Source organism: Austwickia sp. TVS 96-490-7B, from assembly GCF_019331795.1.
In the GTDB taxonomy this organism is placed as follows: Bacteria; Actinomycetota; Actinomycetes; order Actinomycetales; family Dermatophilaceae; genus Austwickia.
This window is the reverse complement of the sequence record NZ_JAHPZL010000020.1, coordinates 1-57119: the sequence shown is the minus strand read 5'-3', so window position 1 is coordinate 57119 and position 57119 is coordinate 1. Positions and strand designations below refer to the sequence as shown.

Genomic DNA, 57119 nt, shown 5'->3' with positions numbered 1-57119 from the left:
TCGGTGGTGTTAGCCAGCGCGGCGTGCGCCACCTCAGCGTCCCCGCCGTCCGCTGTGTCCTCAGCACGCTGCCTCAAGAGACAGCCACCAGCCTGTGCGGAGCCGCCGATCACCTCACCCGGTTCGGCGCGCCCCGCCCGGTTAATCTCCGCCGACGACACCCTCCACAGCTGTCATGACGCAGCCGATGACGTCGACACCCGCCGTAACCGGGCATGGAAAGTGACCTGCGTGCCCTGCGGTTCCCGCGGTGACCACTCGATCTGACCGCGCAAATCCTGCACCAACGCCGTCACAATCTGCGTACCCAATCCCGACCGACCAGGCCTAAAGCCTTCTGGCAATCCGGTCCCGTCGTCAGCCACCACCACCGTCACATAGTCGTCGTCCCCCTCGGTCGATCGGCGAGCGTCCAAAGTCACCACCCCCCCACGATCTCGAAGACCGTGCTCGACTGCGTTGTGCACTAACTCGGTGACCACCATGGCCATCGATGTCGCATCCTCCGCGCTGATCATCCCGAACCCCCCGGAACGCCGCCACGAAATCGCCTGATCCTGATTGGCGACCTCGACCACAGCATTCAGCGCTCGCGCGACGATCTCGTCGAAATCGACCACCTCATCCAACGTTTGGCTGAGCGTCTCGTGCACCAACGCAATCGTCGCGACCCGGCGTACGGCCTCCTGCAATGCCGCCTTCGCCCGGTCGTCGGCGACCCGCCGTGACTGCAGCCGAAGCAGTGCCGCCACCGTCTGCAGATTGTTCTTCACCCGATGGTGAATCTCTCGGATCGTCGCATCTTTAGTGAGCAGTTCCCGCTCCCGACGCCGCAACTCGCTGACATCCCGAGCCAACACCATCGCCCCCACCCGGGCGCCGCCCTCGGTCAACGGGATGGCGCGTAGAGACAACGTGGCAAACCGCGACTCCATCTCCGTGCGCCACGGGGCCCGACCCGTCACCACCACCGCCAACGCCTCGTCAACCTGGGAATAATCCGGAATCAGCCCGGTCATCACCTCACTGAGCGACTCCCCGACAATGTCCCCGTGATGACCCAACCGGTGCAACGCAGAAATCGCGTTAGGGCTGGCATACATCACCACCCCTTCCACATCCAGACGCAGCACCCCGTCCCCTACCCGCGGCGCCCCGCGGCGTAATCCCGTGGGTGCACCCAATGTCGGGAACTCCCCCGAAGCGATCATTCGGCACAACGTGTCCGAAATCCCCCGGTACGTCAGCTCTAACCGACTCGGCGCCCGCATCGCTTCCATGTTGCTATGCCGCGTGATCACCGCGATCACCCGACCAGAACGCACCACCGGGATCGCTTCCTCCCGCACCGGCACGTCATCTCGCCACTCCGGACCGCGATCACGGATAATCCGTGACTTACTGACGCCTAAATCCAGCAGAGCTCGCCGAGTCGACCCCGCCACCGACCCCACGATGTCATCAAAAAACACCAACGGGCCGGTATTAGGACGCACATGCATCACCGCCACCCACCCGTCAGGCGCGAGATGAGTGCCATGCACCCACAACACCAAATCCGCGAAAGACAGATCTGCCACGATCTGCCAGTCCCCCACCAGGAGGTGCAACCAGTCGACATCGGAGCTCGCCAATCGCGGATGTCCGGCCAGCATGTCGTGGAGAGTCGGCACCCGCTGAGCCTAGCGCGCCCACCTGACAACTCGCCCCGCCCAACAAAGACGGTGGGGGTTCTCCCACAACGCTGACAGGAAAACCCCCACCATCAATGACACCGACAGCAGGTCACGCCGTGGGCAGGCCCGCCCGCGCGATCCCTCGCAATGTCCGCAAGGCCACCGACAATGGCGCCAAACCAGGACGTTCTACGTCGGTGATCCCACCCAACGAACTACGCATCCGCTCCATCGCATCCGCGTTGGCCGTGAGCCATGTCGCCAACCGCTCCTCAGCATCGGCTGTCTCCTCGGTCGAAGACAGAATCGATCGAGTCAAAGACTCCAGCACCGAATACAGGTCGTCACGCATCGCACCCCGCGCCAACGCATCCCAGCGATTCCCCCGCGGCAACCCAGCGACCTGCTTCAACAACTCATCCACGCCAAAATGCTCCGACGTGGCGAAGTACAACGCGGCCACGCTTTCCACGCTCCGGTCACACTCATGTGCCAACTCGACGACATCAAGCACCGAGAACAGATCCAACAAGCCGCAGGCGTGCAAGGCCAACCCCTCAGGCACGCCCTGCTCCATCAGCTCTGCAGCCTCCGCACGGTGCCGTGCCGCCTCAGTGCCGACCAAGGACTCCGGCAACATCCGACTCAATGTGGCAAAAGCCCCGCTGAACCGTTCGATCTCCGCAGCGACATCCATCTGGCCCGGGCGGCGCTGCAAGAACCACCGGACCGCACGGTCCAGCAGACGACGGAAGATCAGATACATATGCGTCTGGACGTCCGTGGGTACCACCGTGTCCAGGGCTTCGATCTGCTCGACGTAACCGCGCAGATCAAAGACTTCCCGGGCGATCACGAAGGCCCGGGCGATCTGCTCCGGGCTGGCCCCGGTCTCTTCCATGGCCCGGAAGACGAAGGTGATGCCACCCCGGTTGACTAGTGAGTTCGCTACCGAATTGACGATGATCTCCCGTTTCAACGGGTGCGTGTCCAGCTGGTCGCCGTACTCCTCGCGGATCGCGGGCGGGAAGTAGTCAGTCAACGTACGGGTGAACCACGGCTCGTCAGGCATGCTCCCTTCAAGCAGGTCAGCTTTTAACGCCAACTTCGCGTACGCCACCAGCACACACAACTCAGGGGATTCCAGGCCGACCTTGTTTTGCAGGCGGCGGGCGATTTCCGACTCATCAGGCAGGAACTCCAGCGCCCGATCCAGATCACCCCGCTCCTCCAGCCAATGGATGAACCGGGTGTGGACCGGGAGCATCGCTGAACGCTGGTTACGAGCGTTGCCGAGCAAAACGTTTTGCTCATAGTTGTCCCGCAGCACCATCGCCGCCACATCGTCGGTCATCGACGCCAACAGCGAATTACGCTGCTTGAGGGTCATGTCGCCCTCGCGGGTCAACCCCGTGAGCAAGATTTTGATGTTGACCTCATGGTCGGAGGTGTCCACACCGGCGGAGTTATCGATCGCATCGGTATTGACTCGCACTCCGACGCCAGCGGCTTCGATCCGTCCCAGCTGACTGCATCCCAGGTTGCCGCCTTCACCAATGACCCGACAACGCAACTGGCGACCGTCCACCCGAATCGCGTCATTAGCCCGATCACCGATATCCCCGTCATTCTCAGCGGAGGCCTTCACATAGGTGCCGATGCCGCCATTCCACAGCAGATCCACCGGCGCCAACAGAATCGCCTTCATCAGCTCGGCAGGAGTAACACTTTCTACGTCCTGAGCCATTCCCAAGGCGGCACGCACCTGCGGGCTCACCGGGATCGACTTGGCCGTCCGCGGGAAGATCCCACCTCCGTCACTGATCAGCGACGCATCGTAGTCAGCCCAGGACGAGCGCGGCAGATCAAACAGGCGCCGCCGTTCCGCTTCGGAGCTCACCGCATCTGGCGTGGGGTCAAGGAAAATGTGCCGGTGGTCGAACGCTGCCACCAAGCGGGTGCACGGCGAAAGCAACATTCCGTTGCCAAAGACATCACCGCTCATATCCCCGATACCGACCGCAGTGAATTCTTGAGTCTGGCAGTCGATGCCCATCTCCCGGAAATGCCGCTTCACCGACTCCCAGGCGCCTCGTGCCGTGATGCCCATGCCTTTGTGGTCATAGCCTGCCGACCCGCCGGACGCAAACGCATCATCTAGCCAGAAGCCATAGCTCTGGGCGACACCATTAGCGATATCAGAGAACTTCGCGGTGCCCTTGTCCGCAGCGACCACGAGGTAAGGGTCATCGGGGTCATGTCGCACCACCCGCTCCGGCGGGATGATCTGCCCACCAACACGGTTATCGGTGACATCCAGCAGCGATGAAATAAACAACTGGTACGACGCGATACCTTCAGCGAGCCAAGCATCCCGGTCGACCGAGGGGTCTGGCAGCTGTTTGGCGAAAAAACCGCCCTTGCTGCCGGTCGGCACAATCACGGCGTTCTTCACCATTTGCGCCTTGACGAGCCCCAGGATCTCGGTGCGGAAATCTTCCCGCCGGTCGCTCCACCGCAAACCACCGCGGGCGACTTTGCCGAATCGCAGGTGTACCCCTTCGACGCGAGGACTGTAGACCCAGATTTCGAACATCGGGCGCGGCGCGGGCAGACCGGGCACCGCTTTCGGATCCAGTTTGAAACAGACCGTGGGCTTCACCTCGGGAACGACACCATCGCTACCGGCGCGAGGTTGCTGGTAATAGTTCGTCCGCAATGTCGCCTGGATGACTCCGAGGAAGGTCCGCAGAATCCTGTCCTGGTCAAGACTGGCCACCTCGTCCAAGGCAGACATGATCCGCTCAGTGATCGCTTCTTGGGCGGCGTCCCGTTCCTCCACCTCAGATTCGTCGTACTGATCCGGATCAAACCGGGCCCCAAACAGTTCGACCAGCAGCCGGGCGATTGTCGCGTGTGCGGTGAGAGTGCCCTCGATGAAGGACTGAGTGAACGGCGTACCTGCTTGGCGTTGGTACTTCGCGACCGCCCGGAGAATGACGACCTGACGCCAATCCACACCGGCAGAAAGGACGAGGGCATTGAACCCATCACTTTCAGCGTGGCCCGACCAGACGGCTTGGAAAGCCTCCTGGAAACGTTGCCGGGCGCCATCAGCCCCCACCGACCACACCTGCGGGCTAGACGCCCGCAACCCGAAGTCGTAAATGTGCACGAGCGTTCCGTCGGCACCTTCCAGCGCGTACGGACGCTCGTCGGTGACCTCCAAACCCATGTCCGTGAAGATGGGCAGCAACTCGGTCAACGACAGCGGTCCCCGGCGGTAGAGCTTCAATCGCCGTTCCTCCGCTGGCGCCCCGGGCGCGTGGTAGAGATTCAATCGGAGCTCGCCTGGATCACGCAGGTCTTCGACATGGCGCAGGTCAGCAACGGCGACCCGTGCCTGGAAGTCTTCCTTATACGCCTCGGGGAAGGCGGAACTCCACCGGGACAACAACCGGGAGGCTGTCTCTTCGCCGTACTCGCTGCGCGCACCTTCGGAAAGGTCCTCTTCCCAGGTGCGGGTGGCATCGCGGACCTGCCGTTGCAGATCATCGACGTTAACGTCCGGGAGTTCCGATCCGGGAGCGACCCGTACGACGAAGTGCAACCGCGCCAAGACCGACTCGGACACCAAAGTGGTGAATTCGACGGATTCTCCACGGAATGCTTTGCGGAGCAGTGCTTCTAGGCGTAGGCGGACGGTGGTGTTGTACCTGTCGCGGGGGATGTAGACCAAACAGCTCATGAATCGGCCGTAGTCATCCTTACGCAAGAAGAGCCGCGGTTGACGGCGTTCTCGCAGATGCACCACGGACGTCGCGATCTCGGCGAGATCACTGACATCGGATTGGAACAATTCGTCGCGCGGATAGTTTTCCAACACGCCTAGCAGATCCTTGGCCAGGTGGCTCTCCGGAGCAAACCCGCTAGAGGCAATGATCCGGCGGACCTTCTGGGCCACATACGGAATACGTGTGACCGAATGGGTGTAAGCCCCGCCGGTGAACAAACCCACGAAACGGCGTTCCCCCACCACCCGACCGGTGTCGTCGAAGCTTTTGATGCCTACGTAGTCCAGGTAGACCGGGCGGTGCACCGTGGACACCGTGTTGGCTTTGGTTACCACGAGGATTTCGGGTTCACGGGCTTTGGCCGCAGCAGCACCAGACAGTCGGTTCAGGTGGGCAGCAGCGGGTGACTCGGAGTCATAGCGCATCAGGCCCAGTCCGGTGCCGTGCACGGGGACCAGCTGGTCGTGCCCGTCGGTCTGGTTCTCGTCGAGGGTGTATTCCCGGTATCCCAAGAAGGTGAACTGTCCGTCGGCCAACCAGCGCAGCAGGTCTGCTGCCTCTGTGCTCTCGGGAAGGTCCGCACCAACCGGTGGCGCGTCGACCAACTCCTGAGCGATAACCCGGGCGCGGTCGGTCATCTTCGGCCAGTCCTCCACGGCAACCCGAACGTCGCTGAGGATGTGTTGGAGACCAGCAGTCAGTTCTTCACGGGCCGTAGCGTCGCTCTCCCGGTCAATTTGCAGGTGCATCCATGACTCGACACCCACCCCGAAATCATCTGGGGCTTCCTGCGGGTCCAAGTCGAGGACATCCTGCAGGTTCCCGGCTGCATCTCGTCGTACCACGAGTTGAGGGTGCACCAGGTGATGCACCGACCGGTGGTGGCGGGCCAGATACGACGAAACGGAATCGACGAGGAAGGGCATGTCGTCGGTGACGATTTCGATGACGGTGTGACCGGTGGTCCATCCTTCTTGTTCCACCGTGGGGGTGAACACGTGGACATTGACGGTCCCCACGGGCCGTTCCACAGCTAAGGCTCGATGAGACAGCGCTGCGCCCAGCAGGTCCTCGGGACGCCGCGCGAGGATGTCCTCGGTCACGACATGGCGGTAGTACCTAGTGAGCAGGCGCTCGATAGGCTCACCACCTCCTCGACCGGCCAGCTGGGCTGCGCTGTGCAAGGACTGATGCCGAGACTCTTCCAACGTCGCGATCATGACGACTTCACCTTCGCAGGTTCGTGGCACACACCGATGTGCTGGGCTTTTTCAGGTTATCGAGGGTGACAGCTCCTAGGCGTGGATTCTGGGTGGGGCGACAACCGATTTCCCTCGGAGGGACTAGTTCGTGATAGTCCACAGGGACCAGCAGCTGCTCCCTCGTGCCGCGGTGAGACGACCTAGGCTGACGGGGTGAACAAGCCCTGGGAACCGATCACCTCATCCGAGTCGTCGCCCCCTGATCCGTGGCGGTGCGGCGCATTGGGAGGCGACGCGGTCGAGGACGAGTGGTGTCGATGGTCGGCGGCGGATCGCTGGTGCACGATCCTTCAGGATCTGACACCGGATGTGGGCAGTTTCGAGGACCAACGTGCGGTCCGCGATGTGCTCGATGCGCTGTGCCGGTCGGTGCGGGCAGCCACCGGGACCTCCTCGTGAGCACTGACCGGTCATCAGCCACTCACCGGGTCGATCCGGCAGCGGTACCCCGGCTTACGGGTGACCCGATGTCCTGCCGGGCGGTGGCCGCGACGCTAGGGATGGAAGCCGCGCGGTTGTCGACATCACTGGGGAGTCCAGTTGAGGAGGTCAGCGCTGCTGCCAGGGAACTCGCTGCCCTTCTCGTGCAGTATGCCGACGAGATCGACGGCGCCCGCCGGGACCATCAGGGTGCACCTGACGATCCGGCACGGTATGCCGCTCGGGCCAGGGCTGGCCGAGCTCGCCGCCAGTTGCGTGACAGGTGCGCGGCACTCGTGGCGCGTCTGCCGCGATGACTGCGCCTGGCGACGGGGCCCTGTGGATCAGAGTTCTCCGGCGGCCAGATGAGTCAGCTCGGTCGCGTCGTACCAGAGCAGTTCATCCTCAGGGTCTGCGTCCCGTTCGGCGGCGTGCAACGCAATCAGATGAGTAGCTGTGACCTCTCCGTCAAGGTGCACCTCGTAACCGTCAATGCCCTCCCCCGGCGTCACCATCCTCACCTGAGAGTCAGGAATTTCCACCGCCGCGACCACAACCCGCCCCTGCGGCCAGCGCTCCTCGCACAGCTGTGCCGCGACCAGCATCGCGTCGTACTCCAGCTCCTCCTCGTCGTCCTCGGGGAAGGCGGCCCGCACCGCTTCAGTGACCGCGGCCGCTCGGACCGACGCCCCATCCAACCGTCCGTTCCCGGACAGAGCGAGCAGCCCGTCCTGTCCCACCGCGACAAAGACCCGTGTCATCGTCGTCCGCCTTTCCCTAGGTCTCGGCGACCATTCTCGCCTCACCGCTTCCCCCACCAATGCCTCAGCCAGTTCGGTGAGGGCATCCAGCAGGTACGCCGGGAACCGGTCCACATCACTCAAGGTGGAACGGTCACCATTGAGTCCGATCCCCACCTGACCGTCGTACGACGTCAACCCGATCGACAATCCCTGCCCAGCAGCCAACGGGATAATGGGGTAACTGACCTCGACTTTCGCGCCAGCCAGCCACAGCGGATATTGCGGTCCGGGGACATTGGTGACGATCAGATTGAAGATATGGCGTGATGCGGCATTGCCCAGATGCGCCCCCAGGTGGTGCAACGTCGTCGGCGCAAACCCGGCCAGGCCGGCAAGATCGCGGGCTCCCACGGTGCGGGCATCCTGGATCTGGCGGCGCATCTGAAAAGCTACCTGTTCTAGGCGCATCATCGGGTTGGCTTCCCCGACAGGCAAATCCACGAAACATGCCCGTACGGTCGATCTTCCGCCGTGCGCTCCCTCTGGAGTGGCGACCGGCACCAACGCCCGCACCCGTGCCGCGGCATGCACCGGTTCGCCACGAGCTTGCAGCCATGACCGCAAAGCACCGGTGATGACGGTGAGTACCACGTCAGTAACACTGCCCTCTCGGGCACCGTGCACCTGATGGTATTGATCGCGGATGCGCCGGAACCGGTCGAGCTGAATCGTGGTGAGACCCACCCTGCGGGAGGCCCCTATCCGCGCATTCAACGGGCTTGGTGGGGCGGGATCAGTGGCGGTGCGTGCCACGGCGGCTGCCACTGACCGGGTACGCCCGAGCACCCGGTCTGTGATCGCGCAGATATCTGACATCCCTCCGGTGACCAGGCCTACCCACCGGCCAGGACTGGTCACCGTTTGAGCGGCGACACCCATCACCAGTTCCAGATCAGTGGGTTCGCGAATCGGCACGGGCTCGGGCACCGGCAGCGGGCGGGCCGATGGATCTTCATCGAGGAGAACCTGAGTGAGATCCACAGCGTCACCGCCATCAACCAGTGCCTGGTGAATCTTGGCGACCACCGCCACTCGGCCGCCCTGCACACCCTCCACGACGTACAACTCCCACAGGGGGTGAGCCCGATCTAACGGGCGGGACAGGATCCGAGCGACGAACTCTTCCAGCTGCTGGGGGGTCCCAGGGCGAGGTAACGCTGATCGACGCAGGTGGTAACTCAGATCGAAGTCGGCCGCATCGACCCAGACCGGAGCTGCGAGCCGCCCCGGGAGATGTCGCACCTTCTGGCGGTACCGGGGCAGGCTGTCCACTCTGGTCCGGATGAGATCGGTCAGTCGTTCTTCGTCCAGGCCATCTGGTCCCGGGTCAAGCACGAAAATCGACCCCACGTGCATGACCGTCGTGGAGTCTTCCAAATAAAGGAATGAGGCGCCCAGCGGGCCCAGGTGATCGGCCACGCCCCCATGGTCACATACCTTCGAGATGCGAGACGCCACGCGCACGTGACCCCCATCACCTGAGAAGTGTCACCAGCTCGCTGAGCTTCGCTGCGATCATCAGCGCCAGCGGCGGCGACGTCCTGCCGGGGTCACCCATTCGGGTCGATCCAGGATCTGCGCGGCGAGCGCCACCACAGCGGGTCGGACCGGGGAGTGTGAGGCGATCTCGGCGAGGGTGCGTCCATGCAGGGCTGCCAGGTCGAAGGCGTCTCGGTCGTCCGGAACATAGTGGACGTCGTTGACCCCTGCAAACCGGGCAAGGACGGCGCTGATCTCCGCTTCGGGGTGGGGGCCGACTGCGGACGTGCGGACTCGGTTGACCAGGACGGTACGTCGAGCGGGAGTACGGATGGTGCCGAGTTCTTGGAGTCCTCGCACCAGTCGTTGCAAGCCGGTCGGTTCGGCTCCCCCCACGACGATGAGGTGGTCGGCGGCAGCGATGCCGGTCAAGGTCGCGGCATTACGTTGGGGGGCTGTGGTGTCGTAGCTGAGTTCTTCGTCGTCTTCGACGGAGAAGCCGCAGTCGAGAACGACCAGGTCAGCGATCTGACGAGAAAGTCGCAGGACAGTGTCGAGCGGGTCGGCGCGGAGTTCAGGCCATCGGTCTGCGCGGGGAATCCCGGTGAGCAGACTCAGGTGTGATGCGATGGTGAGGGTGCGGGCGCGTAGACCTGTGACGTCGAGGTCGCCGTGGTCCGCGCTGCGGACAGCACCGGCAAGGCCGGGGGCTTCGTCGAGGACGGACAAGGCTTGCGCCTGGGTACCGCCGTAGGGGTCAGCGTCGATCAAGAGTGTGTCGACACCGAGACGTGCTGCTTCAGCAGCGAGGGTCAGCGCAATGCTGCTTCGTCCGGGGGATCCGGCGGGGCCCCACACTGCGACGATGATCCCCGACTGGGGGTCGTCGGGGGTAGTGGTCTCTGGCGTCGGGAGGTCGATCAAAGTGTCATGGGTGGCAGTCAGGATAGCGGGGTCCGATGGGACCACCTCGATGGATGTGCTTCCGGCTGGAGTGGTCTCGACGTCGGAGTCGATGTCGTCGGCCCAGTGGGCCTGGAGTCGTGTGAGCTGGGGGTCTGGGCGGTCGGTGAGCGCTGCGATGATGTCAGCGGGCTCGCTGTCCGCGGCAATCACTCGGGTCAGTCCGAGGCTGCGGAGGAGTCGTTCGTCAGCGTCGACTCCGGGCCTGCTGACGCCGATGACGTCTAGCCCGGAGCGGGTGAGGTCGGCAATGGCGGTACGGTCCAGGCCGGTCAGTCCGGTGCTGACCAGGGCGCACCGGCCGAGACCTGCGGCCGCTGCGGATAATAATTCGGGGAGATCAGCGCAGCGTCGGACAAGTTCGAGCTCGCGGCAGCCGGTGATGATGTCGACGAGGGCAGTCTCGAAGTTGTCGGGGACGCCCATCAGGAGGGTGCGTGCCATCAGCGGTCCCGTTGGGCGGATCCGGCTGCGGGAACGAGGGTGATTTTGGCGCCCTGGTCCATGGCTGCGATGAGCTTCTCGACGTCGTGATGTGGGACGTGGATTTGAATGCCGGTGGTCCCGGTCCCGGTGAGGCGGCTTTCGTCACGGTCGGGGACTTTTCCGACCGGGGCTGCGGTGACGAGGCGTTGGGGGCTGCCATAGTCGGTGCTCCCGGCGCGACCGAGCCGTTCGTTGACCCAGACATCGACGACTGATCCAGTGGTCAGCACGCGAGCTGAGTCGCTGGTGATGGGCACCACGATCGGGGCTCTCGAGGCCTGGTCGGCGTGGACGACGGCGGCAGCGGGGAGGAGCTCGCCGGGGCGGACTTCACGAACGATGACGCCGCCTTCCGGCAGGGGCTGGTCGGCTCGCAGGTAGGTGTCGGTGTGCGCGCCAAGCGCGACATTGATGCGGGTCAGCCGGTCGGCGGTGATTTTGTCGCCAGGAACGAGCGCAGCAGAGGCGGCGTACACGGGCACGGTGTGGTCGGCGGCAGCAACGATCCGTGCGCCCAGGGCAATGGAAGTCAGGACCAGAATCACCCCGATGAGGAGTCGTCCGTCACGCCAGCCAGGTCGGCGCAGGCGACGTGCGGGTACGGCTGTCGTGGTCATCTGTTTCCCCCTGTGACGCCGCTGTCGCGGCATGGTGAGCGGTGGCGCGTCCCTCCCCAGGGGTGTGCGCCCGTCATACGTCCGTCCATGATGGCATCCAGGAGGTCTCGCTCCCAGTCGCTGAGATACCACCGAGCTCGTGACGTGCTGGGTCTAGGTGAGCAGGAATGGCGGTGGGCTGCCGATGTGGTAGACATCGGGAAGGCCTATCGGGACGATCGTTCCGAGGGAACAGTGATGGTTCGTCGTCGTCCGGAGTGTTCATGTCGCGTCGTTTTCTCCCTTTGTCTGAGGTGTGCGAGATCTTGGCGATCTCGTCCGCTCAGGGCTATGCATTGGTCCGGACGGGAGAGTTGCCGGCGATCCAAATCGGTGGTCGTGGACAGTGGCGGGTCGAGGCGAGCGTGCTGGAGGAGTTCATTTCAGCGAAGTACGCCGAGCAGCGCGCTGCGGCGGTGAGCGAGCAACGGGAGTCACCGGCCTGAGCCGGTCAGGGGCCTGCCCCGTCCGGGGTTAGGTGGTGCTGAGGCACATCACTGCGGTAGTGGGCAAGGTCCTGCGGCCGCGGATCTCCCGCTGGCGGCCAGACACGTCTGCAGGATGTTCGACGATGTCGACAAAGTCAGCTCCGACAGCGTCGATAGTGCCGGTGAGGGTGCGCCCAGCGGCGTCGTCAATCATGATCGTGGCTCGGTCGCGGGCGAGCGCTCGCAGGGCGTAACCCCAGGTGTATCTGCGGATAGCGCGGACCTGTTTGGGACCGGCAGCCTGCCCGGTCAACCCGTCGTACTGGACGATGGCGCTGGTGGGGATGAGTCGTCGGCGAGGTCCGTCAGCGATGACGACGAAATCGGATCCGAGGTCGGCGAGTCGTCCGGTGAGGCGACGTCCGCTGCGAAGCAGGATCTCTATCGGGTCCTGTTGCGCAGCGAGCCTGTCGGTCAGGGTGATCAGCGCGCGTTCCCGTCGAGTCCGGTCAGCGACCTCAGCGTGTCGTTGTCGCTGCTGGTCAGCATCCCATTGAGCGTCAAGGTCCTCGAAGAGTCGATCCCATCGCATCCCGATGCTCCCTGCTGGTTGAGGTGATCGGCATTGTCGTGCGGTGCCTCCTGGCCAGGATGCCTGGCATGGGGATCCGTCGCCACACCATCTACCCATCAGTTATCCAACGCGATTCACTACTATCTAGCTCGGTCATTCATTATCAAGTCGCATCAAACTGCATCAAACGCTATCTTTGAGGAGTGGAAGACAGTATTCGATTGCCTGGCGGCCCGGTGGCGCGCTGGGGTGGCGCCCTCACTGCCAGGGTCACCTTGAGCGTCCTGACCTGCACCATCGCCGCCTGGGGCGCCCTGGACGCCCTCCAGCTGTGGGCCATGCGGGAGATGCTCGACCCCACAGGCTGGCTGCGACTATGCAGTGCCGTCACGCTGTCTGCACTAGGGGGATGGCTGATCATCACCGTCGTAGCCTGTGCGGCAGCCCAACTGCCCGGCCAGATCGGACATCACTGCCAGCGACTGGCCGACGCCTGCGCACCTGAGGTGTTACGCCGATGCGCGATCCTGGTGTTGACTGGCGCCACCTGGACTCCTGCAGTGGCACAGGCGACACCGGCATTCACCCCACCTATGGACCGTGCGGGCGGCGCGATCAGCGCCACCCTGACCACGTCAGACCTCCCCGACCCGGCACTGCACCCAGATAGGGCGAGCCCGAATCCTCATCTCGCCCCTAGCGCGACGGCCCCCGCTGTCCCAGGCGAGACAGCGCGCACCGTTGTTGTTCGTCCAGGTGACTGCCTCTGGTCCTTAGCTCAGGACGCCTTAGGTGACCAGGCGACACCTGCCCGCGTCGCCCAGGAATGGCCTCGCTGGCTCGCGGCGAACCGCCATCTCGTCGGCGACCCCGATCTGATCCATCCCGGCACAACCTTGATCGTTCCCCCCACGGAGACACCATGAGCACCGCTACCTTGACCACCCCCACCATTCCCACTGGTGGGCGCCCCTTGACTGACGACGAAATCAGCTGGGAACCAGCAGCGGCCCACCGGGACGCCCCGGTCGTGGTCCAAGATCTCCTCCCTTGGCACGAGGAGATACTTCGCCCCCGCCCGACCTCTAAACATCGAGACGTCGACTTTGCCCGGCAGCACACCTCACACCATGACCTGCCTGATGCCGGGCACAGTGCGGCCAGGTTGGCAATGGCTTTTGTGGAAATCGCCACCGGAGCTCGACCTGCCACCCAGGTGATGCGCCACTGCAGCCCGGTAGTCCTGGACAGCTTGCTGCGACGCCAAGCCCATACTGTCGGTCACGGACTGGCACGACGTCGGCCGGTGCAGGTCCGTCGAGTCCGCACATGCCCCATTTACGACGGAGTGGTCGAAGCCACCGTCATCGTCCGGCACGCCTACCGGGTCAGCGCCATGGCGCTGCGGCTGGAGGGATTGGATGGTCGCTGGGTCGTCACCGCCCTAGAGATGGGGTAACCACGTCTGACCTCGGTCAGCGAGGCCACGTCACTTCGCGATGACCATCGACGGTCAAGGTCGCCTGTGGCCGATCGGTAATGTCGATATCAACCACAAGATGATGCCCCGGCGCGGTGACGGCGTACCGCAGGCTCGTGTTGTTCCGATCCTGGACGGCGACGCGACCGGTAGCGATCCAAGAGTGACGTCGGCGTAACGCAATGAGTTCCTGATGCAGTCGGTAGAGCCACCAACCGGCCGGATCCAGCCCGCTCGGATCCTCGGGCAACGCAGGACGCAACGCCTCGTCCGCCTCCCAGCCATTGCCTTTTTCCCCGCGGAAGGCCTGCTCATCGCCGTAATAGATGCTCGGCATGCCCGGCAGTGTCAGCAGGATCACCGCAGCGATGGCAGCGCCGCCATCGCCTACCCGGCTGGCGATCCGGGTGACATCGTGGTTGCCGACGAAGGTCTGCATGGTGGTGACATCGCAAAAATCCTGGTGACGCTGTAAGGCCCACGCGAGTTCCCAGAGGTTGCGATCGGACAAGCTGCTCCAGATCGCTTTCCACAGTTCGTACTGAGTCACCGCATCCAAGCCACCGGCCTGAGCCACCGCGGAATAGTCGCCATGAATCACCTCGCCGAGGAAGAAGGCTTGCGGATACTGCTCCCGCACCCGCCCCAGCACCTGGGACCAGAACGCGCTCGGGACGGCGTAGGCCACGTCTAGCCGCCAACCGTCGGCCCCCTGAGCAAGCCAATACGTCATGACCTCAACAACGAGGTCAGCGACTCTGGGATCCTGGTGATCAAGTTCGGCCAGATCGTCATGCCCTTCCCAGCCTTGATGCCGCCCGTCGACTGTGCGCACCATGCCTGCGCCCTCAGTGATGGCGGCTGGAACGAGTTCATGATCAACGCCGACATGGTTGAACACCCCGTCGAGCATGAGCAACAACCCTCGCCGATGGGCTTCCGTCACAAAGTGGTCCCAGTCGCTGTCATCTCCCAGGCGCGGATCCAGGCGAAAGTAATCAACCGTGTCATAGCCGTGGCTGGTGGCCGCGAACACCGGCCCGAGGAGCAAGCCCGAGCAGCCCAGCTCGATGACGTAATCCAGCCAGGCATCCATCCGGCGGAGTCGGTGCCGCTGATGCTCGGCAGCCGTATCATCGGCGGCTCGTCGGGGAGCTCCACAGGCCCCGAGCGGATAGACATGCCACCAGATGGCGTGATCAGTCATCGACACTGGAGATCCTTATTGACTCGGAATCAGCAACGCTATTGACTCTAACTCAATAGCGATACGATGACGACATGACTCCCCGGCACGAAGGCGCAGGCCCTCCCATCAGGCGTCGCCTCGACGTGGCGCAACGGCGGGCCAGCATCGTGGCTGCCGCCGCAGAGATCTACGCCACCACCCCGTACTCCCAGGTCCCCACCGAAGAGATCGCCAGGCAGGCCGGCGCGTCTCCTGCCCTGGTGTTCCACTACTTCGGCAGTAAAGCCGACCTGTACGCCGCCGTGATCCACGATGACCTCAGCCGCCTCCGAGACGCCAAGCGAGCCGCCGCCGCAGCACTCCCCACCGGATCTCCCGTCCGGGACCGCGTCAAAGCTCGCCTCGAAGCACATCTTGACCACGCAGCAGCCCACCGTCGTACCCCCACCTCCCCGGCCAGCGAACCGGCGCAGGCCACTCACGTCCGCGCACACGCCCGCGCCGAAAACGTCGACGACCTCAGCTCCCTGTTAGGGATCCACCAATGGACTCGCCACACCTACGCCGTGCTGGGATACCTCGGATTCGTCGACTATGCCACCAGCCAGTGGATTGACCAGGACTGCTCCCCTGACCAGCGCCACCCGCTGATCGATGCCGCACTCGGCGCCCTCGAAGGAGCCCTCGGCGACTGGGCTGTCTCACCACTGCCCACCCATAGCAACGGCCCCTGCCACCTCACACGGTGACAGGGGCCGCCACAGCTGCCAGACCTCGGTCAGAACCTTTCCCCGATGAGCATCGGCCAGCGACGTTCCAGCTCAACGACCCCGACGACGCGAGGCACGACGCTCCGCCCGAGACATAACCTCCTCGGAACCAGCTTGCTCATCATGCTCCTCCACCGAACCGTCATCAGCTGGCGCACTGTAATGCAGCTGACCGGACTTGTGCTCGTCCAAGCCTTTTGCATGCACCTGCGGGGCCTCCTGGGCAGCAGCCTGCATCTCCGGGTCGACTTGCACCTCGACGTTGAAGAAGAAGCCCACTGACTCCTCTTTAATGCCTTCCAACATCCCGTTGAACATCTGGTAACCCTCGCGGCTGTATTCCACGACTGGGTCACGCTGCGCCATCGCCCGCAGACCGATGCCCTCCTGCAGATAATCCATCTCGTACAGATGCTCACGCCACTTACGGTCCAGCACCGCCAACACAACACGCCGCTCTACCTGCTTGGCGACTTCCTCGCCCAACATGTCTGTGCGCTCGTCAAATGCGTGCAATGCGTCAGATGCCAATTCGTCACGCAGCATGTCCCGAGTAATCGACGGGCGACCACCCGCACTGTCTTCCAGCTCCTCAATCGTGATCGAGATGGGGTAGAGCTGCTCCATCGCCGTCCACAACGTTTCCAAGTCCCAATCCTCGGCGAAACCCTCCGCGGTGGCAGCAAAAACGTAGGAATCGATGGTGTCGATGATGAAATGCTTCAGCTGCTCGTGCATGTCTTCACCGTCGAGGACCCGGCGACGCTCTTCGTAGATCACCTTGCGCTGGGTGTTCAACACATCGTCGTACTTCAAGACGTTCTTGCGGATTTCGAAGTTACGGCCTTCGACCTGCGTCTGTGCACTTTGAATCGAACGCGTCACCAGCTTGGACTCGATCGGCACCGAATCTTCCATGCCAGTGCCAGTCATCACTCGGTCGACCAGTGAGGAATTGAACATCCGCATCAAGTCGTCCTGTAAGGACAGGTAAAATCGCGACTCCCCCGGGTCGCCTTGACGCCCAGACCGACCTCGCAACTGATTGTCGATACGACGTGACTCGTGCCGCTCAGTGCCCAACACGTACAGACCGCCCAGCAGGGTGACGTCCTCGTGCTCGGCGGCAACTTCCTTTTCAGCCTTAGCTAAGGCCTCGTCCCACGCCGCTTCGTACTCTTCCGGGGTTTCCTCCGGGGACAGGCCGCGGGCCTTCAGCGCCGCTACCGCACGGAACTCTGGGTTGCCACCAAGCATGATGTCGGTTCCGCGACCAGCCATGTTTGTCGCCACGGTGACCGCGCCCTTACGACCAGCGTCAGCGACAATTGCCGCTTCCCGCTCGTGTTGCTTCGCGTTCAACACCTTGTGGTCGATCTTGCGCTTTGCCAGCTGTTGGGAGAGATACTCACTCTTCTCCACTGAGGTGGTACCGACCAGGACCGGCTGGCCCTTCTTGTATTTGACTGCGATATCTTCCACGACCGCGTCGAACTTCGCCTTCTCGGTGCGGTAGACCAGGTCAGACCGGTCACGACGCACCATGGGGCGGTTCGTCGGGATCGGAACAACACCCAGTTTGTAGATCTGGTGCAGTTCCGCAGCTTCCGTCTGCGCCGTACCAGTCATCCCGGACAGCTTCTTGTAGAGACGGAAGTAGTTCTGCAAGGTGATCGTGGCCAGGGTTTGGTTTTCGTTTTGAATGTCCACCCCTTCCTTGGCCTCGATCGCCTGATGCATACCTTCGTTATAACGGCGACCCGGAAGCATACGCCCGGTGTGTTCGTCGACGATGAGGACCTCACCATCGATCACCACATAATCTTTGTCCCGCTTGAAGAGCTCTTTTGCCTTGATGGCGTTGTTCAGATAACCGATCAGCGGAGTGTTGACGCTTTCATACAGATTGTCGATCCCCAACAAGTCCTCGACCTTGGCGATGCCCTGCTCCAAGACGCCGATCGTGCGTTTCTTCTCGTCAACCTCATAATCACCGGTCGGCAGGATGCCACGCAGCCGGTCCCCCGGACGACCTCGGTGCAGCTGCTGCACAATCTTGGCAAACTCCATATACCACTTCGTGGCCTGATCCGATGGGCCAGAGATGATCAAGGGAGTCCGAGCCTCGTCAATGAGAATCGAGTCGACCTCGTCGACCACTGCGAAATAGTGACCTCGCTGCACTAACTCATCCGGGCTCCACGCCATGTTGTCGCGCAGATAGTCGAATCCGAACTCGTTGTTCGTGCCATAGGTAATGTCTTTGGCGTATTCCGCTCGACGCTGGGCAGGCGTCATATTAGCCAAGATGCAGCCGGTTTCCAGGCCCAGCATGCGGTGCACACGACCCATCAAATCGGACTGGTACTCCGCCAGATAGTCATTGACGGTGATGACATGAACGCCTTCACCGGCCAAGGCGTTGAGATAGCTGGGTAGCGTCGCCACGAGGGTCTTGCCCTCACCGGTCTTCATCTCCGCGACATTGCCATAGTGCAGCGCCGCTCCGCCGACTAGCTGCACATCGAAGTGCCGTTTGCCCAAGGTGCGCTTGCTGGCTTCCCGGACAGCTGCGAAGGCCTCAGGCAGCAGCTTGTCAATGTGCTCCCCGTCGGCCAGACGTTCTTTGAACCGGGCGGTTTCCTCTTTGAGCTCGGTGTCCGACAGCCTTTCGAAGTCATCCTCGATAGCGTTGACCTGCGACGCGAAACCCTGCAGGCGCCGCAGTTCGCGCCCCTCACCAGCACGCAGGATACGATCGACGATCTTCGGCACGGTGGACTCTCCCAGGGACGGCGGTCACGTCCCCCATAGTGTCGCCGTACTCAGGAACCGGATTCACAGACCGGGCCCCACCTACGACGAACGAGGACGTGGTTGGACAACAGCAGTCACGGCGCCACCGCGAACCCTCCACGGGTGACGGCGACACCGGGACGATCTGGCCAGCCTAGTGGACGCACCAGAGAAGAACCGCAAGGGCAGGTGATAGTCACCTGCCGATCCGGTCAGCATCTCCGACACACCGCCACCGATCAGGAGCGACGCGCCTCCTCGACGACCAGGTCGGCGTACTGCGGATTGCGGGCGATCCATCCGGCGTAGAACGAACATTGCGGCCGCACCATAGCCCCACGTTCCCGCGCCCGCGCCAACGAGGCCGCTGCCAGCTTCCCCGCGATGCCCCGCCCGCCAAATTGCGAGGGCACCTCGGTGTGAGTGAACGCGACCACACCGTCGGCCTCGACGTACTCAGCGAACCCGACGAGCTGCCCGTCTTGCACCGCCTCCCAGCGGGATGCTGCTGCGTTGTCTGTGATGACGATCTCGCTCATGACATCCACCCTAGAACCGTTGCTGTCATCATCACCCGGGAGACGACTTCGCTGTCACGACAGAGCAGTTGCCTCCCCGCACAGAAACCGGTTTGCTGTGACGATGACGACAGCTTTCCCCGACAACGTCCCGATGCTCAGCGACGGAGTGGTACGGCTGCGTGCGCTGACCTCGGATGACCTGCCTAGGGTCGTCGAACAATGTCAGGACCTGGACTCACTGCGATACACCACCGTCCCACGGCCATACAGCGACGAGCACGCCAAAGCCTTCCTCACGAAGGTCGCCACTGATTGGGACCGGCAAGACCAGGGCGCCACCACCCTGAACTGGGCGGTCGAGGAGATTTCCTCCCCCGGGACCTATTACGGCAGCATCGAGCTACGCACCACCGGTCACGCCACCTGTGAGGTCGGTTTTTTGCTCCACCCGCACGGACGTGGACGGTCGTTGATGTCCCGGGCGGTCCGTCTGGCCCAAGCAGAAGCCGTACGCCGCGGCGTCACCACCATCATCTGGCGAGCAGTCGCGGGGAATCTCGCCTCCTGGCGGGTGGCTTGGTCCTGCGGGTTTACTGCGCCCATCACTCACCCTGCGCTCATCCCCCAAGCAGACCCAGCGGGGATTTACCACGACATCGATGAATGGATGTCTTCATGGCGGGCCGGTGACCCGACAACACCCCGGATGACCTGGTACGACGTACCAACCCTGGAGATTGACCTGACCGACCTGGGCGGGACCTACTTGGGTGACCTGGCCACCAGCCCCCCGTCCGGCAGCGGCCCGGCCTGGACCTGCACTGCGGTGCGGCTGCGCCGCTGGCAGGACACCGACGGCGCTGCTATGCCATCCCGACCACACCCACTCGACCAGCCCCTCGACGCCGGTCAGCTCCCCGGGCAACGCGAGTGGCCCACCTGGTATCACGCCCGACTCCTCGGCTCAGCGACAGGCACTGAAATCAGCTGGGCGATCGTCGCAGACCTGGGAATGCCCGGAACCGAACAGCTCATCGGAACCATGGCCCTGACCGGCATCGACCGGTACGGCGACGCCGAACTGCGGGCGGAATTGATCCCAGCTGCCCGCAACCACGGACTCTTCTCCCAACTACTACCGACCGTTCTCGACCACGCCTTCGCCCCCGTCGAGGACGGCGGTGCCGGACTCACCAAAATCCACGCCACCCCTCGCGTCGACGACCTTGCTGCGGGGATGTCACTGGCTCGCACCGGAATGACCTACGTCGGACTGTCCCGGACCCCACCCTCAACCGCGGACCCCGGCGATCATGGGCGCGCCCTCTGGGAGATCCTCCGCGAGGATGACCAACACTCCCGCGAACGGCACGCAACGCGAGTAGCGTGCCCCCCGCCGCGACTATGCACTCCCACCGTGCTGCTCCGCGCCTTGACCGACACCGACGCTGACGCCGTCGCCGCATTGCTACGGCAGCCTAGCGCCGGGCCTCACTCCCACCTCTCCGTCAACTCAGACGACGCACAGCGATGGATCGCTCACGGCGTCGGAGGGATACATCGGGGATCCACCATGCGGTGGGCCATCTGCCCCCAGCAGGACGATGGCACCGCCGAGTCACCGGTCGGATTCATCCGGGCGTTCGCGCTCAACGACTCCTTCCTGCAGGACAGCGCCGAAATCGGTTACCTGCTGCACCCGGACCATCGCGGCCAGGGCCTGGCCAGCGCGGCAGTGCACGCTGTCACGTCCTACCTCTTGGCTGCCCCAGAAGACGGCGGGCTAGGACGGCATCGAGTCACCGCTCGCGCGCTCGCCGAGAATGTTGCCTCGCACCGCGTCCTGGAACGCGCTGGTTACCGCCGGTGGACGGTAGAACCGGCAGCAGTACCCATCGAGCAGGGCCGCGCAGATGTGTGGCACTACGTCTGCAGTGTCGAGGACTGAGCTACCCGCTCACGGGGCGGCGGTGCGAGTGCGCGGCAGCCCCGTCGCTGAGAGCGCGATGTCGTGGTGACGAGAGTCCGCCGCTCCGGCTCAGTGCTGTCAAAGACCTAGGCCCGTGGTGAATTGGGTTGCATCCAAGCCCAGGAAGTCTGCCAACATGTCTGTTTCGGTGAGCAGCGCCTGCGCCGCCGCCGTACGACGTGCCGTCGACAGGTCTTCCCACATCACCGACTGGACTCGCAGTAGCCCAGCCGCCCGGTCAGCTTTGACGTCGATCCGAGCGACCAGCCGATCACCCCACACCAAGGGCATCACATAGTAGCCGTGTATCCGCCGAGCCGCTGGCGTGTAGAACTCCAGGCGGTAGTGAAATCCGAAGAGTGCTTCGACCCGATCCCGCTGCCAGATGAGTGAATCAAACGGGCTGAGCAACGCTCGCGCTGACATCCGCGCCGGGACACGTGCATCTCGATGGAGATACCAGAGCGACCGATCACCCTCAAGACGGACCGGGATCAACCGCCCTTCGTCGACCAGGTGGGCTAATGCCGGACCAGCCTGGGCACTACTCAACCGGGCATAGTCCCGTAAACATCGGGCCGTGCCAAGGCCATGGGCCTGCGCAGCGACCTCAACCAGCGCCACGAACGACTCCTGGTCGCTGGGGGCTGCATCGGCCCGAGGACCACGGCCTTGCACCTGCGGGGGCAGCACCACAGCTGGGTCAGCGTATCGGCGTTCGAACTGGGCTGTTCGGCCAGCACTAGCCACATCGCCAGCCCAGAACAAATGCTCACAAGCTGCTTTCACCAGCGACCAGTTCCACCCCCACAGTTGTCGGCGTGGTCCTTCCTCATGGGCCAGTGCAGCTTCGCACTCCCGTGCTGTCATCGGGCCCGCTGTGACGATCTCTCGTCGTACCGCCTCGACCAGCTGCGGATGCTCGGCAGCTACCCGACGCATCCCGCCCCAGGAATCTTGGTGAGCCCGCCGCATCCGAAAACCGAAATAGGGCCACAGTCGCGGCGTGATCAACGACGCCTCGTGCCCCCAATACTCGACGAGCGCGCGGTGACCGTCCCGGTCGCCGTCGCGCATAGCATCCAGCAGGGACGGGTCGTATGGCCCCAGCCGAGAGAAGAACGGGAGATAGTGGCTCCGCGCAAGGACATTGACACTGTCGATTTGAATGATGCCCAATCGGTCCGCCACCTGGTGGAGATGACTCGTCCGGACTGGTCCAGACGGGGTACGCCGCCCGGAAAACCCTTGGGCGGCTAAAGCGATCCGGCGTCCCTCAGCCTGGCTGAGTTCGTTGCCTGTGGGCACGGCAACACCCTCCACGATGGGGCGCATCACTGCCCAGATCGGCGACGCCCGCCCACATTGCCGTCATGGTCGACTAAATGCTCCCGTACGGCGTACATGGCCGCCTCAACCCTGCTGTGCAACTGCAGTTTTTCCAGGATGGACCGGACGTGGTTCTTGACGGTGTTCTCGGAGATGAACAGGGCGCGGGCGATCTCCCGGTTGCCCTCTCCCCGGGCGACATGGACCAGCACCTCCCGTTCGCGTTCAGTGAGCCGACTGCGGTTGTCCTCCGCGCCGCCGTCTTGGCGTGCCAATGACGCAAATTGCCGCATCAAGCTGGCGGCCATCGTCGGAGACACCAATGATCCACCAGAGCGCAGCGTGCGAATGGCGGCGACCACCTCTTCGGGTGGGACGTCCTTGAGGAGATACCCATTGGCCCCGGCGCGGACTGCGTCGAACAAGTCCTGCTCATCATCACTGGTGGTGAGCATGATGATCTGGGTCGACGGCATGCTGGCCTTGATCCGAGCACAAGCCTCTACGCCGTTCATTCGAGGCATCCGTACGTCCATCACGACGACATCAGGACGATGCCGGGCGACCACATCGACGGCGCTCAAACCGGTGTCAGCTTCTGCGACGACTTCGATGTCCTCTTCCTGGGACAGCACCAAATCCAGTCCCCGACGATAAAGCACGTGGTCATCCACGATCACCACGCGGGTCGGAGTGATGGACATGTCGGGCATTTCGTGATCGGCGATGCTCACACCTGTCATGATGTCACGCGCCCGTCCTGGACGGGTGCGCTCCCGGCGCCGCCCAGCGATCTATGCGGTGGACTTCAGCTTCAATCTCGGTGGTGCATCAACGGTGGAGGGCTCGGCCCCGGCACTCACCGGGACCGAGCCCTCCACTGAGGGTGACGACGTCACTCGGGGACAGCCAGCGAAATCACACCGTAATCCCACCCGCGGCGGCGATAGACGACGCTAGGCCGGTCGGAATCTTTGTCGATGAACAAGAAGAAGTCGTGCCCGACCAGTTCCATCTCATACAAAGCCTGATCCAATGACATCGGGATCGCTTCGTGAACTTTCTCCCGAACCTGCACCGGAGAATCACCCTGGGTCCCGAGTTTGGCGTCGATCCGGTCGGCCTCGCTGGCCGGCTCAGGCTCGGCTGCGACCCGGCCTGAACCCCCGAGCGCGGCGACCTCGAGATCGGCGGTCGCCTCGTCGAGATCAGGTCCGCGTCGACGTACTTTTCTGCGATCCCCGGCGCGGCGTAGTCGCTCGGTGAGTTTTTGCACCGCGAGATCCATGGCCGTGTATTTGTCATCTGAATAGGCCTCGGCGCGAATGACCGGACCTTTGGCGATGCAGGTGATCTCGACACGCTCGCTCCCCTTGGGCGCAGCCTTGCTGGCCTCGTGACTGACGACGACGTCGACACGTTGGGTGCGGGGAGCAAATTGCTCGACCTTTCCGAGCTTGTCGGTGAGCAGTTGACGGAATCGGTCCGAAACCTGGACGTGACGGCCGGTGACGGTGATCTCCATGGTGACCTCCTGCATGAGGCTGTGCACTGACGAGGGCTAGGGGCGGCGTCGTAGGGTCGCCGACGTTCCTCCTTCTCTGATCGCCCTTGAAACAGGACATCCCGCGACTCCGACCCAGGGCCGGTGTGCGGGATGTCCTTCCATAGTCAGACTTTAGTTCACCCAGCTGTGTCCGACCAGCCCGTTCGCTGTGAACACGCTTGGCGCACCCCTCAACCTCTCGCCCACGACACGGCCTTGACCTGCCCAGTCACTGATTCAACAGGAAGAGCCGCGGCGGGCAGTAGCTGCCACCACCGCGGCCCCCACCACGGCGCGTGTCCCCATCCGGAGACAGCGAGTCGCCTCCGTCAGAGTGGCCCCGGTGGTCAGGACGTCGTCGACGAGGATGACCAGGTCAGCTTCCGCCACCCGACGTACGGCGAAAGCTCCGGCGAGGTTAGCGGCGCGTCCGGAACTGTCCAATCCGGCTTGATCGGCGACCCTGCGGATCAAACGCAGTGTCCGGGGACGGCAGGTGACTCGCGGCCCCGGAAGCATCGGATCGGCCATCGTAATGGCTGCGCAGGCCAGCTCAGCGACCCGCTCCAGGGGAGCATCACCCCGTCGCCGTCGCGCCGCGGCGCTGGAAGGGATCGGCACCACGTCCACCTGCAACTGAGACCATGAGGTGTGGCTGTGCTCAGCCAGAGCAGTGATCGCCCCAATCAGGGAATGCGCCAGAGCATCGGCCAGGATCGGCGCCAGGTCACGCCGGTCGTGGTCCTTGTACGCGCTCATCGCCTGCCGCAGCGGACCGGCGTACGCGGTGTGCGACCAGGTCGGCGGAAAACCAATTGGTACAGGTCGAGGTTGAACTCGACTAGCCCCGCCCGGCCAAGCGGTGACGATCGTCTCTGCACGACAGCACGCGCACCAGGGTCCGCCCGGCCCACCGCAGCCTCCGCATCGCACCGGAAAGACCAAATCCCAGGCCTGGCTGAACGGTTCGGCCCATCTCATCGACCCAGTGTGGCGTCATCGGCGTCATGTCCACGCCGCGTCGACAACACCGTTGTGGACGCCCCCGGATACCGATAGGGGGTGTGGACGCTGCGACTGTGGCAGCCCCGGCCGGGGCTGCCACAGTACGGGCCATCGCATGTCCCGCGATGACTAAGGAGATGCACTCTCTTGGAATTCAAGATTCCATATTTCCTCCCGCACCCAAGGCAACATGCCGTACTGCCATAAATGAGTACAGCGAAGTTATCGCCACTCATAGGCGCATCGTCACCTGTACCGAGGAACCCTCTTTCTACGTCACTCAATCCGTCGCGATCCCTGGAGTAGGTTCTGACTCTCAATCTTACTCCACGACACCCTGCTGGACGATTCGATTCATGGGTTGAAGATGGGACTCGGACTGGCCGTCCCTGTGTTCCAGATCTGCAATTCTGTCCTCATGGGGCGATTCCTAGGCTGACGCACGTGGACGACACTCTGCAGGTTGCCCAAAAAAGCGCAGAGGCAGCCGTGATAAATGTGGTGTCCCCGCATGGTTAATGGATAACATTTCTCTTGTGCCATTACCCCTAGGCCGCACGAGTGGAGCGTCCATCTTGCACCCCACCTGCGCTATTGCGATTTAGCTCGCCGATAGTCCTAGAGCCCCCTTACCTGGGCAGTTAACAAAGTGCATATAATGATAACTATGAAAGTATCCATTAAAAATGGGTGGATTCTACGACAATCTTCCGAATGGCGCCGGTTTGCGACCTATCTGACTGGAATGGGCTTGTCTCTCCTGGGATCACAGGCCTGGTTTGTGGCGTTGGCGTGGGCTGCAAGCCAGCTCGGTGACTCTCGGAAGATGTCGTGGGTCATGGCCTCGGCGTCCCTGCCTCGCGCAGTGCTGATCCTGCCTGCTGGTCGCCTTGTCGATCGCTGGGGGGCGCGCCGAGTGACTCTAGGTAGTGACGCTGCGCGGGCCTTCATCATGGCCGTCGCCGGAATTGTACTGGCGATATCTCACCCTGGCTTGGGGCTGCTCCTCGTCGTGGGAGCTTTGTTCGGCGTCATTGACGCTCTTCACATGCCAGCACTGGGATCGCTGCCCCCAAGGTTGCTCCGCCCCGAGAAGCTCGCGGCCGGGCAGGGGCTGGTGCAGACGGTGCAGCGTGCCGTATCGGTCGTTGCCTCGCCACTGGGCGGTGTACTTGTTGCTATTGGTGGGCTTGTCTGGATCCTAGTGATGGATGTGGCCTTGTTTTGCCTGGCCTTCTTTATTCTCAGATCAGTTCCTGAAGACACTCAAAGTACGTCCGTGCAGTTTGCAGCCGGAGATGTTCGCGATGGCCAGGGGCGCGCACAGAGCTTAAAGATATGCTCTTCCCGACAGTCGGTTATGGAAGGTTGGCGATTCGCTTGGGTCGACGTTGTCATCCGAGGCGTACTGGTGACCGTCACGGCAATGAACCTCGTCTTGGCAGGCGCTTTGAACGTGGGTGTAGCCCAGCTGTCTCACTATCAGTCTTGGGGGCCGCAGGGCTTTGGACTACTGATGGCCGCATTCGCCGCCGGTGCAGTCATCGGAGCACTTCTTATTTCAGCTCTTCCCGCGGCGGCCCGGCCAGTCAGGGCAGGGCTCGTGTGGACCGCACTCGGCAGCGCCACCCTGGGAGGCATCGGTTGTTCAACTAGTCAAGCGGCCGCGATCGCTAGCACCGCAGCTCTAGGTATCACCATGGGGCCTGCCAGCGCTCTCCTTCTAGGGACGGTACAAGCACGCTGCCCCGAAGTTTATCTTGGTCGCGTGATGAGCCTCGTCGGCTTCTCTACTGTTGGGTTAGCACCCGTGTCAATGATCCTCTTCGGCCAGGCTGCTGATTTCCTTGGCATCACCCTCACCTTCATTCTCGCCAGCGGCCTCCTCGCTCTTATCACGTTCGCAGCTCTGGTGAATCCACAGCTACGCAACGCAACGGTCCAACAAGGCGATACGATATCAGGAAGCTCAACTGCTTCTTCGGCAATCTGTGAAGAATGATATTCGCGGCGATTACTAAGTACCCAGTTGAAAGTGTAAAATCCATGATTTAAGTTGCCCAGTCGACGTCATTTGATATGCCGATAAAGTCAAATTAGGTAAGTGTTTCTACGGTTGCCATCACTGGGGTCTTTTTCTTTTAGCGGCCTGACCTGCGCGGATGAGTCTTACGGCGGCGATGGTGCCTAGGCGCGCGGGACCGCCGCGGTAGTTGCGTAGCACGCACCAAGAGCCTTTTCATGTCGTGCCTGAACTGCAGCGATGCCAACTAGTGGAGCTGGTAGCCACAGCGCCTTGACCAGCTTCGTTGCGAAGCCTCACTCCTCGACCTGCAGCGATATTGGATGCCACTTCGAAAAGGCTCCAGGACTTGAGTTGGGCGGTGCGGATGGTCGCCGGGACCGGTACCGCGGGTGGGTAGGAATGGGCTGCGATGATTTGCGTCGCCGAGCTGTTGGGGGTCCAGTGTCCGCCCGGCCCACCGCAGCCTCCGCATCGCACCGGAAAGACCAAATCCCAGGCCTGGCTGAACGGTTCGGCCCATCTCATCGACCCAGTGTGGTGTCATCGGTGTCATGTCCATGCCGCGTCGATAACACCGTTGTGGACGCCCCCGGATACCGATAGGGGGTGTGGACGCTGCGACTGTATACAGGGTTAGGGCGCTACGGCGTCAGTGGCTGCGAGTGTGTCCTGCCAGCCACCCGCCACCGACAGCCAGAGACGCCCCTGGTTCGTCACCACGCCCAACCGTCCGGATCCGAGAGCCAGGACGGACACCGCTCCCTGAACAACGGGAAGGTCTGCCCCGTCAGTGCGCCCGTCCAGACCGATCGTCAACGGTCGAGGCTCAGCGTTGCGGTTCAACTTGCCGAGGACAGCCAGTTGGTAGGCCGACTGCCAGGTCACCGACGTCGCCGAGACGATTGAGCCCCCAATCATCAGCGGGGCAGTCAAACCGGTCGGCCGGTCATCTGGTCCCCGCAACACACCACACACCCCAATGGTGGTGCGGCCCGCGGAATCCTTCATGATCACCGCGAGCCGCTGGCCGTCAGTGGCTGCGGCGATAGCACTGACCGCCCGACCAGACAACCACGGCGTGGACAGCGGCCGGGGCAGCGCCTGACTCACCTCGCCGCGCGTATCCACCACCCAGATCATCGAGGCACCGTGCGGATCGACGCCTGCCGTCCACAACGACCCTTTCGCGTCATAGGACGGCCGGACCAGTCCGGTGCCGAAGGCAGGAAGGACAGTCGACGTGGTGGCACCGCTGGTCGGATCCTGACGCCATCGCAACATTCCGCGGCCGTCGGAGGAGGTCGCCGCGATGTCCTTCAGGTCGGGGGCGATGGACATCTCGCTGAAACCGCTGTTGATGGACGGCAGTGAACCTCCAGGGGGCAGCGGCACACCAGCGCGTAAGGCATTGGCTGACATCGGAATCAACGCCGCGCCCTGTCTCACGACGACTTGGTCGGTGGCTTTTTCTGGAGCGGTGGTATAACCCAATTCAGAGGCTTCTCGTGGCTCACCTGGGGCACCGACCACTGCCAGCGGTCGACCGTCAACTTGCAGACTCACCTGGGTGACAGCGGTCGCCTGAGTGAGGGTGGCCACCGCCTGAGCGAGAGCAGCTCGCCGCTCTTCAGCGCCCGACCCCAGCGCAGCGGAGGTCAGATCAACCTGTGCGGTGCCCCCGTTAACCGTGACCGCATCCACGGACAGTCGGGTGGAGTCGGGGAAACCAGTGGTGACAGCGCCACGCAGATAGTCCGGGACAGGTTCGAGCAGAGCGCGGGCCAACGAGGTTGACAGGGATTGGGTGACCGGGAAGAAACGGCGGTCCGGGATGAGAGTGCGCGCCGAAGGTGCACTGTATTGCACAAGGAAAGGCTGATAGGTCCGGTTGAAATAAAAGGCGTCGAGCCAGATCCCAAAATCGTCGGGAAGGTGAGCGATCCGCCACTGACCGTTGGTTTTTGTCAGCCGAAAATCAGCGGTGTGCTGCCGTGGAGCCGGAAGCTCGTGGTAGCGGCCGTCGGCATCCACGGTTGCAGCCATCGCCCCAGTCAGTCGAATCGTGACCGTGGAATCGTCAGTGGAGAGTCGCTGCGCAGACAGCGAATTATCAGTAGCAAAGATCTGGACAGTCCGAGAACGAGGAGCCCAGCTGTCAGGGAGGGCACCAGTGAGATAGTGGCGAGCTGCACTGTAGTCGTCAGTCGTGGCTGACCCGGCGGTAACAAAACCGAAAACGATGGACTCAGGTCCGGCACCATCTGCTGGGCCCGGGAGATGCTGCCGGACCGGCGGCATGATCGGGGCGCCCACTTGGTTGCCTTGCATGGGCTCGCTCCGATCTGGCAACCCAGCGCACCCAGTCGTCGCCGTCACCACCCCCAGAGCCAGCACCGCAGCAACTCCCCGACGACGCCATGTCTCCCACATCGGGCGGGTACGCCGTCCGATCTGGGCGGCTCGCGTCGGAGATGTGTGCCTCATCGGTGAGTGCCTCGTTCCTCCTGGCGATCTGGGGCCGCCATCCCCAGCTCGGAGCCGGTGGATCCGGACTGATCGTCGTGCCCGAAGTGGGCACGTTCACGGCGGCGAGCTTCCTCGGCTTGCCGTTCCATCAACTCGATCTCGGCGAGTTCCTCGTCCGTCGGCATCCGGTCGAGTTCGTCAATTTCCTCGTCAAGGTCGTCCTCGACAATCTCTGGTAGGACCGGATCGGTCACCTCTTCCTGAGGGGCAGCTTCGCTGCTGCTGGCGCTGTCAGCAGGACTGGTGTCGGCAGGAACCTCGGTGGACACGACCGCGGAGGCCCCGGCAGGCGCTGGCGATGCCAGGTCGGGCTGGAGTGGCTCCACACCAGGGGTCGTCGAAGCTGCTGGGACGCTGGAGGAGGCCGTCCTGGCATCACGACCTAACTCGGGAACCTGCGGCAGGGAACCAGTCGCGGGATCCTTTCCAGCGCTGATGGGCTCGCCCGCCGAGGATCCGTCCTCACTGTGTCCATCGGGGTCTGGATCGGCGAGGACGAGCGGGGAGTAACCGATAGGACGACCGGCAACTCGAGGCAGGGTGAGCCGGAATCGTGACCCTCGCCCTGGTTCACCCCACGCCTGCAACCAGCCATCGTGCAGCCGGGCGTCCTCCAATGAAATCGCCAGCCCCAGACCAGTGCCACCAGTGGTGCGTTTCCGGGCGGGATCTGCGCGCCAGAACCGAGTGAACACCAGATCCGACTCCCCAGGCTTGAGTCCAATCCCCTGGTCCCGCACCGCGATAGCCACCGCTGTGTCGTTCCCGGCGATCTCAACACGAATCGGCTCGCCCTCACCATGCTCCACGGCGTTGACGACAAGGTTGCGCACGATGCGTTCCACACGACGAGGATCCATCTCAGCACGCACCGGGGTATCTGGGGCGATCAAGACCATGTCACTGCCCCGATGCCGGGCCAGTTCGCTGGTGCCCGCCAGGACACGTTCTACGACCACCCGCACATCTACGTTGTCCCGATCCAACGCCGCCGCACCGGCATCAAACCTACTGATCTCCAACAAGTCGGTGAGAAGCTCTTCGAAACGTTCCACCTCACCGTGCAGGATTTCGGTGGATCGACGCGACACCGGCGGAAACTCTTCTCGACTATCAAAAATCACCTCCGACGCCATTCGAATGGTCGTCAGCGGGGTGCGCAGCTCGTGGGAGACGTCGGAGACGAAGCGCTGCTGCACCGCAGACAAGTCCTCCAACCTGGAGATCTGGGCCTGCAAGGTGTCTGCCATCCGGTTGAACGCGGTGCCCAGAGTCGCCAGGTCATCCTCGCCTTTGATGTAGAGCCGCTCGTTGAGCCGTCCCTTGGCGAGACGCTCCGCAACCACTGCAGCCTCTCGCACCGGGTCGACGACCAGCCGGGTCACGACGTACGAAATCAACCCGATCAGCACCGCGAAGATGAAGACCCCCAACAAGAAGGTGCGCAACACCATCCCGAGGATCTGCTCCTGAGCGTCCATCGGGTAGACGTAATACAGCTCGTACGTCCCGGCTTCAGGGACCCGCACTAACGACCCCACCAACACCGCAGGGATATCGCTGCCCGCTCGCGGCAAGGTGACAAAGGCGACCACCTGATGAGAGCCGTCTTTGGCTAACCGATCCCGCATCTCCGGAGTCACAATCGACGGATCAATTCCGGTATCGAGGGTCGGCAGGCTGGCATCCTTGGCCTCTTTGCGCTGCGACTTGGTCAGAATCAACTCGCGGGCGTTTTCCCCACGCTGGGACTCCTGCTGGCTGATCAGGTCGTAGCACAGTTGCCGGATGCTCTCCAGATCCGTCTTGTCAGTCTTATCAAGCTTGCTCTGGATCTGCTGCGTCCCGGCGATCGCGTCCTCCTTTGCCGATGCCAATCGGTCCTGGGCTAAGCCGTCGGCGATCCGCTGATAGAGGAAGGTCTGCAACAACCCCATCACGACCAGGCACAGAAAGACTGTGGTCGCCACCACCCGAAACTCCAGGCTCGATCGCCACCGGTGGGTGAGCCATCCAGCACACCGGCCCACTCCCTGCCGCACCGTCTGCCGGATCGCCCCACCCCAGGAGCGCAGTCGACGTACCACAGCGTGCAGCACGCCTGCCCGCTGAACCGGCTCAGCAGAAGGCGCTCCGCCTGGGACGGATTCCTCACTGCCAGGTCCCGCGGAGGCAGCGACACCTGGGTCGCCGCCTCCTAACGGGGACATCGCCCCCGCTCCTGGCGCCGACGTTCCTGTCGCTCCACCCGAGTCCACCACTGACGAGCCCTTTCTGCACACCGCAGTCCCGCGAGCCAGATCCGTCACCCGGCTCCGGGGTCACTCTGTCCCCAGCACACCGACTCGAGGACCAGCCGTCAGCTCGGGCCAGCCTTGTAACCGACGCCGCGCACCGTGACCACAATCTCGGGGTGTTCCGGATCACGCTCGATCTTGCTACGCAACCGCTGCACGTGCACGTTGACCAGTCTGGTATCGCCAGCGTGACGGTAACCCCACACCTGCTCCAGGAGGACCTCACGAGTGAAAACCTGCCACGGCTTACGCGCCAAGGCGACCAGCAGCTCAAACTCCAACGGGGTCAGGGCAAGGACCTTGCCATCCCGTTTCACCGAGTGACCAGCCACGTCAATCGACAGGTCACCAATCGTGAGTCGTTCCGGCTCGGGTTCTTCACCACGCCGTAGCCGGGCCCGCACCCGGGCGATGAGCTCCTGTGGTTTGAACGGTTTGAGCACATAGTCGTCGGCGCCGGACTCCAAGCCCACCACCACATCGATGGTGTCGGTGCGTGCCGACAACATCACGATCGGCACCAGAGAGTCGGCGCGAATACGCCGACATACCTCGATGCCATCCATACCGGGGAGCATGACGTCCAACAGGACCAGGTCGGGATGCACCTCCCGGAACGCTTCCAGGCCGGAAATACCGTCCGGCCGGTGAATCACCTCCAGCCCTTCGGCGCGAAGCACGATTCCCAGCATCTCGGCGAGCGCCTGGTCGTCATCGACGACGAGCACGCGTGCCTTCATGACCTCATCCCTTCGTATGCCGCCACCCCGGACTTGCATCGTACCTGGTGGGCGGCGCTTTTCATGGACATGCCGACACCATGCCCCGTCGTCACTCCCATGGGTGGGGTGTGCCGGTGCCGCTCGGTGGACGCGATCCGACGTCACGCCCACCCGTTGTTGACCTCAATAACGGTAGTGCTCAGGTTTGTACGGGCCTGCCGGATCGACCCCCAGGTATTCTGCCTGGGTCGGCGTCAAGGTGCTCAACTGTGCACCTAACGCCCCTAGATGCAGCCGGGCGACCTTCTCATCCAGGACCTTCGGCAAGGTATGCACGGCGCACGGGTAGTCCGCGGTCCGGGTGAACAGTTCGATCTGGGCGATGGTCTGGTTAGCGAACGAGTTGCTCATCACAAAACTGGGGTGTCCGGTGGCATTGCCCAGGTTGAGGAGACGCCCCTCGGAGAGCACGATCACGGAGCGCCCTGCAGGCTGACCGGCTGGGCCTGGTTGGGTGAAAGTCCATTCGTGGACCTGGGGTTTGATTTCGATTCGGTGGACCCCGGGGATGCGCGCCAGTCCGGCCATATCGATCTCGTTGTCGAAGTGCCCGATGTTACCCACAACCGCTTTGTCTTTCATGGCCAGGAGATGTTCGGGGCGGACGATGTCGCAGCAGCCAGTGGCGGTGATGACGATATCGGCGGTGGCGATGACATCGTCCAAGATGGCGACTTGGTAACCGTCCATCGCGGCCTGCAGCGCGCAGATCGGGTCGATCTCGGTGACAATGACGCGGGCCCCCTGGCCACGCAACGACTCTGCGCAACCTTTGCCCACATCGCCGTAGCCACAGATCACCGCTGTCTTGCCGCCGATGAGAACGTCAGTGCCACGGTTGATGCCGTCGATGAGAGAGTGTCGGCAGCCGTACTTGTTGTCGAACTTGGACTTGGTGACTGAGTCGTTGACGTTGATCGCGGGGAAGAGCAGCTCACCGCAGGCGGCAAGGTGATAGAGGCGGTGTACTCCGGTGGTGGTTTCCTCGGTGACGCCCTTGATGTGCTCGGCGATACGGGTCCACCTGGTGGGGTCTTCGGTGAGCGTACGGCGTACCAAGTTTTTGACCACGGTGAACTCCACCGAATCCCTGTCGGTGTCATCGGGTACCTGGCCCAGGCCCTCCCAGGCTCGGCCGTGGTGCACCAGCATCGTCGCGTCGCCACCGTCGTCGAGGATCATGTTCGCGTACGTCGACTCGCCGTGTGGCCCGTCGGGCCAACTAAAGATCTGCGCAGCGCAATCCCAATATTCTTGGAGGGTTTCCCCTTTCCACGCGAAGACCGGCACGCCTTGTGGGTCTTGCGGGGTGCCTTGTGGTCCGACCACGACCGCGGCGGCCGCCTCGTCTTGGGTGGAGAAGATGTTGCAGGAGGCCCACCGGACCTCAGCGCCGAGAGCGACGAGGGTTTCGATGAGAACTGCAGTCTGTACGGTCATGTGCAGGGACCCGGCGATACGCGCTCCCGTCAGTGGTCGGGTCTCAGCGTATTCCTGGCGGATGGCCATCAGGCCGGGCATTTCGTGTTCGGCGAGGCGAATTTGATGGCGTCCAGCAACGGCTGCGTTCAGATCTCGGACCCGAAAGTCGGTGAACATGGGTCTCTCCTCAGGGTGACGACTCTGCCAGTTCAAGGTTAGCGATGGCCACGAATCCTCTGGTTCGACAGCGCATCTGATGAGTGCAACGTGGTCAATGAGGCTGGGGTGAACGACGTGACAGAGCTGATCGCTGCCACCGTATCCTGAGACATCGACGATCAACGTTATCGCCGGTGAGCCCCGAGGAGATCCTTTTCATGAGTATCGGATTAGTCGCCCTGCTGGACGATATCGCGGCGATGGCCAAACTCGCTGCGGCATCCCTAGACGATGTGGGTGCTGCTGCGAGTCGCGCCAGCATTAAAGCCGCTGGGGTGGTGGTTGACGACACTGCGGTGACCCCTCGCTATGTCACCGGTTTTAGCCCACAACGAGAACTCCCGATGATCAAACGGATCGCGTGGGGTTCGCTGCGCAACAAGATCGTGTTTATCCTCCCGGTGAGCCTGCTACTCAGCCAGTTCGCACCATTCCTACTCACTCCACTGTTGATGCTGGGTGGGTTATACCTGGTATATGAAGGCGCCGAGAAAGTCTGGGAATGGTGGCACCCTCACGACGGCGCCGGTCCGGCGGGTCACACTGACTCGGCGCTGGTCATGTCGGCGGAAGAACTCGAGAATTCCATGGTCGCTGGCGCAATTCGTACAGATTTCATCTTGTCGGCTGAAATCATGGTCATCGCATTAGGTGAGGTGGCGGATCGGCCATTGCTCACTCGCACGATCAGCTTGATCGTCGTGGCCTTACTGATCACGATCGGGGTGTATGGGTTAGTCGCGATGATCGTGAAGATGGACGATATCGGCCTGCATCTTGCCGGTCAGCAAGCCCGGGGCTCCCAAGCTTTAGGGCGGGGCCTAGTCGCCGCGATGCCACGACTCTTAAGCGTGCTCGGCGTGGTGGGGACGGTGGCGATGCTCTGGGTCGGCGGGCACATTCTGGTGGCTGGTACCGCGCATATGGGGTGGCCCGGCCCCGAGTCAGTGTTGCATCTCCTACATGACGTGGCACCGACAAGCTGGGGGGCCGCCAGCGCGGTCATCGGCTGGTTTGCCGAGACTCTCGGGTCAGCTGTGATCGGTTTGGGTGTCGGTGCGCTGGTGGTGCTGGTCCTTCATCTGATTCCTCGACGGAGGCCCTCAGCACACGGCGAAATCGGATGAGGTGGGCTGCGTCAACCAGGCACAGCGAAGGCGATGACATTGTCCCGATACGTGTCGACGCCATTGAGGCGGAGCAATGGCCCTCCGCAGGTGACCATAGCTAGCCGCCGAGGTCCCTGTGAGGAGAACTGTGGCAAGTCGGTTTTAGCCCGCACGACCAAGGCGTCGACGTGCCACTGATGCCTGCGGCCAGCAGCATCAGTGGTGATGACCTGGGCATGCTCTGCGATGCGATGCAGGGCATGCAATGCTCCAGGACGATCAGCAAGGTTGACATGCCCGGCCAAGACCGTGGTACCCCTATCAGCGGTCAGGTCCGGCCCATCGACCCAACGGCCGATCTGTCCTGGGTCGCCTGGGATGACCAGGCCCTGGGAGGGGTCGACGTGTTCCGGTCGGATCTGGGCGTCCACGCCGAGGGAGGGGATCACCAACCGGTTCGGGCCGTACGCCGACACACTGGGCAACGTCCCACCCTGAGCCGGTAGCGTCGACGGGGCCGATGCCGGGAGTTGCGCCGACCCAAATGTTCGGGCGGGGAGCGGCGCAGTTCGGTCCTCCTGGCGCAGGCCCGCTGACACGGTGCCCACACCGCAGATCAGTCCGATGACGAGGACGCCCTGGGCGAGCCGTCGGCGCAGTCGACGGCGGGGCGCTAGGCCGCCGGTCCCCCCTGGAGGCTGCGCGGCCGAGTCCGCGGTGGACACTGGGTCACATCGTGCGTCGTGACAGCACGAGCAGGCCTAGCCCGCACGTAGTCATCAGCACGAAGCCAATCCCGATCAGGCCCCACCCGATACGACGATCAGGAGGGATCCCCGTGTCCACCCGCCATGGCTCCTGTCCCGGAGCGGCTGGCTGACGCGGATGAACCACGGGGACGACTCCTGTCTCTACCGGCGGGATGATCGTCGTCGGTGAGCCCGGGTTCACCGGCGGCGTCGTGGCTGGATTCGTGCCAGGACTGACCGGAATCGAAGTGGTCGTCGTTGTCGTAGGGGACGGCGTGGACGTGGTCGGCGAGGAGCTAGTCCCCGATGTGGTCGACGTGCCAGGGTTCACCGGCGGCGGCGGTGGCGGTGGCGGTGGCGGTGGCGGTGGCGGTGAGGACGTTCCAGTGCCATCCCCGCCTGCCATCGTGAGTTGGGTGACTACTGGGATCGTGCCGTTGCCGATAGAGACGCTTCCTTTGTTCTCGTAAACGCGCAGCTTCTCGGTCAGAGCGGACCGCGCAAGGAAGAGGGGGACCCTTCCGATCTGTGAGAGCAACGGGCGGAACTCAACCACCATGCGATGGCCATCGCAGAAGACCACCTTCCACCGGTCGACACTCACATAGAGCGGCTCGGTGATGACACCCCCGATATTGGCCCGGCCAGTAAACATGTGACCTGAGGTGCAATTAATCTGTTGACCCGGCCCGGGGGTGTCGACGAAGGTCATGACACTGGTGGTCCTGATCCGGGGTCCTACAATCGCCCACAGCAACCGGTCATCAGCGGGGAGTCCCGGCGTCCCGGGTTTGATCCAAGACATCCATTTGGTCGAGGTGTCCGAATAGTCGTTCGTGGGCGCCACCCCGACATTTACTGTGTCGGTGAATACCCGGCCCCCCACCGTAAAAGTCAGATCCAGCGGTCCTGGGATGACGCTCTTGACCAAACCGGCCATGAAGAAGGCTGAGCCATGGACACCCACGTGGTGTGAGGCGTAATCGGTCAGGGTGAAGACCACATCCTGACCGGTGATCAGCGCAGTGGCTACGACTGCACCCTGGGCGTCCTTCAGGAGGAAATCACTCCCGTCTAGGGCAACGAGTTCAGGAGGTAGCCGAAGGGTAAAGGTCTCCCCTGGATGCGTGCCATCCGGGATTTTCCAGGTCACGTCGACGGTGACGCCGTACGTCGTGGTGGTGCTGGTCTCCCGAACAGACACTCCGGTCACGGCGTCGGGGACGGCAGCCATCACGGGACGAGTTCCAGCACACAGCAGCATCGCCGCGGTGAGCATCGTCAGCATCAGCTTCAGTGACGTCGAGGCCCACTCAGAAAAGAACATCCGGGACGAGCGCGTAGTCATCATTGATGCGCCTTGTCGTCAAGACCCGGGCCCGTGGCAACTCACGGCGGTGCTATCGGAGCAACCGGGAAAAGCCGCGACGCACCCCGGCAGAGCGCGCCCTGACGAGGTCACGATAGCGTCGACAAGCCTTCTCGTCTGCGACCTGCCACACGATCAGCCTTCATCATGAATACAACAGCAGCACAGTGATTTTCACGGACGTCCACGTATCTGCACGCGGCGCCGGCTTCACCAGCTCACATCTGGGCGAGGACTCCGATCATGGCATTCTCGAGCACCTCGGATAGCGCGGGGTGAATCCAATACTGGCCGCGGGCCAGCTGCTCCACAGTCAGCCCCAGCGACATGGCCTGGATGGCGGGTTGGATCAGTGTCGACGCCTGATCCCCCATGATGTGCACCCCCAACAGGTGACCTTCCGCCGGGTCAGCCAGGACCTTACAGAACCCCACCGTGTCTTCCATCGCCCAGCCGTACGCCGTGTCGCCGTACTGCTGCACCTTGACCACATAGGGCGTGCCATCGGCACGTAACTGCTGTTCTGTCGCCCCGACCGAAGCGATCTGGGGACAGGTGAAGACCGCCGAAGGCACCCATCGGTGGTCAAAACGGCGCAGGTCATCAGGATGAACCAGGTTGTGCGCCACCACCCGAGCCTCATGGTTTGCCACATGCTTCAACTGGTACGGCGAACTGACGTCGCCTAACGCCCACACCCCAGGAATGCCGGTCCGGCCATACTGGTCAACCACGATGCGACCGTCCGGGTGAGTCTGGATACCAGCCGCAGTCAGTCCCAGATCCTCAGTATTGGGGCGGCGACCCGCCGCGACCAGCAACACCCCTGCCTGCACCGCCGAACCGTCACTCAGCTCCACCCGGACCCCCGACCCACTCTCGTGGACCGCCACGATCTCGACGCCACGGCGCACATCCCACTGAGTGTCCGCGAACCTGGTGAACGCTTCAGAGACTTCTTCATCCTCGTGCCGAAGCAGCCGCTGCCCGCGAATCACCACCGTGACCTGGACCCCCAGGTCTGAGAAAACATGGGCAAATTCCGCCGCGATGAAACCCCCACCGAGAATCACCATCCGCTCAGGCAATTCGTCCAACCGCATCACCTCATTGGAGGTGTAATAGCGCACGCCTGACGCGGCGACGACCTCAGGGATGTGGGGGCGGGACCCCGCAGCCACCACAATCTGATCAGCGGTCAAACGCCGTTCCTGTCCCTGGGGTCCGTTGTCCCGCACCACCAACTCCCGAGGCCCCACAAATCTCGCCCGACCCTGGATCACCCCGGTCTGCGGTCCTTCACTGCGGTACGCCAGTCCCCCGGCTGAGATCGGATCGATCCGGCCGAAGACCCGGTCCCGCAGGTCCCGCCAGCGCACCCCATCGATCCGGGCATCCACGCCATACCGTGCTGCCTCCCGCACCCCTCGGGCGACGTCAGCGGCATACACCAACATCTTGGTGGGGATGCACCCCACGTTCAGGCATGTCCCCCCAAACGTCCCTGACTCGATCACCATCACCTTTTTGTCGGCAAAATCGGGTGTCACCAGGGAATTACCCGAGCCGGAACCGATGATGGCGAGGTCGACATGCTCCATGCGCCCAGGCTACCGGGGCCATCCTGAGCTCGCGGATCGGCCTCCTGGTCAGCGACGAGTCCGGTCTCTCAATTCCGCGATGTGCCGCGAGACCGCCGGGTCCATCCCCAACCCGATCGCCAAATACGTAGCAGTGAAATCAGTCGTCGCCATCAGCTCGGCTAACCTCACCAACGAGGGCCCCTGCTGCGCGGTTACCGACATGACCCGCACCCCAGCGTGCTCAGCAGTGGTGATCACCCCATCCACCAAGCCAGCACGATCAGCATCTTCAGGAGTCGCGATCTGCTGCGGTGCGTCCCGCAACATCAGCAGCCCCAACGTCGGTTGGGCCGGCCCATCCAGGAACGGATCGGCAAAAATGTCCTGTTCTCGCGGCGCACCCAAAACCCCCTGCCCACCACCTGCGGTGAATGGGCCGTCGAAGGTCGCCACGATCTGACTGGCTGCGTCCGGCAATGCCCCATACGTCGCTGGCAACCGCGCCGTACGCGACAGCATCGACGCCGCCCGATGCGCAGCCACCCCACCGAGGTCTCCCTCACCCAGCACCACTGGCACCGTCTCTGCCAACTGCAAAGCCAGCCCCTTGGCCGGGTTCACGAATGATTCCGACGACGGCCGACACGTCTCGGCAACCTCATCCAACCGATCCGCCACCTGCGCCAACACGTCATCAGACATGTCGACGATGCCCAGCCGGTCCGCGGCAATAAGCACCGGTGCCGCTAATGACCACAAGGACGTCCGACTAGAGGTGCGCCCCCGACCCGCATCGATGTGTAACCCACGGGCGCGTTCGCACACCGCAGCCAGGGGCGATTGAGCAGCACCGACCGTGACCAGGAACGCCCCCCGGCGCGCAGCTTCCGCGGCGACCGCCAACGGCCCAGGTGCCCGGCCGGACAAGGAGACCGCGACCACTAAGTCCAATGGCCCCACCCACCCGGGCAACGGCAGGTTACGACGGATCGTCACCGGCACCGGCGATCCTGGCTCTGCCAGGAGGTCTAGGACGTCACCGACGACCGCCGACCCACCTAGTGAGGCCACCAGCACGGATCGAGGACGTTCTTGGCCGGTGAGCCGATCCACTCCGCCCTCCCGGGCCAAGGTGATCGCCTCCCGGACCTGGGCGCCAGCGGTGGCCAATGCCCGCAGTGTGTCTTGGCTGTCTACCGCTGCCAGACGCGATAGGTCATCCAGCAGAGCGTCCTCGATCATCGCCACCTGGTGCCTCCTCAGGCCTCAGCTCAGACGTCCGCCAACAGGACCGGGATCCCGTCCTCCACGACAAACGTACGACGCCCACCGTCGACCACGCATGTCCCGGCGCATTCCAGCACCGCCGCGCCGGAAGGACCGGTCGCGTCGTTCAGCTCACCACGGCATACCGGGCAGCGCAGAATCTCTCGGACCCACCCGGGAATCGCCTCGTTCACCCGACACCACCGCGAACGATAGCGAGGACCTCGTCGCGGATCTGCACCATCGTCGCCTCGTCTTGTGCCTCGACGTTCAACCGAAGCAACGGCTCCGTGTTGCTCGGTCGCAGACTGAACCACCACTTCGGCGCCCCCCGGTGTTCGACAGTCACACCGTCCAGGCGGTCCACATCGACTCCCAGCGGTTCGGCCCAGTTCAGGACCGCTCGCGTCGATGCCTCGGTGTCAGCGACCGTGGAGTTGATCTCACCGGAAGCGGCGTACCGATCGAACTCGGCGACCAAAGCGGACAATGTCCCTTCTTGCCCACCCAAGGCGGCCAGGACATGCATCGCCGCAAGCATCCCGGTGTCAGCGAACCAGAAGTCCTCGAAGTAGTAATGCGCGGAGTGCTCACCACCGAAAACGGCGCGTTCTTGCGCCATCGTGCCCTTAATAAAGCTGTGCCCCACCCGAGTGCGCACCCCTCGGGCGCCGCACTCGGCGATGACCTCCCGCACTGCGTGACTGCAAATCACGTTGTAGACGATCGCCACCTGCTCAGCTGGAGTACCGGCTGCCACCCGCTTGGCGATCTCACGGCTGGCCACCAACGCGGTGATCGCCGAAGGACTGACCGGTTCGCCACGCTCGTCCACCACAAAACACCGGTCGGCGTCACCATCGAATGCCAGACCGATGTCTGCTCCGTGCTCGATCACCGCTCGCTGAAGGTCGAGCAAGTTTTTGGGATCTAGCGGGTTAGCTTCATGGTTGGGGAACGTGCCATCCAGCTCGAAGTACAGCGGCTCGATCTGCAGCGGAAGGCCCGCAAGCACGGCCGGGACGGTGTAACCACCCATACCGTTCCCTGCGTCAACAACCACCTTCAGCGGACGAATCTCGGACAGATCGACCAGACCGCGCAGGAAACCGGCGTAATCACCAAGGACATCCTGTTCCCAGATCGTTCCCGCTCCGTCGGCAGCCTCCGGGGTCGCCCCGTCGACGATCTCCTGAGCGACTCGGGTGATCTCAGCTAGGCCGCTGTCCTGCCCCACCGGACGGGCCCCCACCCGGCACATCTTGATGCCGTTGTACTGCGCAGGGTTATGGCTGGCCGTGAACATCGCGCCTGGCGCCTGCAGCGCCCCCGAGGCGTAATACAAGCCATCTGTGGAGCACAGACCGATCAGCGTGACGTCCACACCCACCAGCGCAGCCCCTTCAGCAAACGCCTGGGACAGCTCCGGGGAGGATGGCCGCATGTCATGCCCCACCACGATCCGACGCTGACCATCGGGGATCGCCACCACCTGGGCGAAAGCCGTACCAATGGCGCGGGCCACCGTCGCGTCGAGTTGGTCGGGCACGACCCCCCGCACGTCGTAGGCCTTGATGAACTCGCTGAGTCTCGCAGTTGTCACGAACGCAGCCTAGTCGTTCCTTCGCTGCGCCGCCCCAAGCACTCAGGAGTCCCGCAACACCCGCAGCTGAGGACGACCCAAGGGCGCTGGCTTCTGAGCGGTACGTCGTCCACCGCCGCCAGCGCGTGTCTGATCGGTCTCTCCTTGTTCCCCGGCCGCAGCAGCATCATCCATCGGCGGGACAGGGCGAGCATTTAACGCATCGACCACAGCGAACAGGTCGTCCTGGGCACCCTCGACGAACTCACCGACCAGACGCACCACGTCCCACCCTTGCGGCGCCGTCAGCCGGGTCGCGTGGGTGGCGCACAGATCGTATGTATGCGGCTCAGCGAAGGTCGCCAACGGACCCAGCACCGCTGTCTGCTCGGCGTAGTTGTAGGTCAGCGTGGCGACGGCCGCACGGGAACAAGCGGTCTTGGAACACCGACGCATGACAGTCACGGATAGGAGGGTAACCCTGACCGGTACCGCCGCGCTCGTCGGCACCAAGGCGGCGTGTCGCTAGGCAGCGCCGTACAGTGGGCACCATGTCAGGTCCAGTGCGTCGAGATGGCTCCCGCCGACCCGCGCGCCTCGGTCGCGATCGGCACGGGCGTGGTCACCGCGGGCCGTTGGCCTGGCCTCCGGTCCCAGCGATGCGATCTCGCTCGGATGCCTTTGACGACCTGGTCCTCGACGCAGTCGAACGTATCGAGCGCCGACTACCTCGAGGTCTCGGCGACATCGAACTGGCCGTAGAACTCGTCCCGCCATCGGACCCGGCACCGTGGGAACCGCAGCAGGTGCCGTTGTCCAGGGTCTTTCCCGCCGAGGCGGGCTTGTCCACTCGGGTGGTGCTCTACCGTCGGCCGATCGAAACTAGGGTCGAGGACCCCCGGGACCTGGCCGCAGTGGTCAACGACCTCGTGGTCGAGCAGCTTGCGGAAGCACTCGGTATCGCCCCGACCGACCTAGACCCGGGGTACGAAGAACCCTGATCCCGTCGCCATCGTGATATAAATCCTGCAATCATTCGGACGACCGACTTTTATACTGCGTGCTTTTTTACCCGGCGACGCTCCCGTTCGGACAGGCCGCCCCATATCCCAAAACGTTCGTCATTCGCGAGCGCATATTCGAGACATTCAGCACGTACTTCGCAACCGACGCAGACCCTTTTAGCCTCGCGGGTGGATCCACCCTTCTCCGGGAAAAATGCCTCCGGATCGGTCTGCGCACAGAGAGCCCGGTCCTGCCAGGACAGCTCTCCTTCTTCCTGGTCGGTGTCCAGACCGAACACCAGGCGTAACTCCTGCATGGCCCCTCCTCCACTACGACGTAACCATCACCGGCCCACCAACGCAGCCTCGACTATCAATGTCGAGCACGATAAAACGACCCCGACCGACGAGGGTGATCACAAAATCGACAACACTGAAATTACACGCGTGTCAGATGCTCCACGTCAAGCCGAGTTGCGATAGAGTATTAGGTCTTTCGTTCAAGACGAACGATCGAATTCTTCTTCTCAGATCTCTCTCGGGCACGCCGCCGTTGGCGCGCTGTGCGGGCTGGCTCAGTCCCAACGCTCGAGCCGAGCAGATAGTTCACTTGCGTAACATTCGCCACATCGACCTCAGTGTCGACGTCTGGCACACCCGCCTCGGTGGGACACCCAGAAGGCTACTGAGCATCCCTGGGAGGACCCCGGAACGCAGCTCACCGCCCGCTGTTCTCAGCTAGGCACCGAGAGGCAGTAGCGTGACCGCCGTGACCACGCCCCGAGACATCCTGCGCGCCCTTCTCGCCGACAACCCCACCCGTCCCCGTTTGACCTGGTACGGCCCCGCCGACGAACGTATTGAGCTCTCCGCCCGGGTCCTTGACAACTGGGTCACCAAAGCAGCCAACTTGCTCCTTGAGGAAGGTGACGTCACCACAGGTGACACCGTGTTGCTTGACCTGCCCCGTGGGCACTGGCGGGGCGTCTACTGGTCGCTGGCGACCTGGACCATCGGCGCCACACTCGTCCTGACCGAAGCTGAGATCGACGCACTTCCAGCCACCGATGTGCTCATCACCCACCGCGCCGAGGTGGCCGAACGCTCAACCGCTCCTTTGCGCATCCTCGTCACCCCGGCCGCATTAGCTCGGCGCTATCCGGGTGCCATGCCCATCGATGTCCTCGACGAGGCCGCGGATCTGTCGACGTACGGCGACCTCCTCATCGTTCCCACTCCCACCGAATCTCACCGGATCGCTCTGACCTGCGATGACGGGACGAGCTGGACGGGGGAGGATCTGGTGCCCGCCGCTCCCGCTGCCGGGGTACGAGTCCACCTTGACGCAGACACCGAGGTGTCTGCCACCGCGTTGCTGCGTGCGCCACTGGGGATCTGGGCGGGCGGAGGATCAGTGGTCCTCACCGCGACCGGGTCGCCTTTGCCTGCTTCCCGGATCGCGATGATCAGGCACGCCGAAGGTGTGGACCCTGCCCAGTGATCCCATTCACCGGCGCACCGAGCCAGGATCCAGCAACGACCAGGTGCGCTGATCGATCACCCCGGTGACGGCGATCCGGTGGGCTGACTGCCAGCGCCGCACCGCCATCCAGGTCGCGTAATCCACCCGGCCCGAGATGGAGACCCCCAAGAGCCGCTGGGCCATCGTGACCTCGGCTCCGCTGGCCCCCAGCACCAGACTCGGATGAGTGGTGCTCGGGGGCGGCTCCGATCGTGGACAGTCCTCAATATTTCGGGTGGTGTGGATGGGCGCTAACTCGCCGATATCCGCTCGGCAGGGCCCCTCGTCCCAGGTCGTCAACGCCACCCCGGTCCACCATGATGTCCGTTTCATCGCACCATCCCAGGTCAGTGAGGTGTGAATGTGATCGGTGTGAGGCACGGGACCCGTGTACGGCTGCCATCCCGCCCCGATGTCGTAGCTCCCCCAAATCCGGTGGTTCCAGATCAGATACATCACACCTAACCGACGGGCCACCATCCCGCCGTCGGCGGTGATCCAGCCGACGATCGCGTCAGCGATGCGTCGTTGGGCTGGATCAGCAGCATTCATCATGAAGTCCACGGCGCGGCCGTCTTTGTGCTCACTGGTGCCAGGCTCTGTACAGGCTCGGGATAATCCATATCGACCTGAGGGATACCAGGACTTCAACAGATCAGCGTAGGCAAGAGTGCCCGGTTTGTCGGTGGGGTCACAGCTGATCTGCGGGGTGTAGCCTGCAACCCGATCCACCGCCAACGGCAATGTCACCGGGGGCGTCGGAGGCGGTGGCGTCACGGCCGGCGGATAGCGGCGATCCGCAGCGAGTCGAGCGGCTTTACTACTCGTGACAGCTGGGGTGGCGGTGAATACCGGAGCTGCCGCTCCTGGTCCATAGGCCGTTGCCTGCCCTGCTGGCGTGACAGAGGTCATCGCGAGCGCGACCCCACCGGTCAGTGCCACCAGCAAGGGATGTCGATGCGGACGGGTCGCCATCGTTGTCCTTTCCAGGAACGCGACATGGTTTCCCCCACCGTCCCCATCGACAGTGTCTGCCATCTCTTGAGAGCCCTTGACCCCGCCGATCCCGTTCTTGGACCGAGGATCTCAGGAAACCGGTGAGCGCCCCTTCCATCCCTGGCCCACAATGGTGGTTTTCGGGAAGCCGCCCTGCCCGTTGCCGGAATACCGCCGTAAGGTCCCAGAACGGTCCAACGCCATCACGTCGGCTCGGCCATCATCATCAGCGTCGCCGATCGACCAGACTGCTCGCATGTTCTTCCAACCGTGACCAATCCGACGGGGCGCGGACAAACCACCCTTGCCATTACCGGATCGCAAGAACATCTCACCGCCGGTGGTGATCCCGATGATGTCCGGACGGCCGTCCCCATCGAAATCACCAGGCGCAACGAGCTGCGTCACTGACGCCCATCGCTCGCCCAGAGGGACCGGCGCTCCGAGGGTGTCCCCCAACCCAGGGATGAGAACCAACCGTTCGGTGGCGATGTCAATGGCGATGAGATCAGGTCGACCATCACCATCCCAATCTCCCGGGGAGATGAACCCGCGATACCCGTTCCACCCCTGACCGATCTGACGTGCCGGACCGAATCCGCCCTTGCCATCACCGGAATACCGCACGAGCCGCCCTTCGGGGGTGCGGGCGATCATGTCTGGACGGTCATCGCCATCCCAATCGCCGACAGCGATCATGTCTTTCATCTCAGCCCACCCGTGCCCAACCTGGGTGCCTTCGCCGATGCCACTGCCGTTGCCAGGAAACAACGACAACCGTCCCTGTTCGTCACGCGCCAGGACGTCAGCTTTGCCGTCGCCATTCCAATCGCGCACGCTCGCCGTCCCTGCTCCGGTGACGGTGAACCACGCGGAGCGCAGCCCCCACAGCACCCGCAGCTCCTCACCGGTGACTTCCACGGAACGCGCAGATCCTTCCAGCCTGGCGGTGAGGATGGGGCCGCCGAGGTCACCGCGCCCTTCCCTCGTCAAGATGACCACACGGCGAAACGTCCCGATGCCCTTCACGCCATCGAGCCGTGCCATGGAAACCGTGGAAACCCATGTGTTGGGAGAGCTTTTGAGCATCCCGTCGTAGGGGTCCTGCTTGGCGACCTGGTATGGCAGCGGGCCCGCAGCGGTCCACCCTCCGTTGGACGCAGAGAACTCAGCATTCACCAGCGGCGCATTCGTGCCGCTGCCGGCCCGTAGGACCACGCCAGCCGTCTGGGTAATCGCAGCGTCAGAGCGGGAATCTTCCCTCGTGGTGCGGGTACCCCCAGTGCGCTCGGCCACCCCGGCGTAAACCTGGCAGGTCGAGCTGCCACAGATGTCATACCAGGCTCCGGCTTCACGCTGACGCTGTCGGTACGCGGCGGCATATGTGCGGGCTGCTACTGCCTGAGCGGCCAGGGCCTGATGGTGCCAGGACGCGGGCATTTCGCTGGGCACCACTCCGCGCAGATAGGTCTCCATCGGCGTGTGGAGCACGGTGCGGACTTTCCCCTCAACCAGGGTCGCATGCAGATCGCCCCGGACTTCCTTCCAGGCTCCGCCAGGGAGCATGACAGCGACCACGCCATTGGCGCTGCGGAAAGCTACGTCATGGCGAAGCACCAGACCGACAGGAACGTAGGGGCGCCACGCTCCTTTCTGGTCTTGATGTTCCAGACGTATGGCGGCGCCGCCGCGGACCCGCCAGCGCTGATACGAGGCGCCGGTGGGAAGTGCTGTCTTGCCGGCAGCGGTGACCAGCTGTAGCCCCGACGCCGGAGCGACCGTCGTATCCCCGACGGCATCGTCCAGCGAAACCCGGATGGTGTCATCTGGCAGGTCACGTCGGCTGGTGCCGGGGTAATAAAAATCGAGAATCTGCCGGTAGTTCAATCCGGAAACAGAGGCAGCGCCATAGGCACCCCATTGACTCATCCCCCGGCCATGACCGTGGCCATGACCGGTGATCTGAACTCGATCAGAGGTCCCCCGGGGGACGACATCTACCGCATGGGCGAAGGAGGGTGCCAGCGCTTCACCGATCCCGGTTCCCAGACATGCCGCCATCGCCACAGTCGATACAGACAGACGTGCGGCACGTCGGCGGGGAAAAGAGATCATGTCTGGTCCTCCTCGGGTCGTGGGGTCACGGCACGTTGTCGTCGAGCGACCTGCGGGACGGTACATGAACGACGAGGGTCATGGGGAGAGAACAAGTTTCGGTGTCCTGAACGGATGATGCAAACTCCTCTGCCTGAGATCTCATCCCTGAGGTGGCGGACGTCAGATGACGTCCCGTCGGCGCAACGCGCCTGACATCTCCTGACCGCGCTCACCCTGCCCTACATGGATTATCTTGTCGCAGAAAGATTTTCCTCATCATCATTCAGAGCTGACCGATGGGATGCCATGCGTCCCCACCGCTCTGCCCGACACTGTTGTCTTGGTGCTCTCCTGACAGTGGCGTTCCTGAGCACACCATCCACAGGGTGGGCCGCCGTACCGGCACCGTTAGGCCTTGACGCATCGCTCACCCGTGCTTCCACCCGTTCGCAACCCAGCTTTGCCCCTTCAGCTGACATCTCTGAAGGGACGCTGCGGCAGCTCCCCACCGGGCAGGAATGCCCGACTGGCTTGCATCGTGCCGCGACCATCTACCGGAACGGCTTCGAAGACCGGGTGGTTCCCGGTGCGGACGCTACTCAAGGCTGGTCCGCGATCACCGGGGATGCGTACGGCGGAAGCACTTTCCTCCGGTCACGCATTGACTCGAAGGAACCCGCTAGCCAGCCCAACCCGCTGCCTTACTGGCCGCTGGCCCTGCCCATGCTGCGCGCCACCACTGACCGCACGATGCTGCGATATGCCATCCGGGGCACCTACCCTGAAGACGCTGCGTATGTGACCGTCAATGCGGCTTCCGGCTGGGTGTCGCCGAGCTCGACCTGGAGCACCCTCACCGTGGATGTCTCTGACGCGCTCACCGACGAGGACTCTATGCAGGTAGATATCCGCTTCAGCAATTACCCCGTCGAGACGGCCACCTCTTCCCAGGTGGACCTCGATGACGTTGAGATCTACACCTGCACCGATCACGCGCCACCGGCTACGACGGTCCGCGGCGATTTCACCGGTGATGGCATCGCCGACCTCGTCACCGTCGACCACGCGGGCGCCCTGCTCATCTGGCCAGGCACCGGGGCACTCACGGTCTCCACGCCGAAGACAATAGCCACCGATTGGCACGGGGTGAGCTGGATCGGCTCTCCCGGAGATCTCAACGGTGACGGCCATGCTGACATGCTGTCTCGTTCTGCCGCTGGTGACCTGCTGGTGCACGACGGAGACGGGACTGGTGGTCTAGCTCCAGGCCGTCGGATCGGTGTGCACTGGAATGCCATGAACGCCATCGTTCCGATGGGTGATGTCAACGGGGACGGGCTCGTCGACTATCTCGCCCGAGACGTTCGCGGGACGATTCGTCGCTACTGGATGACTGGAGTCGGCGGGACCCTGACTGGTGGCACCGTGGTCGGTACCGGTTTTCAAGGGTTCTCCTCGATTTTCAGCACCGGTGACACCGACGGCGACGGCCGCTGGGATGTCACCGCGATCATCGACACCGGAGAAATGCGGGTCTACACCACCCGTGCCAACGGCTCATTGTGGGGATATGGCCGGATGATCGGCACCGGTTGGCGCTTCCGCCAGGTCTCCAGCCCCGGGGACTTCAACCGAGACGGCAGAGACGATGTGGTCTCCGTCGGCCATGATGGTCGGATCGTGACCTACCCGGTGCTCGGCACTGGCGTGTGGGGACCCAGAGCAGTGTCACTCATCGATGCCCAGCGATTCCGGTTGGTGCTCTGATCGCTCATCCCGCGCCCAGACCCCAGACGTCATGCTGCGGCGACGTCCCTTTCCTGCACCTGAGCGGGTGGGCCTGCCACGCTGGCAGGCCCACCCGGACTGCAGGTCAGAGCTCGATAGTGGTCCCGGTCCGGGCGGACTCCAAGACAGCCTGTGCGACCCGGACTGTAGCCAAGCCCTGTGACATCGTCACGATGTCGGTGCTGTGCCCTAGCACGGCATCGCGGAAGGCTTCGTGCTCCAACAACAGTGGCTCTTTTTTGGCGAAGCCAAACCTGATGCTGTCGCCCTCAGTGACCCCGCGGAACTGAGCGACCCCTTCCCAGGGTGTCTCAACTGAACCGTTGGCGTGGAAAGTCAGATCGGCGGTGAGGGTGTCAACGACGAAGGCGCCACGCTCCCCCGTGATGACAGTGACCCGCTCCTTGAACGGAGTCAGCCAGTTGACCAGGTGGCTCGTGACGGTGCCATCGGCAAGCTGCCCGGTCACAGCAACCAGATCCTCGTGTTGACGCCCGCTCTTATACGCGGTGTGCGCGGCTACCCGAGTAAACGGCTGCTGGGTGACCCAGGCGGTGAGGTCAATATCGTGTGTCGCCAGGTCCATCACCACGCCGACATCAGCGATGCGGGCCGGGAATGGACTCTGTCGTCGTGTGACCACCTGATATACCTGCCCCAGTTCCCCCTCGGCGAGTCGCTTACGCGCCTGCTGCAGGGCGGGGTTAAACCGCTCGATGTGCCCGACCGCTCCGATTAGACCGGCATGCTCAAACGCGTCGGACAGCCGCTGCGCCGAGGCAGAGTCCTGAGCCAGGGGTTTTTCTACCATCGCGTGCACACCAGCGGCAGCGAGGGTCGTCCCGATCTGCTCGTGCAGGGCGGTAGGGACCGCGACCATGCAGTAGTCGATCCCCTGAGCGATCAATTCTTCGACCGTCGAGACCAACGGGCGGCCATTGGCGACCCCGTGCGGGTCACCATTGGCATCGGCCACAGCCACCAGATCGACACCGTCAAGCCCGGAGAGCACCCGAGCATGGTGACGTCCCATCATCCCGAGGCCGATGAGGCCAGCGCGCAGCTTTGCCATCACGCACCTGCCTTGACGAGGGTGTTGACCGCGGTGACGATGCGCTCCAGGTCCGCGGGGGTCAGGCTCGGGTGCACCGGCAGTGACAAGCACTCCCGAGCAGCTCGCTCCGTCTGGGGCAGATCAACGTCGACCTGGAACGGCTTCAATCGATGATTCGGCACCGGGTAGAACATGCCCGAGCCGATGTTGTACTCCTCGCGCAGCGCCTTAGCCAGACCATCGCGGTCATCGGCAACTCGGACGGTGTACTGGTGATAGACGTGGACGGCACCTGCAGCCACCGGCGGCGGGGTGACGCCTTCCAGGTGGGCTGAGAGGAAGGCAGCGTTGTCCTGACGTTGCTTGGTCCACGCGTCGACCTTGGTCAACTGGACCCGGCCAATCGCAGCGTGAAGGTCGCTCATCCGGTTATTCAGCCCGACGACCTCGTTGTGATACTGCATCTCCATCCCCTGGTTGCGGTAGAGGCGAACCAGTCGCGCGACCTCGTCGTCCGCGCAGGACACCATGCCGCCCTCGCCGGATGTCATGTTCTTCGTGGGGTAGAGGGAGAACATCCCGAATGTGCCGAAAGCCCCGGCAGGGGTCCCGTTCAACGACGCACCGTGAGCTTGGGCAGCGTCCTCGAAGAGAGCGATGCCTCGATCCTGGCAAAGCTGTTGGAAGGCTGGCATGTCAGCGGGATGACCGTAGAGGTGGACCGGCATCACCCCGACGGTACGTTCGGTGATGGCAGCGGCGACGGCCTGGGGATCCAGGCAGAAGCTGTCAGGTTCGATATCGACGAAGACAGGGGTGGCCCCGGTCAGAGCAACCGAGTTTGCTGTCGCAGCGAAAGTGAAGGAAGGAACAATCACCTCGGTGCCCGGGCCGACGCCAGAGGCCAGCAGCCCCACATGCAGGCCAGAGGTGCCGGAGTTCACCGCGACGCACTGCCGCCCCAACCCGAAGTGGGCTGAGAACTCCTCCTCGAAAGCCTTCACCTCCGGACCTTGCGCAAGCATGCCGCTGCGCAGCACACGAGTGACCGCCTCGACTTCCTCATCGCCGATCAACGGCTTGGCGGGCGGAATGAAGTCGCTCATGGCTGCTAGTGCCCCTTTCGGCGTACGGCGAAATGAGTTCGGTTGCCGAAGAGCGTGATCCTCCGAACCCACGGCCCGGTGACGTCACCTACGACGGCCGAGCGGGCGGCGCGCGGCGCGCGGCGCCACCACCGACTCTATCGAAGCCGACACCCCAGCGCAGAACGCCAACGGCACAGCCCACCTCATCGCGGGGATGCGGGAGCCCCGGCCGGACAACGCCCAGCCGGGGCTCTCTCGGATTCGTGCGAGGCGAACTACCTCAGCCCTTCCCGACGACCAGGAAGGTCACCTCCTGGAAGCGGGATGGGTCCAACGCCCGACGGCCATCGACAACGACCTTCACACCGGGCAGGTCAGCTGGCCCGAATTCCCGATACGACGCGTGGTCAGCCTGCAAGATGGCCACGTCCACCGGCGTACCTGCGTCATAGGGCTCGAAGCCCAGATCTGACAGCTCCTGCGCCGAAAACATCGGGTCATCGACGCACACATGGGCGCCCCTGGCCCGCAATGCCTCAACCGTGGGGAAAACCCCGGAGAAAGCCGTCTCCTTAACCCCACCGCGGTAACTCGCCCCCAGCACCAGCACCTTGGCCCCACTGAGATCGCCGTACGCCGCCTCAGCCAGCCCGACGGTATATGCCGGCATCTCCACGTTGGCCGCCCGCGCCGCGCGCACCACCGTCGCGTCAGGGTCGGTGTGCAGGTACAGCCGCGGATAGATCGGAATGCAGTGACCACCAACGGCGATTCCTGGACGGTGGATGTGGCTGTACGGCTGCGAATTACTCGCTTCGATGACCTGGTAAATGTCAATGCCCCGGCTCGCCGCGAACCGACCGAACTGATTGGCCAAGCCGATGTTGACATCGCGGTACGTCGTCTCGGCGAGCTTGGCCATCTCAGCAGCCTCCGCACTGCCTAGGTCCCACACCCCATTGGGACGGACCAGGTCAGGACGCTCATCGAAGTCCAGGACTGCTTCGTAAAACTCCTGGGCCCGTTGCGCCCCCGCTGGAGACAACCCACCGATCAGCTTTGGATATTTGCGCAGGTCAGCAAAGACCCGTCCCGTCAACACCCGCTCCGGGGAGAAGACCAGGTGGAAGTCGCTCCCCTCGACCAAGCCGGAGATCTCCTCAAGCAACGGCTTCCAGCGCTCCCGGGTCGTCCCCACCGGCAGTGTGGTCTCGTAAGCCACCAAGGTGCCAGGTCGCAGACCGCGGGCTATCTCTCGGGTCGCGGACTCCATCGCCCGGAAATCCGGGACTCCCTCGGCGTCAACGAACAAGGGCACCACCACGACCACCGCGTCACTCGCCGCCACTGCCTCCGCCGTACCGGTTGTCGCCTGCAACCGTCCCGCCGAGACCACCTCAGCAAGCAGCTCAGCCAGGTGCGCCTCTCCCGGGAACGGTTCAATACCCGAGTTGACCGTCTCGACGAGCTGGTGATTGACATCCGCTCCCCAGACCTGATGACCCTTGGAGGCGAACTGCACGGCCAACGGCAGGCCGATCTTGCCAAGCCCGACGACGGTGATCTTCACGATGGTGTCCCTCGGTCTCTCCGCCCGTGCGGAGGTGGTGGTCGACGACGGCCGCACTCCTACGGCCTGCTGGGCAGGTCCGGGTCCCCCGGACCAGGTGGAAGTGACAGCCTGGTGCGGCTCCACCCCAGGCGATCTTAGAGGCAGCGAGCGCATCCTGGACGCACGGCCCGGCTGGGCCGCACCGACCGGACAGACCGATATTGCGCCGATCCTGCTGTCTCCCAACCAGGTGCCCTGCCGACAAAGCAGCGGGGTCCTCGACTACTCAGCGATATCCCCCGACCACCGGATGCAGCCGGTCCAACACCCGGGTCAAGGCGTCCACCACCCGCGGGTCGTATTCATAGCCCAAACCAAGGTAGATCCGTTCCATCCCTGACCGACGTTCCTCCGGAAATTCTTCGCCCAGCCTGCCGCCATAGTCATCGAACGCATTGGCCACCTTGATGATCCGGGCACCAGTTGGCACCTCCGCACCTCCAGAGATCACCCGGTGATATGGCACCGCTTGTCCGTAGAGCAGGTCCGCCAGTCGAGCCAACGGTCCGCCCCTTCGAATGAGTTCGGCGCCCGAATCAGCAATGCGCTGCTGATCGCTTGGCGCGGCCTGCACGGTCGCTCCGGAGGGCAGCGGCCGACGAAGAGCGAGCTGTCCCAGGTCGTGGATCAAGGCAGCTGACACCACCGCTTCCACGTCTCGCTCGGACAGTCGCATCTCCCTGGCGATCAATCGGGAAAGTTCACTGACCCGCTGCGCATGGCCGGACAGGACATAACCGACGACCTCAGGCATGCCGGAGAGCGCCCGCAAGGACTGGTCATAGGTCTCCCGGACGTGCACGAACCGCCGCGCCGCAAAATCAGTGAGTCCCAGTAAGGCCAACACCATGGGCACGGCCACCAGCCCCAGCACCGACACCGTCATCGCCACCAGTGCTCCCGTCCCGGCAAGGGCAATCCCTGCGGAGAAGGTGGCTCGGATCTCATCGACCGGAATCCCTCGCCAGATCCCGTCCAGGTGAGGTTTCGGCCCGGACCGCAAGGGCACTTCGATCAGACCGGTGACGACCCCAATGACCACCAGCGACAACGCCAAGGCCCACCCTGGCCACGTCCGGCTTGCCGTCTCCAAAGTCTCCCCACGGAACAGCGGGAGTTCCCTGGCGATAGCGGCAGACAGGGCCACCGAAAAGAGGCGAATCGCGTTGTCCAACGCGATATCCGGATCGGACAGATTGACCCTACGGCGTAGGGCAAGGATCAGCAGCCCGCAGAGCTGCCCGCCGAGCGCGGTGACCACCACTTCGGAACTGGAATAGGTCACGAGGCGATCCGGGAGTCGCATTGTCACCGCCAACGCAATCTCCGCAGCCGCCGCCACCGCCGAGGTTTGCAGCCGACCCGGGATCTCCAGACGGAACTGCTCGCCGATCGCGATCACCACCAAGAACACCAGCAAGGTAGGCAGTTCCCCGGTGTGCACACCTCGCAGCGTGTCTCCCGGCATGAACACGTTCAGTACGGTGCACGAGGCCACCAGCAAGAACACTGCCCCCCAGGTACGACGAGCAGTCATGGCCGTGGCTCCGTGGGCCCTTGACGTAGCCATACCTGCGCGGGTTGTCCCGCTGCCCTTTCGAACGACGACGGCGGAATCGGCGTACCCACTGTCCTCTCTCCTCCCGGGGCGGCGCTCTCTGAGCTGCTCTCCTCAGCACGGACATCACGAGAGACCATCACTTCGTCGGCGATGACGTCAGACATCGCCGGCAGGGCGTGGTGATCCCACAGCCAGGTCGCTTCAACCACACGATCCTCATGCGCCGACCAGGACCGGGTTCGTAATGCCTGCGCTAGTGCGTCCAATACCACCGGATCCAGCTGGCCCCCAGCAGCCAATCTCAGCTCCGCGAGCGCAGCGTCCACTCCCAGAGCCTCCCGATCACCACGAGTCGTGGTCAACGCGTCAAAAGCGTCCGCGACCGCAAGGATTCTGGCGGGCAGCGGGATCAGATCACCGACTAGCCCATCGGGGTAGCCGCGGCCGTCGACACGTTCGTGGTGCCACCGAATGATCTGTGCCGCGTCGTCCAGGAAGTCCACTCCACTGACCACCCGGGAAGCCAGCTCTGGGTGAGTCAGTAGCGCAGCCATATTGGTGTAGGGAGCCCGACCGCCTCGGGAAGCATCGGTCTCCCGCAGCACCCCTTTCATGCCCAGATCATGCAGGGTGGCCGCGTAGCTCAAAGAGCGACGCTGTGGTTCGGTCAATCCCAGGACGCCAGCCATCATCTGGCAGAGCTCATCGACCCGACGAGCATGGACCGAGACCTTGCCGTCTGGGGAATCAGCGGCGGCGAGGAAGATCGACAAGATCCGTCCTCGCGCTCGGACTTCGTCGCCGTACTGGACATAGACGAACCGGGCGATGGTCAGCGGCGCTGCGATCAGCAGGACACTGACCGGACCGACTCCGGCAGGTTCCCAGAGAACCACGAAGAGGAAACCGATGATGCCGTACCCCAGGTAGAGGGGCACGAGTTCGCGGACAGCACCCCAGATCACTGTCCGAGGATGTCCCCCATCAATGCCAACCATGCCACTGAGGATGAGGACGTTGAGCAGGCACATCACCAGATCAGCTGCCAGGAGTGGCGCTCCGATTCCCACAAACAGGAAGGTCACGTCCCGGCTAGCGCCGCCACCTGGAGTGCCCAGATGTCCTCCGTTGAGCGCCTCGAAGACGATCCCCCCGCACAGCGCCATGACCCCCATCATTAAGCCGTTGAACATGGGCACGATGGACCACCCGTAGGTGCGGTCAATTAGCGCGATCAGTAGCCCTAATACCCCAGCTGACGTCGGTCCATAGAGAGCGAGGCAGGCCAGCAGGATCACGGTGGTGAAGGAACTCGCCGAGCCTTGTCCTGTGGTGTCGCGGGCCATGACGCTGACCACCGCCAGACCAAAGAGCACCCCTAAGCCAGCGAGATGATCGGCGCGCACAGCGCCACGATCCCCAATGATGACGATAAGGGAGATCCATATCACCGCGAGTGCGACGACATAAGCAAAAGGTCCCCACGACGAACGTGGGGACCTCCCAGCAGAGGCTGAATCATTCATCAATGACCTCGCCGGGGCTCTGGCGCGATGTCATCAAGACGCGACGGGCGCCCACCACCAGGTACGGCGGCCTACAGACTGCTTTGTGGTCATCTCAGACTCCTTTGTGTCTCGGGGCTGACGAGACGGTACGAGGGGAGGTGTCTTCTTCAGGAGCGAGAACCGTCCGTGTCGTCCTCGTTCCCGGGAGCATGACGGGGCCGCCAGCTCCGCGGTGCGACGATGGTCACTTTGTGAGTGACGCTTCGGCCGCATGACATAATCTTGACAGCTTTTGAAGCTTTCGTCGACATTCAAAGCATGTTCATGGCCAAATTATACTAAAGATTGGTCAAGAGCTTCCGAGAGGTTACTTCATCTCGGACGTCCGTATTAATCAGAGCGTGAGAACTACTCAACGCCACGCCACACTGATCGGGCACTTCTGAACGTCCGACCTGAAAACAATGACATCGCTGCAGGCGCTCAGCGATTCATTCTTCTAGCAGCATAAGCCGCGACAGCCCGTCACAGTGGGGATGACGGCACGGACATGTTTCCAGGCCCTCCCGGTGGATGTGGGAGACTGAACCGATGTCCGCCGCCCTGGCGACGATCCGGCGACACCACCCCGGCGTCGCCGAGGCCACCTGACGAGGAGCACGACATGAGCAAGCGCGCCCGTAAGCGCCGCGACCGCAAGAAGAACAAGGCCAACCACGGCCGCAAGCCCAACGCCTGAGACCAGGTGCGGCTCGGGGATCGGGACGACCCTGGTCGGCTGGCCCCATGAGGAGGGGGCGACCATCCGTGACG

At 63.4% G+C, this 57119-nt stretch carries 46 protein-coding genes; 13 read left to right on the top strand and 33 right to left on the bottom strand.

Translation table 11 applies throughout. From position 1 onward, the window contains the following. Positions 1–173: 173 nt before the first annotated feature. Both KEM60_RS14735 and KEM60_RS14730 read right to left on the bottom strand, forming a co-directional pair. The gene (locus KEM60_RS14735) at positions 174–1673 is read right to left on the bottom strand and encodes a sensor histidine kinase (protein ID WP_370626380.1); all 1500 of its coding nucleotides are present in this window, start codon (positions 1671–1673) and stop codon (positions 174–176) included. Between the two features lie 112 nt (positions 1674–1785). Then, positions 1786–6690 carry an NAD-glutamate dehydrogenase gene (locus tag KEM60_RS14730; protein WP_219108574.1) on the bottom strand — a complete coding sequence of 1635 codons (4905 nt, stop codon included), beginning with the start codon at positions 6688–6690 and terminating at the stop codon, positions 1786–1788. Positions 6691–6885: 195 nt separating this feature from the next. On the opposite strand from KEM60_RS14730, the gene KEM60_RS14725 reads away from it, so the two are divergent. Both KEM60_RS14725 and KEM60_RS14720 read left to right on the top strand, forming a co-directional pair. Next, positions 6886–7131: a hypothetical protein gene (locus KEM60_RS14725; RefSeq protein WP_219108572.1), complete on the top strand. Its 246-nt coding sequence runs from the start codon at positions 6886–6888 to the stop codon at positions 7129–7131. Then, complete coding sequence (locus KEM60_RS14720) at positions 7128–7469, top strand: hypothetical protein (RefSeq protein WP_219108570.1); 342 nt, start codon at positions 7128–7130, stop codon at positions 7467–7469. The genes KEM60_RS14725 and KEM60_RS14720 overlap by 4 nt, the downstream gene beginning before the upstream one ends. 27 nt (positions 7470–7496) lie before the next feature. Here the strand turns inward: KEM60_RS14720 and KEM60_RS14715 are convergent, their stop codons facing one another. From KEM60_RS14715 to KEM60_RS14705, 3 genes are all read right to left on the bottom strand, one after another. Next, the gene (locus KEM60_RS14715) at positions 7497–9374 is read right to left on the bottom strand and encodes a wax ester/triacylglycerol synthase family O-acyltransferase (protein ID WP_219108568.1); all 1878 of its coding nucleotides are present in this window, start codon (positions 9372–9374) and stop codon (positions 7497–7499) included. Between the two features lie 99 nt (positions 9375–9473). After that, complete coding sequence (locus KEM60_RS14710) at positions 9474–10841, bottom strand: hypothetical protein (protein WP_219108566.1); 1368 nt, start codon at positions 10839–10841, stop codon at positions 9474–9476. Beyond that, positions 10841–11500, bottom strand: a complete 660-nt coding sequence (locus KEM60_RS14705) for a hypothetical protein (RefSeq protein WP_219108564.1) — start codon at positions 11498–11500, stop codon at positions 10841–10843. Before KEM60_RS14705 ends, KEM60_RS14710 begins: the two co-directional genes overlap by 1 nt. 263 nt (positions 11501–11763) lie before the next feature. On the opposite strand from KEM60_RS14705, the gene KEM60_RS14700 reads away from it, so the two are divergent. Next, positions 11764–11985, top strand: coding sequence for an AlpA family transcriptional regulator (locus KEM60_RS14700; RefSeq protein WP_219108563.1), 222 nt, complete (start codon positions 11764–11766; stop codon positions 11983–11985). Positions 11986–12013: 28 nt separating this feature from the next. On the opposite strand, the gene KEM60_RS14695 is transcribed toward KEM60_RS14700, so the two are convergent. Continuing rightward, entirely contained in the window at positions 12014–12559 is a 546-nt protein-coding gene (locus KEM60_RS14695) for a hypothetical protein (RefSeq protein ID WP_219108561.1), read from the bottom strand. Between the two features lie 185 nt (positions 12560–12744). Here KEM60_RS14695 and KEM60_RS14690 point away from each other — a divergent pair, with 185 nt between their 5' ends. After that, positions 12745–13467: a LysM peptidoglycan-binding domain-containing protein gene (locus KEM60_RS14690; protein ID WP_219108560.1), complete on the top strand. Its 723-nt coding sequence runs from the start codon at positions 12745–12747 to the stop codon at positions 13465–13467. Then, positions 13464–14000, top strand: coding sequence for an Rv3235 family protein (locus KEM60_RS14685; RefSeq protein ID WP_219108559.1), 537 nt, complete (start codon positions 13464–13466; stop codon positions 13998–14000). The genes KEM60_RS14690 and KEM60_RS14685 overlap by 4 nt, the downstream gene beginning before the upstream one ends. Positions 14001–14016: 16 nt before the next feature. Here KEM60_RS14685 and KEM60_RS14680 read toward each other — a convergent pair whose 3' ends face one another. Continuing rightward, positions 14017–15228, bottom strand: a complete 1212-nt coding sequence (locus KEM60_RS14680; protein ID WP_255574709.1) for an alpha-amylase family protein — start codon at positions 15226–15228, stop codon at positions 14017–14019. Positions 15229–15302: 74 nt separating this feature from the next. Here KEM60_RS14680 and KEM60_RS14675 point away from each other — a divergent pair, with 74 nt between their 5' ends. Beyond that, on the top strand, positions 15303–15959 hold the full coding sequence (locus KEM60_RS14675) for a TetR/AcrR family transcriptional regulator (protein ID WP_219108555.1): 657 nt from the start codon (positions 15303–15305) through the stop codon (positions 15957–15959). 72 nt (positions 15960–16031) lie between these two features. Here KEM60_RS14675 and secA read toward each other — a convergent pair whose 3' ends face one another. Both secA and KEM60_RS14665 read right to left on the bottom strand, forming a co-directional pair. Next, the gene (gene secA / locus KEM60_RS14670; protein ID WP_219108554.1) at positions 16032–18755 is read right to left on the bottom strand and encodes a preprotein translocase subunit SecA; all 2724 of its coding nucleotides are present in this window, start codon (positions 18753–18755) and stop codon (positions 16032–16034) included. Between the two features lie 260 nt (positions 18756–19015). After that, positions 19016–19315 (bottom strand): GNAT family N-acetyltransferase, encoded by a 300-nt coding sequence (locus tag KEM60_RS14665; protein WP_219108553.1) that lies wholly within the window; start codon positions 19313–19315, stop codon positions 19016–19018. Positions 19316–19418: 103 nt separating this feature from the next. Here KEM60_RS14665 and KEM60_RS14660 point away from each other — a divergent pair, with 103 nt between their 5' ends. After that, complete coding sequence (locus KEM60_RS14660; RefSeq protein WP_219108551.1) at positions 19419–21245, top strand: GNAT family N-acetyltransferase; 1827 nt, start codon at positions 19419–19421, stop codon at positions 21243–21245. A 99-nt stretch (positions 21246–21344) separates the two neighbouring features. Here KEM60_RS14660 and KEM60_RS14655 read toward each other — a convergent pair whose 3' ends face one another. The 4 genes from KEM60_RS14655 to KEM60_RS14640 form a co-directional block, all read right to left on the bottom strand. Further along, positions 21345–22574, bottom strand: a complete 1230-nt coding sequence (locus KEM60_RS14655) for a winged helix-turn-helix domain-containing protein (RefSeq protein WP_255574708.1) — start codon at positions 22572–22574, stop codon at positions 21345–21347. Between the two features lie 26 nt (positions 22575–22600). Next, positions 22601–23338: a response regulator gene (locus KEM60_RS14650; protein WP_370626378.1), complete on the bottom strand. Its 738-nt coding sequence runs from the start codon at positions 23336–23338 to the stop codon at positions 22601–22603. Between the two features lie 152 nt (positions 23339–23490). Beyond that, complete coding sequence (gene hpf / locus KEM60_RS14645) at positions 23491–24120, bottom strand: ribosome hibernation-promoting factor, HPF/YfiA family (protein WP_219108549.1); 630 nt, start codon at positions 24118–24120, stop codon at positions 23491–23493. Positions 24121–24378: 258 nt separating this feature from the next. Further along, the gene (locus tag KEM60_RS14640; RefSeq protein ID WP_219108547.1) at positions 24379–24900 is read right to left on the bottom strand and encodes a ComF family protein; all 522 of its coding nucleotides are present in this window, start codon (positions 24898–24900) and stop codon (positions 24379–24381) included. Between the two features lie 913 nt (positions 24901–25813). On the opposite strand from KEM60_RS14640, the gene KEM60_RS14635 reads away from it, so the two are divergent. Then, positions 25814–27148: an MFS transporter gene (locus tag KEM60_RS14635; protein WP_219108545.1), complete on the top strand. Its 1335-nt coding sequence runs from the start codon at positions 25814–25816 to the stop codon at positions 27146–27148. A 237-nt stretch (positions 27149–27385) separates the two neighbouring features. Here KEM60_RS14635 and KEM60_RS14630 read toward each other — a convergent pair whose 3' ends face one another. From KEM60_RS14630 to ahcY, 5 genes are all read right to left on the bottom strand, one after another. Then, positions 27386–27697 (bottom strand): hypothetical protein, encoded by a 312-nt coding sequence (locus KEM60_RS14630; protein ID WP_219108543.1) that lies wholly within the window; start codon positions 27695–27697, stop codon positions 27386–27388. Positions 27698–27805: 108 nt separating this feature from the next. Continuing rightward, positions 27806–29656, bottom strand: a complete 1851-nt coding sequence (locus KEM60_RS14625; protein WP_219108541.1) for a GerMN domain-containing protein — start codon at positions 29654–29656, stop codon at positions 27806–27808. After that, the gene (gene mtrB, locus KEM60_RS14620; RefSeq protein ID WP_219108538.1) at positions 29653–31908 is read right to left on the bottom strand and encodes an MtrAB system histidine kinase MtrB; all 2256 of its coding nucleotides are present in this window, start codon (positions 31906–31908) and stop codon (positions 29653–29655) included. The genes KEM60_RS14625 and mtrB overlap by 4 nt, the downstream gene beginning before the upstream one ends. 149 nt (positions 31909–32057) lie before the next feature. After that, on the bottom strand, positions 32058–32735 hold the full coding sequence (mtrA, locus tag KEM60_RS14615; protein ID WP_219108536.1) for an MtrAB system response regulator MtrA: 678 nt from the start codon (positions 32733–32735) through the stop codon (positions 32058–32060). Between the two features lie 165 nt (positions 32736–32900). Continuing rightward, positions 32901–34376: an adenosylhomocysteinase gene (ahcY, locus tag KEM60_RS14610; protein ID WP_219108534.1), complete on the bottom strand. Its 1476-nt coding sequence runs from the start codon at positions 34374–34376 to the stop codon at positions 32901–32903. Between the two features lie 200 nt (positions 34377–34576). On the opposite strand from ahcY, the gene KEM60_RS14605 reads away from it, so the two are divergent. Next, positions 34577–35545: a DUF808 domain-containing protein gene (locus KEM60_RS14605; RefSeq protein ID WP_219108532.1), complete on the top strand. Its 969-nt coding sequence runs from the start codon at positions 34577–34579 to the stop codon at positions 35543–35545. 11 nt (positions 35546–35556) lie between these two features. Here KEM60_RS14605 and KEM60_RS14600 read toward each other — a convergent pair whose 3' ends face one another. From KEM60_RS14600 to KEM60_RS14570, 7 genes are all read right to left on the bottom strand, one after another. Further along, positions 35557–36252: a class F sortase gene (locus KEM60_RS14600; RefSeq protein ID WP_219108530.1), complete on the bottom strand. Its 696-nt coding sequence runs from the start codon at positions 36250–36252 to the stop codon at positions 35557–35559. Between the two features lie 4 nt (positions 36253–36256). Continuing rightward, positions 36257–37627: an Ig-like domain-containing protein gene (locus KEM60_RS14595; protein WP_219108526.1), complete on the bottom strand. Its 1371-nt coding sequence runs from the start codon at positions 37625–37627 to the stop codon at positions 36257–36259. Between the two features lie 236 nt (positions 37628–37863). After that, positions 37864–39246 (bottom strand): mycothione reductase, encoded by a 1383-nt coding sequence (locus KEM60_RS14590; protein ID WP_219108524.1) that lies wholly within the window; start codon positions 39244–39246, stop codon positions 37864–37866. Positions 39247–39294: 48 nt separating this feature from the next. Further along, complete coding sequence (locus KEM60_RS14585; RefSeq protein ID WP_219108522.1) at positions 39295–40476, bottom strand: SIS domain-containing protein; 1182 nt, start codon at positions 40474–40476, stop codon at positions 39295–39297. Positions 40477–40499: 23 nt separating this feature from the next. Then, on the bottom strand, positions 40500–40688 hold the full coding sequence (locus KEM60_RS14580) for a Trm112 family protein (RefSeq protein WP_219108520.1): 189 nt from the start codon (positions 40686–40688) through the stop codon (positions 40500–40502). After that, positions 40685–42097, bottom strand: a complete 1413-nt coding sequence (locus KEM60_RS14575; protein ID WP_219108518.1) for a phosphomannomutase/phosphoglucomutase — start codon at positions 42095–42097, stop codon at positions 40685–40687. The genes KEM60_RS14580 and KEM60_RS14575 overlap by 4 nt, the downstream gene beginning before the upstream one ends. Positions 42098–42139: 42 nt before the next feature. Continuing rightward, a complete protein-coding gene (locus KEM60_RS14570; protein ID WP_219108576.1) occupies positions 42140–42532 on the bottom strand; it encodes a DUF3499 domain-containing protein in 393 nt (130 codons plus the stop codon). A gap of 203 nt (positions 42533–42735) precedes the next feature. Between KEM60_RS14570 and KEM60_RS14565 the strand changes: the two genes are divergently transcribed. Then, positions 42736–43077, top strand: a complete 342-nt coding sequence (locus KEM60_RS14565) for a metallopeptidase family protein (RefSeq protein ID WP_219108517.1) — start codon at positions 42736–42738, stop codon at positions 43075–43077. A 50-nt stretch (positions 43078–43127) separates the two neighbouring features. Here KEM60_RS14565 and KEM60_RS14560 read toward each other — a convergent pair whose 3' ends face one another. Then, positions 43128–43397, bottom strand: a complete 270-nt coding sequence (locus tag KEM60_RS14560; protein WP_219108515.1) for a WhiB family transcriptional regulator — start codon at positions 43395–43397, stop codon at positions 43128–43130. Between the two features lie 452 nt (positions 43398–43849). Here KEM60_RS14560 and KEM60_RS14555 point away from each other — a divergent pair, with 452 nt between their 5' ends. Beyond that, entirely contained in the window at positions 43850–44581 is a 732-nt protein-coding gene (locus KEM60_RS14555) for a TIGR03089 family protein (protein ID WP_219108513.1), read from the top strand. 6 nt (positions 44582–44587) lie between these two features. On the opposite strand, the gene KEM60_RS14550 is transcribed toward KEM60_RS14555, so the two are convergent. Both KEM60_RS14550 and KEM60_RS14545 read right to left on the bottom strand, forming a co-directional pair. Further along, positions 44588–45577: a peptidoglycan-binding protein gene (locus tag KEM60_RS14550; RefSeq protein ID WP_219108510.1), complete on the bottom strand. Its 990-nt coding sequence runs from the start codon at positions 45575–45577 to the stop codon at positions 44588–44590. A 111-nt stretch (positions 45578–45688) separates the two neighbouring features. Beyond that, on the bottom strand, positions 45689–47713 hold the full coding sequence (locus tag KEM60_RS14545; protein ID WP_219108506.1) for a SpoIID/LytB domain-containing protein: 2025 nt from the start codon (positions 47711–47713) through the stop codon (positions 45689–45691). Between the two features lie 288 nt (positions 47714–48001). On the opposite strand from KEM60_RS14545, the gene KEM60_RS14540 reads away from it, so the two are divergent. Further along, the gene (locus KEM60_RS14540) at positions 48002–49462 is read left to right on the top strand and encodes a VCBS repeat-containing protein (RefSeq protein WP_219108503.1); all 1461 of its coding nucleotides are present in this window, start codon (positions 48002–48004) and stop codon (positions 49460–49462) included. A 106-nt stretch (positions 49463–49568) separates the two neighbouring features. Here the strand turns inward: KEM60_RS14540 and KEM60_RS14535 are convergent, their stop codons facing one another. The 5 genes from KEM60_RS14535 to KEM60_RS14515 form a co-directional block, all read right to left on the bottom strand. Continuing rightward, positions 49569–50555 carry a Gfo/Idh/MocA family protein gene (locus tag KEM60_RS14535; protein WP_219108501.1) on the bottom strand — a complete coding sequence of 329 codons (987 nt, stop codon included), beginning with the start codon at positions 50553–50555 and terminating at the stop codon, positions 49569–49571. Further along, a complete protein-coding gene (locus tag KEM60_RS14530; protein WP_219108499.1) occupies positions 50555–51643 on the bottom strand; it encodes a DegT/DnrJ/EryC1/StrS aminotransferase family protein in 1089 nt (362 codons plus the stop codon). The genes KEM60_RS14535 and KEM60_RS14530 overlap by 1 nt, the downstream gene beginning before the upstream one ends. A gap of 262 nt (positions 51644–51905) precedes the next feature. After that, positions 51906–53195: a nucleotide sugar dehydrogenase gene (locus KEM60_RS14525; protein ID WP_219108497.1), complete on the bottom strand. Its 1290-nt coding sequence runs from the start codon at positions 53193–53195 to the stop codon at positions 51906–51908. 268 nt (positions 53196–53463) lie between these two features. Further along, complete coding sequence (locus KEM60_RS14520; RefSeq protein WP_219108495.1) at positions 53464–54774, bottom strand: HD-GYP domain-containing protein; 1311 nt, start codon at positions 54772–54774, stop codon at positions 53464–53466. Then, positions 54771–56324, bottom strand: a complete 1554-nt coding sequence (locus tag KEM60_RS14515) for an HD-GYP domain-containing protein (RefSeq protein WP_219108493.1) — start codon at positions 56322–56324, stop codon at positions 54771–54773. The genes KEM60_RS14520 and KEM60_RS14515 overlap by 4 nt, the downstream gene beginning before the upstream one ends. A 646-nt stretch (positions 56325–56970) precedes the next feature. Between KEM60_RS14515 and KEM60_RS17040 the strand changes: the two genes are divergently transcribed. After that, a complete protein-coding gene (locus KEM60_RS17040) occupies positions 56971–57045 on the top strand; it encodes a 50S ribosomal protein bL37 (RefSeq protein ID WP_370626381.1) in 75 nt (24 codons plus the stop codon). Positions 57046–57119: the final 74 nt, after the last annotated feature.

Bases quoted from the DNA above. Each gene is read 5' to 3' on its own strand.
- KEM60_RS14730 (WP_219108574.1), bottom strand. From the start codon at position 6,690: ATGATCGCGACGTTGGAAGAGTCTCGGCATCAGTCCTTGCACAGCGCA.
- KEM60_RS14710 (WP_219108566.1), bottom strand. From the start codon at position 10,841: ATGGCACGCACCCTCCTGATGGGCGTCCCCGACAACTTCGAGACTGCC.
- KEM60_RS14705 (WP_219108564.1), bottom strand. From the start codon at position 11,500: ATGACCACGACAGCCGTACCCGCACGTCGCCTGCGCCGACCTGGCTGG.
- KEM60_RS14700 (WP_219108563.1), top strand. From the start codon at position 11,764: ATGTCGCGTCGTTTTCTCCCTTTGTCTGAGGTGTGCGAGATCTTGGCG.
- KEM60_RS14695 (WP_219108561.1), bottom strand. From the start codon at position 12,559: ATGCGATGGGATCGACTCTTCGAGGACCTTGACGCTCAATGGGATGCT.
- KEM60_RS14685 (WP_219108559.1), top strand. From the start codon at position 13,464: ATGAGCACCGCTACCTTGACCACCCCCACCATTCCCACTGGTGGGCGC.
- KEM60_RS14680 (WP_255574709.1), bottom strand. From the start codon at position 15,228: ATGACTGATCACGCCATCTGGTGGCATGTCTATCCGCTCGGGGCCTGT.
- KEM60_RS14675 (WP_219108555.1), top strand. From the start codon at position 15,303: ATGACTCCCCGGCACGAAGGCGCAGGCCCTCCCATCAGGCGTCGCCTC.
- KEM60_RS14665 (WP_219108553.1), bottom strand. From the start codon at position 19,315: ATGAGCGAGATCGTCATCACAGACAACGCAGCAGCATCCCGCTGGGAG.
- KEM60_RS14660 (WP_219108551.1), top strand. From the start codon at position 19,419: ATGACGACAGCTTTCCCCGACAACGTCCCGATGCTCAGCGACGGAGTG.
- KEM60_RS14650 (WP_370626378.1), bottom strand. From the start codon at position 23,338: ATGACAGGTGTGAGCATCGCCGATCACGAAATGCCCGACATGTCCATC.
- hpf (WP_219108549.1), bottom strand. From the start codon at position 24,120: ATGGAGATCACCGTCACCGGCCGTCACGTCCAGGTTTCGGACCGATTC.
- KEM60_RS14640 (WP_219108547.1), bottom strand. From the start codon at position 24,900: ATGAGCGCGTACAAGGACCACGACCGGCGTGACCTGGCGCCGATCCTG.
- KEM60_RS14635 (WP_219108545.1), top strand. From the start codon at position 25,814: ATGAAAGTATCCATTAAAAATGGGTGGATTCTACGACAATCTTCCGAA.
- KEM60_RS14630 (WP_219108543.1), bottom strand. From the start codon at position 27,697: ATGAGATGGGCCGAACCGTTCAGCCAGGCCTGGGATTTGGTCTTTCCG.
- KEM60_RS14625 (WP_219108541.1), bottom strand. From the start codon at position 29,656: ATGAGGCACACATCTCCGACGCGAGCCGCCCAGATCGGACGGCGTACC.
- mtrB (WP_219108538.1), bottom strand. From the start codon at position 31,908: ATGTCCCCGTTAGGAGGCGGCGACCCAGGTGTCGCTGCCTCCGCGGGA.
- mtrA (WP_219108536.1), bottom strand. From the start codon at position 32,735: ATGAAGGCACGCGTGCTCGTCGTCGATGACGACCAGGCGCTCGCCGAG.
- ahcY (WP_219108534.1), bottom strand. From the start codon at position 34,376: ATGTTCACCGACTTTCGGGTCCGAGATCTGAACGCAGCCGTTGCTGGA.
- KEM60_RS14605 (WP_219108532.1), top strand. From the start codon at position 34,577: ATGAGTATCGGATTAGTCGCCCTGCTGGACGATATCGCGGCGATGGCC.
- KEM60_RS14595 (WP_219108526.1), bottom strand. From the start codon at position 37,627: ATGATGACTACGCGCTCGTCCCGGATGTTCTTTTCTGAGTGGGCCTCG.
- KEM60_RS14590 (WP_219108524.1), bottom strand. From the start codon at position 39,246: ATGGAGCATGTCGACCTCGCCATCATCGGTTCCGGCTCGGGTAATTCC.
- KEM60_RS14570 (WP_219108576.1), bottom strand. From the start codon at position 42,532: ATGCGTCGGTGTTCCAAGACCGCTTGTTCCCGTGCGGCCGTCGCCACG.
- KEM60_RS14565 (WP_219108517.1), top strand. From the start codon at position 42,736: ATGCGATCTCGCTCGGATGCCTTTGACGACCTGGTCCTCGACGCAGTC.
- KEM60_RS14560 (WP_219108515.1), bottom strand. From the start codon at position 43,397: ATGCAGGAGTTACGCCTGGTGTTCGGTCTGGACACCGACCAGGAAGAA.
- KEM60_RS14550 (WP_219108510.1), bottom strand. From the start codon at position 45,577: ATGGCGACCCGTCCGCATCGACATCCCTTGCTGGTGGCACTGACCGGT.
- KEM60_RS14545 (WP_219108506.1), bottom strand. From the start codon at position 47,713: ATGATCTCTTTTCCCCGCCGACGTGCCGCACGTCTGTCTGTATCGACT.
- KEM60_RS14540 (WP_219108503.1), top strand. From the start codon at position 48,002: ATGCGTCCCCACCGCTCTGCCCGACACTGTTGTCTTGGTGCTCTCCTG.
- KEM60_RS14535 (WP_219108501.1), bottom strand. From the start codon at position 50,555: ATGGCAAAGCTGCGCGCTGGCCTCATCGGCCTCGGGATGATGGGACGT.
- KEM60_RS14530 (WP_219108499.1), bottom strand. From the start codon at position 51,643: ATGAGCGACTTCATTCCGCCCGCCAAGCCGTTGATCGGCGATGAGGAA.
- KEM60_RS14520 (WP_219108495.1), bottom strand. From the start codon at position 54,774: ATGACTGCTCGTCGTACCTGGGGGGCAGTGTTCTTGCTGGTGGCCTCG.
- KEM60_RS14515 (WP_219108493.1), bottom strand. From the start codon at position 56,324: ATGAATGATTCAGCCTCTGCTGGGAGGTCCCCACGTTCGTCGTGGGGA.